Annotated in this window: 39 protein-coding genes, 1 tRNA gene and 1 pseudogene; 24 read left to right on the forward strand and 17 right to left on the reverse strand. The window is 57.4% G+C overall.

The genetic code is table 11. The annotated features are described in order from the left end of the window. Both Q7O77_RS00505 and Q7O77_RS00510 read right to left on the reverse strand, forming a co-directional pair. Positions 1-928, reverse strand: a pseudogene (locus Q7O77_RS00505) (tyrosine-type recombinase/integrase); the annotation flags it as partial. 198 nt (positions 929-1,126) lie between these two features. Continuing rightward, positions 1,127-1,211 (reverse strand) — tRNA-Leu (locus tag Q7O77_RS00510). A 201-nt stretch (positions 1,212-1,412) separates the two neighbouring features. Here Q7O77_RS00510 and Q7O77_RS00515 point away from each other — a divergent pair. Continuing rightward, positions 1,413-2,705 (forward strand): DUF445 domain-containing protein, encoded by a 1,293-nt coding sequence (locus Q7O77_RS00515; RefSeq protein ID WP_304162280.1) that lies wholly within the window; start codon positions 1,413-1,415, stop codon positions 2,703-2,705. Between the two features lie 64 nt (positions 2,706-2,769). Here the strand turns inward: Q7O77_RS00515 and lptG are convergent, their stop codons facing one another. Continuing rightward, complete coding sequence (gene lptG / locus Q7O77_RS00520; RefSeq protein ID WP_304162283.1) at positions 2,770-3,840, reverse strand: LPS export ABC transporter permease LptG; 1,071 nt, start codon at positions 3,838-3,840, stop codon at positions 2,770-2,772. Further along, a complete protein-coding gene (gene lptF / locus Q7O77_RS00525) occupies positions 3,840-4,940 on the reverse strand; it encodes an LPS export ABC transporter permease LptF (protein ID WP_304162285.1) in 1,101 nt (366 codons plus the stop codon). The genes lptG and lptF overlap by 1 nt, the downstream gene beginning before the upstream one ends. A 281-nt stretch (positions 4,941-5,221) precedes the next feature. Here lptF and pepA point away from each other — a divergent pair, with 281 nt between their 5' ends. The 4 genes from pepA to Q7O77_RS00545 all read left to right on the forward strand — a co-directional run bounded on the left by pepA (position 5,222) and on the right by Q7O77_RS00545 (position 10,941). Beyond that, on the forward strand, positions 5,222-6,730 hold the full coding sequence (gene pepA, locus Q7O77_RS00530; protein WP_085653791.1) for a leucyl aminopeptidase: 1,509 nt from the start codon (positions 5,222-5,224) through the stop codon (positions 6,728-6,730). A gap of 130 nt (positions 6,731-6,860) precedes the next feature. Further along, complete coding sequence (locus Q7O77_RS00535) at positions 6,861-7,310, forward strand: DNA polymerase III subunit chi (RefSeq protein WP_304162290.1); 450 nt, start codon at positions 6,861-6,863, stop codon at positions 7,308-7,310. Positions 7,311-7,322: 12 nt separating this feature from the next. Then, complete coding sequence (locus tag Q7O77_RS00540) at positions 7,323-10,178, forward strand: valine--tRNA ligase (RefSeq protein ID WP_304162293.1); 2,856 nt, start codon at positions 7,323-7,325, stop codon at positions 10,176-10,178. A 259-nt stretch (positions 10,179-10,437) separates the two neighbouring features. Beyond that, positions 10,438-10,941 (forward strand): GNAT family N-acetyltransferase, encoded by a 504-nt coding sequence (locus Q7O77_RS00545; protein ID WP_304162296.1) that lies wholly within the window; start codon positions 10,438-10,440, stop codon positions 10,939-10,941. Between the two features lie 74 nt (positions 10,942-11,015). Here the strand turns inward: Q7O77_RS00545 and rraB are convergent, their stop codons facing one another. After that, positions 11,016-11,441, reverse strand: a complete 426-nt coding sequence (rraB, locus tag Q7O77_RS00550) for a ribonuclease E inhibitor RraB (protein WP_085653795.1) — start codon at positions 11,439-11,441, stop codon at positions 11,016-11,018. 161 nt (positions 11,442-11,602) lie between these two features. On the opposite strand from rraB, the gene argF reads away from it, so the two are divergent. From argF to ridA, 4 genes are all read left to right on the forward strand, one after another. Next, complete coding sequence (gene argF, locus Q7O77_RS00555) at positions 11,603-12,613, forward strand: ornithine carbamoyltransferase (protein WP_304162301.1); 1,011 nt, start codon at positions 11,603-11,605, stop codon at positions 12,611-12,613. A gap of 345 nt (positions 12,614-12,958) precedes the next feature. Then, on the forward strand, positions 12,959-13,894 hold the full coding sequence (gene pyrB, locus Q7O77_RS00560) for an aspartate carbamoyltransferase (RefSeq protein ID WP_304162303.1): 936 nt from the start codon (positions 12,959-12,961) through the stop codon (positions 13,892-13,894). 13 nt (positions 13,895-13,907) lie between these two features. Continuing rightward, the gene (pyrI, locus tag Q7O77_RS00565) at positions 13,908-14,372 is read left to right on the forward strand and encodes an aspartate carbamoyltransferase regulatory subunit (RefSeq protein WP_304162306.1); all 465 of its coding nucleotides are present in this window, start codon (positions 13,908-13,910) and stop codon (positions 14,370-14,372) included. Between the two features lie 115 nt (positions 14,373-14,487). Then, positions 14,488-14,874: a 2-iminobutanoate/2-iminopropanoate deaminase gene (gene ridA, locus Q7O77_RS00570; protein WP_304162308.1), complete on the forward strand. Its 387-nt coding sequence runs from the start codon at positions 14,488-14,490 to the stop codon at positions 14,872-14,874. Positions 14,875-14,956: 82 nt separating this feature from the next. Here ridA and Q7O77_RS00575 read toward each other — a convergent pair whose 3' ends face one another. The 5 genes from Q7O77_RS00575 to Q7O77_RS00595 form a co-directional block, all read right to left on the reverse strand. Continuing rightward, positions 14,957-16,552: an ABC transporter ATP-binding protein gene (locus Q7O77_RS00575; RefSeq protein WP_304162311.1), complete on the reverse strand. Its 1,596-nt coding sequence runs from the start codon at positions 16,550-16,552 to the stop codon at positions 14,957-14,959. After that, positions 16,545-17,366: an ABC transporter permease gene (locus tag Q7O77_RS00580; RefSeq protein WP_304162313.1), complete on the reverse strand. Its 822-nt coding sequence runs from the start codon at positions 17,364-17,366 to the stop codon at positions 16,545-16,547. The genes Q7O77_RS00575 and Q7O77_RS00580 overlap by 8 nt, the downstream gene beginning before the upstream one ends. A gap of 50 nt (positions 17,367-17,416) precedes the next feature. Continuing rightward, positions 17,417-18,409: an ABC transporter permease gene (locus Q7O77_RS00585; protein WP_304162315.1), complete on the reverse strand. Its 993-nt coding sequence runs from the start codon at positions 18,407-18,409 to the stop codon at positions 17,417-17,419. Positions 18,410-18,437: 28 nt separating this feature from the next. Then, complete coding sequence (locus Q7O77_RS00590) at positions 18,438-19,979, reverse strand: ABC transporter substrate-binding protein (protein ID WP_304162318.1); 1,542 nt, start codon at positions 19,977-19,979, stop codon at positions 18,438-18,440. 67 nt (positions 19,980-20,046) lie between these two features. Next, entirely contained in the window at positions 20,047-20,955 is a 909-nt protein-coding gene (locus tag Q7O77_RS00595) for a homocysteine S-methyltransferase family protein (protein ID WP_304162321.1), read from the reverse strand. 733 nt (positions 20,956-21,688) lie between these two features. Between Q7O77_RS00595 and nrdD the strand changes: the two genes are divergently transcribed. Together nrdD and nrdG are read left to right on the forward strand one after the other, a co-directional pair. Beyond that, the gene (gene nrdD, locus Q7O77_RS00600; protein ID WP_304162323.1) at positions 21,689-23,827 is read left to right on the forward strand and encodes an anaerobic ribonucleoside-triphosphate reductase; all 2,139 of its coding nucleotides are present in this window, start codon (positions 21,689-21,691) and stop codon (positions 23,825-23,827) included. 159 nt (positions 23,828-23,986) lie between these two features. After that, positions 23,987-24,451 carry an anaerobic ribonucleoside-triphosphate reductase-activating protein gene (nrdG, locus tag Q7O77_RS00605; protein ID WP_304162326.1) on the forward strand — a complete coding sequence of 155 codons (465 nt, stop codon included), beginning with the start codon at positions 23,987-23,989 and terminating at the stop codon, positions 24,449-24,451. Between the two features lie 4 nt (positions 24,452-24,455). Here nrdG and Q7O77_RS00610 read toward each other — a convergent pair whose 3' ends face one another. After that, positions 24,456-24,911: a YhbP family protein gene (locus Q7O77_RS00610; RefSeq protein WP_304162329.1), complete on the reverse strand. Its 456-nt coding sequence runs from the start codon at positions 24,909-24,911 to the stop codon at positions 24,456-24,458. A gap of 397 nt (positions 24,912-25,308) precedes the next feature. Between Q7O77_RS00610 and Q7O77_RS00615 the strand changes: the two genes are divergently transcribed. The 5 genes from Q7O77_RS00615 to Q7O77_RS00635 all read left to right on the forward strand — a co-directional run bounded on the left by Q7O77_RS00615 (position 25,309) and on the right by Q7O77_RS00635 (position 31,910). Continuing rightward, positions 25,309-26,235 (forward strand): aminoimidazole riboside kinase, encoded by a 927-nt coding sequence (locus Q7O77_RS00615; RefSeq protein ID WP_304162331.1) that lies wholly within the window; start codon positions 25,309-25,311, stop codon positions 26,233-26,235. A 187-nt stretch (positions 26,236-26,422) separates the two neighbouring features. Continuing rightward, a complete protein-coding gene (locus Q7O77_RS00620; protein ID WP_304162334.1) occupies positions 26,423-27,994 on the forward strand; it encodes a carbohydrate porin in 1,572 nt (523 codons plus the stop codon). A gap of 82 nt (positions 27,995-28,076) precedes the next feature. Continuing rightward, on the forward strand, positions 28,077-29,447 hold the full coding sequence (locus tag Q7O77_RS00625) for a sucrose-specific PTS transporter subunit IIBC (RefSeq protein WP_304162336.1): 1,371 nt from the start codon (positions 28,077-28,079) through the stop codon (positions 29,445-29,447). Further along, positions 29,447-30,859, forward strand: a complete 1,413-nt coding sequence (locus Q7O77_RS00630) for a sucrose-6-phosphate hydrolase (protein ID WP_304162339.1) — start codon at positions 29,447-29,449, stop codon at positions 30,857-30,859. Before Q7O77_RS00625 ends, Q7O77_RS00630 begins: the two co-directional genes overlap by 1 nt. Before the next feature lie 31 nt (positions 30,860-30,890). Beyond that, entirely contained in the window at positions 30,891-31,910 is a 1,020-nt protein-coding gene (locus tag Q7O77_RS00635) for a LacI family DNA-binding transcriptional regulator (RefSeq protein ID WP_304162341.1), read from the forward strand. 148 nt (positions 31,911-32,058) lie between these two features. Here Q7O77_RS00635 and exbD read toward each other — a convergent pair whose 3' ends face one another. Beyond that, on the reverse strand, positions 32,059-32,478 hold the full coding sequence (exbD, locus tag Q7O77_RS00640; protein ID WP_074728878.1) for a TonB system transport protein ExbD: 420 nt from the start codon (positions 32,476-32,478) through the stop codon (positions 32,059-32,061). A 3-nt stretch (positions 32,479-32,481) separates the two neighbouring features. Beyond that, the gene (gene exbB / locus Q7O77_RS00645; RefSeq protein WP_304162377.1) at positions 32,482-33,384 is read right to left on the reverse strand and encodes a tol-pal system-associated acyl-CoA thioesterase; all 903 of its coding nucleotides are present in this window, start codon (positions 33,382-33,384) and stop codon (positions 32,482-32,484) included. Between the two features lie 383 nt (positions 33,385-33,767). Here exbB and metC point away from each other — a divergent pair, with 383 nt between their 5' ends. After that, positions 33,768-34,961, forward strand: a complete 1,194-nt coding sequence (gene metC / locus Q7O77_RS00650; protein WP_304162344.1) for a cystathionine beta-lyase — start codon at positions 33,768-33,770, stop codon at positions 34,959-34,961. A gap of 189 nt (positions 34,962-35,150) precedes the next feature. Next, on the forward strand, positions 35,151-35,810 hold the full coding sequence (locus Q7O77_RS00655) for a DedA family protein (RefSeq protein ID WP_304162346.1): 660 nt from the start codon (positions 35,151-35,153) through the stop codon (positions 35,808-35,810). A gap of 45 nt (positions 35,811-35,855) precedes the next feature. Here Q7O77_RS00655 and Q7O77_RS00660 read toward each other — a convergent pair whose 3' ends face one another. After that, positions 35,856-36,770, reverse strand: a complete 915-nt coding sequence (locus tag Q7O77_RS00660) for an AraC family transcriptional regulator (RefSeq protein ID WP_304162348.1) — start codon at positions 36,768-36,770, stop codon at positions 35,856-35,858. Positions 36,771-36,979: 209 nt separating this feature from the next. Between Q7O77_RS00660 and Q7O77_RS00665 the strand changes: the two genes are divergently transcribed. The 3 genes from Q7O77_RS00665 (at position 36,980) to dkgA (ending at position 39,931) form a co-directional block, all read left to right on the forward strand. Further along, entirely contained in the window at positions 36,980-37,720 is a 741-nt protein-coding gene (locus tag Q7O77_RS00665) for a nitroreductase family protein (RefSeq protein ID WP_304162351.1), read from the forward strand. A gap of 3 nt (positions 37,721-37,723) precedes the next feature. Beyond that, positions 37,724-38,887 (forward strand): alcohol dehydrogenase, encoded by a 1,164-nt coding sequence (yqhD, locus tag Q7O77_RS00670; RefSeq protein ID WP_304162353.1) that lies wholly within the window; start codon positions 37,724-37,726, stop codon positions 38,885-38,887. Between the two features lie 198 nt (positions 38,888-39,085). Next, positions 39,086-39,931, forward strand: a complete 846-nt coding sequence (gene dkgA / locus Q7O77_RS00675) for a 2,5-didehydrogluconate reductase DkgA (protein ID WP_304162356.1) — start codon at positions 39,086-39,088, stop codon at positions 39,929-39,931. A gap of 58 nt (positions 39,932-39,989) precedes the next feature. Here dkgA and Q7O77_RS00680 read toward each other — a convergent pair whose 3' ends face one another. Continuing rightward, on the reverse strand, positions 39,990-40,730 hold the full coding sequence (locus Q7O77_RS00680) for a GntR family transcriptional regulator (protein WP_304162359.1): 741 nt from the start codon (positions 40,728-40,730) through the stop codon (positions 39,990-39,992). Between the two features lie 197 nt (positions 40,731-40,927). On the opposite strand from Q7O77_RS00680, the gene Q7O77_RS00685 reads away from it, so the two are divergent. Genes Q7O77_RS00685 through Q7O77_RS00695 form a run of 3 tightly spaced genes read left to right on the forward strand, consistent with a single transcriptional unit; the run spans position 40,928 to position 44,318 of the window. Next, positions 40,928-42,007: an ADP-ribosylglycohydrolase family protein gene (locus Q7O77_RS00685; protein WP_304162362.1), complete on the forward strand. Its 1,080-nt coding sequence runs from the start codon at positions 40,928-40,930 to the stop codon at positions 42,005-42,007. Further along, a complete protein-coding gene (locus Q7O77_RS00690; RefSeq protein ID WP_304162365.1) occupies positions 41,953-43,371 on the forward strand; it encodes a cytosine permease in 1,419 nt (472 codons plus the stop codon). Before Q7O77_RS00685 ends, Q7O77_RS00690 begins: the two co-directional genes overlap by 55 nt. After that, on the forward strand, positions 43,368-44,318 hold the full coding sequence (locus Q7O77_RS00695; protein WP_304162368.1) for a PfkB family carbohydrate kinase: 951 nt from the start codon (positions 43,368-43,370) through the stop codon (positions 44,316-44,318). The genes Q7O77_RS00690 and Q7O77_RS00695 overlap by 4 nt, the downstream gene beginning before the upstream one ends. Before the next feature lie 19 nt (positions 44,319-44,337). Here the strand turns inward: Q7O77_RS00695 and ftsP are convergent, their stop codons facing one another. Next, positions 44,338-45,753 (reverse strand): cell division protein FtsP, encoded by a 1,416-nt coding sequence (ftsP, locus tag Q7O77_RS00700; RefSeq protein ID WP_304162371.1) that lies wholly within the window; start codon positions 45,751-45,753, stop codon positions 44,338-44,340. Positions 45,754-45,856: 103 nt separating this feature from the next. Further along, positions 45,857-46,368, reverse strand: a 512-nt coding sequence (locus Q7O77_RS00705) for a 1-acylglycerol-3-phosphate O-acyltransferase (RefSeq protein WP_304162374.1), incomplete at its 5' end; no start/stop codon positions are given.

Below are 46,368 nucleotides of genomic sequence, written 5' to 3' on the forward strand. Positions count from 1 at the left end.
TGGGCTCGGAGATGTGTATAAGAGACAGCTTTTGATCTTTTCCAGAATGACCAGAGCCTGACGTGATAAAGGAACAAGATGAGGAGTACGCATCTTCGATCCTCGATGTGAATGCTTCACACCTTCCAGTGGTTCACGTTCCCCCGGAATCGTCCACATAGCAGTTTCAAAATCGACTTCTGACCAGCGAGCAAAACGTAACTCACTAGATCGAATGAAGACTAACAACGTCAGCTCGACAGCTAAGCGTGTTAGTGGTCTGCCGGTATATGTGTCGATACGATGAAGTAATTCAGGAATGCGATTAAGTTCTAGCGCAGCACGATGCTGTCGTTTAGCAGTGGCAACTGCTCCAGCGATCTCTTGTGCGGGGTTATAGTCGATTAAACCGCTTTGCACAGCGAATCGCATAATTGCTGTTGTTCGTTGTTGTAGACGTGCCGCCACTTCAAGACGTCCAGACATCTCTACGGCTTTGATGGGGATAAGTAAATCTCGGGTCTTTAGTTCAGCGATATTTCGCTTACCAATGGCAGCAAAGAGGTTATCCTCCAGGCTCTTCAACACACGGGCACTATGCGGCTCAGACCACTTTTGATTGCTGGCGTGCCAGTCTCTGGCTACCACTTCAAAGGTTATCGCTTCTTGCTCCTACTCTATCTGAACAGCTTTCTTGTTCTCACTAGGATCGACGCCGTTAGCTAGCTACTTACGGGCTTCGTCGCGACGAGCCCTGGCATCCGCTAGCGAAACTTCAGGGTATTTCCCCCAACGCTAGCATCTTCTCTTTACCGCCAAAACGATAACGAAGCCGCCAATATTTGGAGCCGTTCGGGTGAACAAGCAAAACCATGCCGTCGCCATCAGTCAGCTTATAGGATTTTACTTCAGGCTTAGCCGAACGAACCTTCACATCACTCAGAGCCATAATGAGTATCCTTTCAAGGGTTCTGTGTGGGTACAAACATTATCGAACCGGGAAATACCCGCAGTTGTACCCGCATCAGTAAGTTGATGTAGATTGAATCAGGTTGACTTAGGTTGAGTGAAAAAGCGAGGGAAGCCTTGCGGGGACTGGATTTTAGACATAAAAAAAGACCTCAGTTGAGGTCAATTTACATACTGTTGGTGCCGAAGGCCGGACTCGAACCGGCACGTATTTCTACGGTTGATTTTGAATCAACTGCGTCTACCGATTTCGCCACTTCGGCACTGAAGTAGTATGCGGAAAACGGGGGGATTATACCGTGCAGTCGCGTCCGCGCAACCTTAATCCATCAATCCGCGACTGAGTGATGAAAAATTCGTCTTATCCCCGCCTAGCCCGATGACAGCGGCCTCCATCGTCAAGTCTGCGACTTGGAGGCATAATCGCTTGGCCCGTTCGGGGTAAAACAGGGTAACCTTTATGCATGAATAAAGAAGCTGAACTGAAACGAGCCAAACGACTGGCGCTGTCATTGCTCGCTCTTGCGGCCGCCGTCTTTGTGATAACGCTGTGTTTGCCGCCCAACTTCTGGGTTAGCGGCGCGAAGGCCATTGCCGAGGCGGCGATGGTCGGCGCGCTGGCCGACTGGTTTGCCGTCGTAGCGCTGTTTCGCCGGGTGCCGCTACCATTAGTCTCCCGCCATACCGCGATTATCCCGCGTAACAAAGCGAGGATAGCGGACAATCTGGCCACCTTTGTTCAGGAGAAATTCCTCGATACTGAATCGTTGCTAGCGCTGATCCGCCGACATAATCCCGCTCACATCGTGGGGCGCTGGTTGCAGCACCCGGATAATGCCGAACGGCTGGGCGGTCATCTGTTGCAGTTTATGCGCGGTATTTTAGATATGGCGGATGACCAGCGAATCCAACGCTTCATTCGCCGTGCGGTACACAAAGCGATCGATAAAGTGGATCTCACCCAGTCTGTCGCCGTTCTGTTGGAAAGTCTGACCAAAAATAATCGCCATCAGCAGTTGCTGGACACGGTGATAGAACACCTGTTGAGGATGGTGAACAAACCGTCGACGCGGGAGTTTATTGCGGTACAGATCGTCCGCTGGCTGAAGCGTGAACATCCCGTCACAGAAAAGATCCTGCCTTCTGAATGGCTGGGTGAGCGCAGCGCCGAGGTGGTCGCCAACGCGGTCAACACGCTGTTAGACGAAGTCGTGCGCGACGAGGGCCATGAGTTGCGTCGGCACTTTAATCGTACCGTCGTCCAGCTGATCGAACGACTCCGCACCGATCCGGAAATGGCGCAGCGGGCCGAAGAGATTAAGCGCTATTTGAAAGATGACGAAGCGCTGAATCACTATTTGAGCGATCTGTGGGGAGACCTGCGCGCCTGGCTCAAAGCCGACCTTAATCAAAGCGATTCTGCCGTACAGGCCCGCATCAGCGCCATCGGCCAGTGGCTGGGACAAACATTGATGCAGGATGAAGGACTGCGGTCATCGCTCAATCAGCATCTGGAAGAGGCGGTGCGCACGATCGCACCGGAGTTCGCCAATTTCCTGACGCGCCACATTAGCGATACGGTAAAAAGCTGGGATGCTGAAGAGATGTCTCGTTTAATCGAACTGAACATCGGCAAAGATCTCCAGTTTATTCGCATCAACGGCACGCTGGTGGGGGGAAGCATCGGGCTGGGACTGTATCTGCTATCGCAGCTGCCAGACCTGATTGCCATGCTGCGTAATTCAACCACGTTTTAGCCCACAGATGCGGTACAAAAGACAACGGGCCCGCAGGCCCGTTTTAGTCGACAGCGAAGAACGTCTAGCGACGTTTCAGCAGTAGCATCACGCTGATAGCCAGGAATAGAACGCTCGGTAGCAGAGCCCCCAGCACCGGCGGCATATGGTAAACCAGGCTCAACGGACCGAAGATCTGGTCCAGCACGTAAAACAGGAAGCCGAAGCTGATACCAATAACGATGCGCATACCGGCTGGCACGTTTCTCAACGGACCGAAAATAAACGACAGCGCCATCAACATCATCACCGCTACCGACAGCGGAGAGAAAATCTTGCTCCACATGTTGAGCTGATAACGGCCGGACTCCTGCCCGCTCTGTTTGAGATAGCTAATGTAGTTAAGCAGGCCGCTGATGGAGAGCGCACTGGGTTCCAGTGCCACCACACCCAACTTATCTGGCGTCAGGCTGGTGTTCCATTCACCGCTTAAGGTTTGGCTGCCGCCAATCTTTTTACTGTCGGTGAGTTCGGACGTATCGACCTGCGACAGCTTCCACATACCGTCCGCAAAGGTAGCAGAGGCCGCATAACGTACCGACAGCAGCTTACGGTCATTATCGAAGTGATAGATACTGACGCCCGCCAGCTCTTTTTCGCCGACAACCCGTTGGATAAACACGAAATCAGACCCGTCTTTGGCCCACATCCCGTTCTGGGTAGACAGCATCGAACCGCCGAACATCATCTGAGAACGGTAATTGCGCGCCATCTGTTCGCCCTGCGGCGCCACCCACTCGCCAATGGCCATGGTCAGCAGCACCAGCGGGATAGCGGTTTTCATGACCGCACCTGCGATTTGCAGGCGGGAAAAACCGGATGCCTGCATGACGACCAGTTCACTGCGCGTCGCCAACGTTCCCAAGCCTAATAACGCGCCCAGCAGCGCCGCCATCGGGAAAAACGTTTCAATGTCTTTGGGGACGCTCAGCAACGTATAGAATCCGGCACCCAGCGCCGAATAACCGCCCTGCCCGACTTTGCGCAACTGTTCGACAAACTTGATGATGCCGGAGAGCGATACCAGCATGAATAACGTCATCATGATGGTATTGAAAATGGTTCTACCGATATAGCGGTCTAAAACTCCAAACATCAGGCCGCTCCTCTTGGCGTCAGGCGGTATCTCAATTTGCGCAACGGCACGCTATCCCACAGGTTGAGCGCGATGGCAATCGCCACGTAAACCGCATTGGTCAGCCACATCCATACCAGCGGATCGAGCTTGCCTTTACCGGCATTGGATCGCAGCGAGGTCTGCAGCAGGAAGAAAATCAGATAAAGCAACATAGCTGGCAGCATGCTCAATACGCGGCCCTGACGGGGATTCACCACGCTGAGCGGCACGACAATAATCGCCATGACCAGCACGGATAAGATTAGCGTAAGACGCCAGTGGAACTCGGCGCGAGCACCGACATCATCAGAACGCCACAGCGTCTTCATGTCCATCTGCTCAACGTTATTCGGATCGACGGTGACCGCCTGATGCCCAATGAGCGCCTGATAATCCGTGAAGTCGGTGATGCGGAAGTCGCGCATCATCGCCGTCCCTTCATAGCGAGTGCCTTTGTTCAGCGTCACGACCTGCGATCCGTCATCGCCCTGCGCGACGGTGCCGTGATCGGCCACCACCACGGAGGGGCGAGCGTTGTCGCGCGGACGCATCTGGGCGAGGAATACGTGTTCGAACTCCTTGCCGCTGACGTTACCCACGAAGAGCACCGAATTGCCGTCCTGAGACTGCTGGAACTGCCCTTCCGCCAGCGTCGCCATCCCAGGGTTGGCTCTGGCCTCGGCCAGCACCTCATCTTGATGTCGCGACGACCAGGGACTGAGCCATAGCACGTTGACCGTCGCCGCCACGGCTGTCGCCAATGCCAGCCATGCCGCAGCCTTCAGCAGCACGTTTTTGCTCAGTCCGCATGCATGCATCACGGTGATTTCGCTTTCGGCATACAGTCGCCCAAACGTCATCAGTAACCCGAGAAACAGACTCAACGGCAAAATAAGCTGTGCCATCTCCGGCACGCCAAGTCCCAAAAGGGATAAAACCAGATTCGTCGGGATATCACCGTCCACCGCCGCGCCCAGTATTCGCACTAATTTCTGACAGAAAAAAATCAGCAGCAGAATAAACAGGATAGCCAGCTGGCTTTTAAAGGTTTCCCGTACCAGATATCGAATGATGATCACGCTCAATACGCCTGTGAAAACTTGTCTTTTTGCAGGAAAGTCGATAGTTTTTTCGCTAACTCGCCATTTATACTCATTTGTGGCAACCTTCTCGTAGCTAAACCGGTATTACAACATCCTGCGTTCGGGATGTGCTATCAGAACCTGCAAAGCCTTATTACAGATTCGCTACGTCGTTCAGATTAACACAGGTTATGTTAACGCGACGGTGGGAAAGTATTACGGAGTGCCACATTCTAACCGTAGCACCCGCTGTTGTCTTTAAAGATTCAGGAGAGTACATGGAGTTCAGCGTAAAAAGCGGTAGCCCGGAAAAACAGCGCAGTGCCTGCATTGTCGTCGGTGTATTCGAACCGCGTCGTCTGTCACCTATCGCCGAACAACTGGATAAAATCAGTGACGGCTACATCAGCGCCCTGCTGCGCCGTGGCGAGCTGGAAGGCAAAGTCGGCCAGTCATTGCTCCTGCACCATGTACCGAACATTCTTTCCGAACGCATCCTGCTGATCGGTTGCGGAAAGGAGCGCGAGCTCGACGAGCGCCAGTACAAGCAGGTAGTCCAGCGCACGATCAACGCCCTCAACGATACCGGCTCTATGGAAGCCGTCTGCTTCCTGACCGAGCTGCATGTAAAAGGTCGTAACACTTATTGGAAAGTGCGTCAGGCCGTTGAAACGGCGAAAGAGACGCTTTACACCTTCGATCAGCTAAAAACCAACAAAGTCGAACCACGCCGTCCGCTGCGTAAAATGGTCTTCAACGTACCGACCCGCCGCGAACTGACCTCCGGCGAACGCGCCATTCAGCACGGTCTGGCGATTGCTTCCGGCATCAAAGCCGCCAAAGATCTCGGCAACATGCCGCCCAACATCTGTAATGCCGCCTATCTGGCTTCGCAGGCTCGTCAGCTGGCTGACGCCTACGGCTACATCACCACCCGCGTCATCGGCGAGCAGCAGATGAAAGAGCTGGGGATGAACGCCTATCTGGCGGTGGGACAAGGCTCTCAAAACGAGTCGCTGATGTCGGTGATTGAATATAAAGGCAATCCCGACGCCGACGCTAAGCCTATCGTGCTGGTGGGCAAAGGGCTGACATTCGATTCCGGCGGCATCTCCATCAAACCCGCCGACAGCATGGACGAAATGAAATACGACATGTGCGGCGCCGCCACGGTGTACGGCGTCATGCGGATGGCAGCGGAGCTGGAACTGCCGCTGAACATCATCGGCGTGCTGGCAGGCTGTGAGAACATGGTCGATGGTCGCTCCTATCGTCCGGGCGATATCCTGACCACCATGTCCGGCCAGACGGTAGAAGTCCTGAATACCGATGCGGAAGGCCGCCTGGTGCTGTGTGACGCCCTGACCTACGTGGAACGTTACGAACCCGATGTCGTTATCGATATCGCCACGCTCACCGGTGCCTGCGTGATCGCGCTGGGCCACCACATTACCGGCCTGATGTCGAACCATAACCCGCTGGCGCATGAGCTGTTGGGCGCTTCCGAACAGGCGGGCGACCGGGCATGGCGTTTACCGATGCTGGACGAGTATCAGGAGCAGCTGGAGTCCAACTTCGCCGATATGGCGAACATCGGGGGCCGCCCCGGCGGCGCCATTACCGCGGCCTGCTTCCTGTCTCGCTTCACGCGCAAATACAGCTGGGCGCACCTGGATATCGCCGGCACCGCCTGGCGTTCCGGCAAAGCCAAAGGCGCGACGGGTCGTCCAGTCGCGTTGCTGTCACAGTTCTTGCTGAACCGCGCCGGTCTGAACGACGTCGAGTAAGGGGTAACCCCGCGCTGAAGTCCCCCGGCGCATGGCGATACGCTGGCGATTCCCGTGCAAACGGGAATCTGCGTTTAACGCAGCCAGAGATCCGCGCCGGTCAGAAACCGCGATGGAAGTATAGGTAACAATGAAAAACGCAACGTTCTATCTTCTTGAAACAGAAGACCAAAGCGGAGAACTCAGTGCGCTGGAAGCGCTAACCTGCGAACTGGCCGCCACGCTGTGGCGGGCGGGCAAACGGGTACTCATCGCCTGTGAAGACGAAGAGCAAGCGCAGCGGCTGGATGAGGCGTTGTGGCAACGTCCGCCTCATGCTTTCGTACCGCACAACCTGGCGGGGGAAGGTCCGCGCCAGGGAGCGGCCGTCGAGCTGGCCTGGCCTCACAAGCGCGGTAATACGCCGCGCGAGGTCTTGATCAACCTGCAGCCGCAGTTCGCAGATTTTGCCACCGCTTTCCATGAAGTGATAGACTTTGTCCCTTACGAAGAATCCCTGAAACAGTTGGCGCGCGACCGCTATAAAGCCTATCGCAGCGTCGGCTTCCGATTGACCACGGCTACACCGCCAACCCACTGAATTTTGAGCATAATGGAAAAGACATACAACCCGCACGATATAGAGCAGCCGCTTTACGAGCACTGGGAAAAACAAGGCTACTTCAAGCCAAACGGCGATACCGAGCAAGAAAGCTTCAGCATCATGATTCCGCCGCCCAACGTCACCGGCAGCCTGCACATGGGTCATGCTTTTCAACAAACCATTATGGATACTCTGATCCGCTATCAGCGCATGCAGGGCAAAAATACCTTGTGGCAGGCGGGTACTGACCATGCCGGTATCGCTACGCAGATGGTCGTTGAGCGCAAAATCGCCGCCGAAGAAGGCAAGACGCGCCACGATTACGGTCGCGAGGCCTTCATCGACAAAATCTGGCAGTGGAAAGAAGAATCCGGCGGCACCATCACGCGCCAGATGCGCCGTCTGGGCAACTCCGTTGACTGGGAGCGCGAACGCTTCACCATGGATAAAGGTTTGTCCGACGCCGTGAAGGAAGTCTTCGTCCGCCTGTACAAAGAGGACCTAATCTACCGCGGCAAACGCCTGGTGAACTGGGATCCGAAACTGCGCACCGCCATCTCCGATCTGGAAGTGGAGAACCGTGAAGTTAAAGGCTCCATGTGGCACCTGCGCTACCCGCTGGCTGACGGCGCCAAGACGACCGAAGGCAAAGACTATCTGGTCGTTGCCACCACCCGTCCCGAAACCGTGCTGGGCGATACCGGCGTAGCGGTAAACCCGGAAGATCCTCGTTATAAAGATTTGATCGGTAAAGACGTCATCCTACCGCTGATCGGCCGCCGCATCCCTATCCTTGCGGACGAACATGCCGACATGGAAAAAGGTACCGGCTGCGTAAAAATCACGCCAGCTCATGACTTCAACGACTATGAAGTCGGTAAACGCCACGCCCTGCCGATGATCAACATCCTGACCTTTGACGGCGATATCCGTCAGCAGGCGGAAGTGTTCGACACCCACGGAAATGCCTCTGACGTCTATGACGACACTATCCCGGAAGCCTTCCGCGGCATGGAGCGCTTCGCCGCGCGTAAAGCGACCGTGGCCGCTTTCGACGAACTAGGCCTGCTGGAAGAGATCAAGGCGCATGACCTGACAGTGCCTTACGGCGACCGCGGCGGCGTGGTGATTGAGCCGATGCTGACCGATCAGTGGTACGTACGCACGGCCCCGCTGGCCAAACAGGCGGTGGAAGCCGTCGAAGACGGTCGTATCCAGTTCGTACCGAAGCAGTATGAAAACATGTACTTCAGCTGGATGCGCGACATTCAGGACTGGTGTATCTCCCGCCAGCTGTGGTGGGGTCATCGTATTCCAGCCTGGTACGACGCTAACGGCAATGTCTATGTCGGCCGCGACGAAGCCGAAGTTCGTAGCGAAAACAATCTGGCGGACGACGTAACCCTGACGCAGGACGAAGACGTGCTGGACACCTGGTTCTCCTCCGGACTGTGGACCTTCTCCACGCTGGGTTGGCCGGAACAGACGCCTGAGCTGAAAGCCTTCCATCCGAGCAGCGTGATGGTCAGCGGTTTCGACATCATCTTCTTCTGGATCGCCCGCATGATCATGCTGACGATGCATTTCATCAAAGATGAAAATGGTCAGCCGCAGGTGCCATTCAACACCGTCTACATGACCGGTCTGATTCGCGACGACGAAGGCCAGAAAATGTCCAAATCCAAAGGGAACGTCATCGACCCGCTGGATATGGTCGACGGCATCTCTCTGGAAGCGCTGCTGGAAAAACGCACCGGCAACATGATGCAGCCGCAGCTGGCGGAAAAAATCCGCAAGCGCACGGAAAAACAGTTCCCGAACGGGATCGAACCGCATGGTACTGACGCCCTGCGCTTTACGCTGGCGGCGCTGGCCTCCACCGGTCGCGACATCAACTGGGACATGAAGCGCCTGGAAGGTTATCGCAACTTCTGTAACAAGCTGTGGAACGCCAGCCGCTTTGTCCTGATGAACACCGAAGGACAGGATTGCGGTATGCAAGGCGGCGAACGTGTCCTGTCGCTGGCCGACCGCTGGATCCTGGCTGAATTCAATCGCACGGTGAAAGCCTACCGTGAAGCGCTAGACAGCTATCGCTTCGATCTGGCGGCGAACATCCTCTATGAGTTCACCTGGAACCAGTTCTGCGACTGGTATCTGGAGCTCGCCAAGCCGGTGATGAACGGCGGCAGCGAAGCCGAACTGCGCGGCACCCGTCACACGCTGGTACAGGTGTTGGAAGCCTTGCTGCGTCTGGCACACCCGATTATTCCGTTTATCACGGAAACGATCTGGCAGCGTGTCAAAGTGTTGAAAGGCATCGAAGCCGATACCATTATGCTGCAGCCGTTCCCGGCCTTCGACGCGGCGCTGGAAGACAGCCAGGCACTGCACGATCTGGAGTGGATCAAGCAAACCATCATCGCCGTGCGTAACATTCGCGCCGAGATGAACATTGCGCCCAGCAAACCGTTGGAAATGCTGCTGCGCGACAGCAACGCCGAAGCGCAGCGCCGGATCACAGAGAACCTCAGCTTCATCAAAACGCTGGCGCGACTGGAGAGCATCGACGTCCTGCCTGCCGGCGATAAAGGACCGGTTTCCGTCGCCAAGCTGGTGGACGGCGCCGAACTGCTGATCCCGATGGCCGGTCTGATCGACAAGGCCAGCGAGCTGGATCGCTTAGCGAAAGAGGTCGCGAAGATTGATGGCGAGATCTCGCGTATCGAAAGTAAACTGGCTAACGAAGGCTTTGTCGCCCGCGCGCCGGAAGCGGTAGTCGCGAAAGAACGTGAGAAGCTGACTCATTACGCCGATGCCAAAGCGAAACTGAAAGAACAGCAGGCGACCATCGCCGCGCTGTAAGCGGCAGGTCCGACACAAAGGGAGATCGTCCAGATCTCCCTTTTTTATTGGTCCTCAAGACCTCTAACCGACACGACGCCAGCCCATTAGTGAAATACCGAAACACGTAACGCAAACCCTTGAACAATCTGGGGAGGCGTCCCGTGGCAGGATAATTCCGACGATTGCATTCGAGCCGAATAAAGTGTTATTACAGTCGGTGTATCCACTTTCCTCATTTGGCCACGACGATAAACTGAAAAGCGAGCATTTGAGCACCATGACAATCGCAACTCCCGTTCAACTTCTGACACGCCCCATCACCGCAGCAGACAATGCCGCGATGGCTGACGTGATCCGCCGCGTGTCGGCCGAGTTCGGGTTGACGGCGGACAAGGGCTATACCATCGCCGATCCCGATCTCGATTCGCTGTTCCAGCTGTACAATCGCCCGCAGTGTGCTTACTGGGTGGTGGAGTGCGGCGGCGAAGTGGTTGGCGGCGGCGGCATCGCCCCGCTGTCAGGGGGAGACGCGGATATTTGCGAGCTGCAGAAAATGTATTTCCTCCCCACCGCGCGTGGACGGGGACTGGCCAGACAGCTGGCGCAGCAGGCCTTGGAGTTTGGTCGTCAGCACGGCTTCAGCCGCTGCTATCTGGAGACCACCGGCCACCTCACCAGCGCCATTCGGCTCTATGAAAAGCTAGGATTTCGCCAAATTCCCTCTGCGTTAGGGAGTACCGGTCATGTGGACTGCGAAGTAAGAATGATCAAGCCGCTGTAAGAAAGGATTGCCGACGGTCATGCCGCCGGCAATATTGCGAGGCCTGGAGAAAGGGCCGTCACGGAGAAGAGGAATTAGTGACGTTTGCCGTCATCATCCTCATCGTAGAATTCACCTTCGCCTTCATCATCTTCGTCAGAACCGTTCGGATCTTCGAAGTAAGTGCCCCAGCCGTCGTAATTGACTTCATGACGCTCAGCCAATGACAGCAGCTGTTCGACCTGACCATCGATGATCTCGGCTTTGAGCGACACTTCGCTGATGACGTCGCAACACATCAGCAGTACGCCCTCTTCAACTTCCAGCTCTTCCGCATCCGTGACTTCGTAGCCCATCTTGAAGGCGTCGACCGCCACCTTTTCCAGGTCTTCGAACTTCTCGGCGGAGAAGTGATGCTCGATGGTGTAGACCGCTTCAGGATCGCTGCCATCGTCCAGCAACTCTTCAATAATCAGCCGCGTTTCTTCACGCTGCTCTTCCAGCAATTCACGGTTTACCATGACTCAGTCCTCATTAAACGGCGAGATATCGCCGCATTGTCCCACAGCCCCGCACCCGGCTCCACCACAAAGTTTGACCTCGCCACTTGAAATTGAATATTTACACATATAAAGTGAATTTTAATTCAATCATAAGTAGTGTCCGCACGGAGATAAGTTCTATGAACCCGTTCTATAAACGTCATTTTTTAAGACTGATGGATTTCACTCCAACAGAAATAAGTCGTCTGTTAACCCTGTCAGCAAAACTGAAATCAGATAAAAAAAGCGGCGCCGAGACCCGTCACCTGCAAGGGAAAAACATCGCACTCATCTTCGAAAAAGATTCGACCCGCACTCGCTGCTCTTTCGAAGTTGCTGCGTACGATCAGGGCGCGCAGGTCACCTATCTGGCCCCAAGCGGCAGCCAGATCGGCCACAAGGAGTCGATGAAGGATACGGCGCGCGTACTGGGTCGGATGTACGACGGTATTCAGTATCGCGGCTATGGACAGGAACGTGTAGAAACGCTGGCTGAGCTGTCCGGCGTACCGGTATGGAACGGGCTGACCGATGAATTCCATCCTACCCAGCTGCTGGCGGACCTGCTGACGATGCAAGAACACGCGCCCGGCCGTTCACTGTCCGAAATGAAGCTGGCTTACGTCGGCGACGCCCGCAACAATATGGGGAACACTATGCTGGAAGCGGCGGCGTTGACCGGACTGGATCTGCGTCTGATTGCCCCCAAAAGCTGCTGGCCGGAAGCGGGTCTGGTGGCGGAATGTCAGGCCGCAGCAGAGAAAACCGGCGGCAGCATCACGCTGACGGAAGAGGTAGCAGCGGGGGTGAAAGACGTCGACTTCATCTATAGCGACGTGTGGGTGTCCATGGGAGAACCTAAAGAGGTGTGGGCGCAGCGCATCGATTTGCTCAAACCCTATCAGGTCAATATGGCCATGATCACGGCGTCGGGTAACCCGCAGGTCAAATTCCTGCACTGCCTGCCCGCCTTTCATGACGACCAAACCACGATCGGCAAGCAGATGGCCGAACAGTACGGTTTGCACGGCGGCATGGAAGTCACCGACGAGGTTTTCGAGTCCAAACACAGCATCGTGTTCGATCAGGCGGAAAACCGGATGCACACCATCAAAGCCGTCATGGTGGCCACTCTGAGCCCCAACGCATAGCCCGCAGCTTCACTGCCGTTCCGGCCCGATGTCAGGTCGTCGACGGCAGTGGCGCACACGCAGTTGCAACCGATTGCCCGCAGGCAAAATCTGCGTTTTTCGCTTGAATTCGCTTCTTCCGCGCGTATAATTCCGGGCAATTTGCCGGGAGGAACCATGTCCAACGCAGCCATCTTTGTCGGTCATCAACCGCAACTGCCTTCTGGCAGCCACGCCGCGTTTTTCCTCCCTGTACACCCTATTTCATTAAAAAAGCCCCTCGTTGAGGGGCTTTTTTTTGTCTGTCGAAAAGGGCGTCAGGCAGCCAACCTGTAGACCGTGCCGAACCGTGGGGAGAATAGCCAAATGGTCAATCCGCTTTATAAAAGACACATTATCTCAATCAACGATCTCAGCCGGGACGATCTGCTGCTGACGCTGAAAGTCGCCGCCAGCCTGAAAGCCAACCCGCAGCCCGAGCTGTTGAAACATAAAGTGATTGCCAGCTGCTTCTTCGAGGCGTCCACACGCACACGGCTATCGTTCGAAACGGCGATGCACCGTCTGGGCGCGTCGGTGGTAGGGTTTGCCGACAGCAGCAATACATCGCTCGGGAAAAAAGGCGAAACGCTGGCGGACACCATTTCCGTGGTCAGCAACTATGTGGACGCCATCGTGATGCGCCATCCGCAGGAAGGCGCCGCCCGTCTGGCGGCCGAGTTCTCTCAGGGTATCCCCGTTCTTAACGCCGGCGACGGCGCCAATCAGCACCCTTCTCAGACGCTGCTCGACCTGTTCACGATCCAAGAGACTCAGGGGCGTCTGGATAACATCAACATCGCCATGGTCGGGGATCTGAAATACGGCCGCACCGTCCATTCTCTAACGCAGGCGCTGGCCAAGTTCGAAGGCAACCGTTTTTACTTCATCGCGCCCGATGCGCTGGCGATGCCGGACTATATTCTAAAAATGCTGGAAGAGCGGAACATTCCCTACAGCCTGCATAACAGCATCGAAGAAGTCGTGCCGGAGCTGGATATTCTCTACATGACTCGCGTTCAGAAAGAGCGGCTCGACCCGTCCGAATACATCAACATCAAAGCGCAGTACATCCTGCATGCCGCGGATCTCGCCGAGGCGCGCACGAACCTGAAAGTGCTGCATCCCCTGCCACGCATCGATGAAATCACCACCGATGTCGACAGCACGCCCTACGCCTACTACTTCCAGCAGGCAGGCAACGGTATTTTCGCGCGTCAGGCCCTGCTGGCTCTGGTGCTGAACAGCGAACTGGTTCTGTAAGAGAGGAAGACACATGACTCACGACAACAAATTACAGGTTGAAGCCATCAAACGCGGTACGGTGATCGACCACATTCCGGCGCAAATCGGCTTTAAACTGCTGACCCTGTTCAAGTTCACCGACACCGACCAGCGCATCACCATCGGCCTGAATTTGCCGTCCAACGAGCTGGGCCGCAAGGATCTGATCAAGATCGAGAACGTTTTCCTGACGGAAGAACAGGCCAATCAGCTGGCGATGTACGCGCCGCAGGCGACCGTCAACCAGATCGACCAATACAACGTCGTGCGCAAGCTGCACCCGCAATTGCCCGAGCACGTTCACGGCATCCTGACCTGCCCGAACAGCAACTGCATCAGCCGCAGCGAACCGGTGACGTCCTCGTTCACCGTGAAATCTCACGAAGGCGAAGTACTGCTGAAATGCAAATACTGCGAAAAAGAGTTTGAACGTCAGGCGGTGCTGAGCAGCCGCTGAGCGACCTGATATCAGAAACCTATTGCCCCGTGCGGCGACTCACGGGGTAGAATGAAGGTATGTTTCAGGAATAATGGATGCGCTAGCACTCATTTGGACTCAATCAGGAGAAAACATGTCTCGCATTATCAGTACGGAACACGCGCCGGCCGCTATCGGTCCTTATGTTCAGGCCGTCGATCTCGGCAACATGATACTCACCTCTGGTCAGATCCCAGTCGATCCTAAAACCGGTCTGGTTCCCGACGACGTCTCCGCACAGGCACGTCAGTCGTTGGAAAACGTCAAAGCCATCGTAGAAGCCGCCGGTCTGAAGGTCAGCGACGTGGTGAAAATGACGGTATTCGTCAAGGACCTGAACGACTTTGCGACGGTTAACGCGACTTATGAAGCGTTCTTCACTGAAAACGACGCGCCGTTCCCGGCTCGCTCCTGCGTGGAAGTCGCCCGTTTGCCGAAAGATGTGAAGATCGAAATCGAGGCCATTGCCGTTCGCCGCTAAGCGCGCGCCGCATCCTCGAAGATTAAAAAAGACGCGCCCCGAAAGGCGCGTCTTTTTTAATCTTCGAGTTCAGGCATTTACGCTAATCGGCGTCGTTTTCGCTCTCCGCCATGACGTCCTGCAGCCAGCCGCAGCGCATCTCCGGTACAGCGATGAGCAGTTGACGAGTGTACTCGTCCAGCGGCGGCGATAACGCCTCCTCTACCCGACCCTGACGGACAATACGTCCCTGACGTAACACGGCGACGCTGTCCGCGACTTCCCGCACCACGTGCAAATCATGCGTAATAAACAGGTAGGAAACGCCGGTTTCCTGCTGAATCCGTCGCAGCAACGCCAGCACATCGCGGGCTACCAACGGGTCCAGCGCGGAAGTCGGCTCATCGCAGATAATTAGCTCCGGCTGCGCGGCCAGTGCGCGGGCGATACAAACACGCTGCTTCTGACCGCCCGACAGCGACGTAGGCAAACGCTGCGCCATCTCGGCGGGTAGCCCAACCTGCTCAAGCAGTGCGTCAATACGCGCGCGACGCGCGGCGGGGTCAAGATCCGTCAGGCACACCATCGCCCGCTCGATCTGCACGCTCACGCTCAGACGCGGATTCAACGCCATATCCGGGTGCTGATGAATCATCTGAATCGACTGTAGCTGTTGCCGGGTGCGCTTCGCCAGCGTCGCAGGCAGCGTTTCTCCCCGCAAACGGATATCGCCGTGGCTGGGCGCCAGCAACCCACACACCGTCCGCCCGAGCGTTGATTTTCCCGACCCGGACTCGCCGATCACCGCCAGCGTGCGGCCCCGCGCCAAACGCAGCGAGACATCTTGCAGCACCGGCTGACGCTGATAGCGCGCCTCCAACTGTACGATGTCCAGCAGCACCTCAGGCTCGTCCGGCTGCGGTATTTTCGGTTCGCCGCGCGCCTGCAACAGCTGATGGGTGTACTCCTGCGTCGGGTGCGCCAAAATCTCCTCCGTCGCACCGATTTCTACCTGCCGACCACGACGTAGCACCATGATGCGTTGGCTTAACTGCGCCACCACCGCCAGATCGTGACTGATGTACAGGGCCGCGACCCCGGTCATGCGGATAATGTCGTCGATGGCTTTGAGCACGCCCAGCTGGGTCGTGACGTCCAGCGCCGTCGTCGGTTCATCGAAGATAATCAGCTCCGGTCCCGCACACATCGCCATCGCAATCATTGCCCGCTGGAGCTGTCCGCCGGACACCTGATGCGGATAACGCTGGAAGAAACTCGACGGATCCGGCAGCGACAGCTGAGCGAACAGCGTCATCGCGCGTTCGATAGCCTGACGACGCGACATCACTCGGTGACGCACCGCCGTTTCGATCACCTGCTCACCAATCTTGCGGGCCGGATTGAAGGCCGTGCTGGCGGACTGAGCAACGTAAGCGATGCGGGGACCGCGCACCCGGCGCAGCTGGCGTTCCGACAACGCCGCCAGATCCGTTCCCTGAAACCAGATATGGCCGCCCTGAATTTGCATACCGTGACGGCAGTGGCCGAGAATGGCCTGACCGATAGTGGATTTACCCGCGCCGGATTCGCCAATCAGCCCCAGCACCTCGCCTTTTTTCAGCGAGAACGAGATGTCCTGCACCAGCGTGCTGTCGCCCGCCACCACCTTTAGTGCTTCAACGCGCAGCAGCTCAACCATGTCGACCTCCCTGCCAACGACGGCCATCGCGACTCAGCAGCCCGTCGGCGACGACGTTGAGTGAGATCGCCAGCAGCGCAATCGCCGCGCCCGGCACCAGCGCAGCCCACACGCCGAATAAAATGCCGTCTTTGTTATCCCGCGCCAGCCCGCCCCAATCGGCGGTCGGCGGCTGGATGCCCATCCCCAGAAACGACAGGGCGGACAGAAACAGCAGAATGAAAATAAAACGCAGGGCGAACTCTGCAATCAGGGTGGTCAGCGCGTTCGGCAAGATTTCCCGCCATAAGATCCAGCGCATGGATTCGCCACGCATCCGCGCGGCTTCGATAAACTCCTGCGTCGCCAAATCGACCGCCAGCGCACGCGCTACGCGCAATACCTGTGTCGCCTCCAGAACGCCTAACACCACAATAATGACGAACAGGCTTTTCGGCAGCAGCGCCAGCACCACCAGCGCCAGAATCAACGTCGGGATCGCCATTAGCACATCGTTCACACGCGAAATGACCTGATCGATCACCCCGCCGCAGACCCCGGCCAGAAAGCCGAGCAGCGTGCCGAGCACAAACGCCAGCGCGGCCGCTAACGCCGTCACGGTCAGCGAGGTCCGCGTCCCCCAAATCAGTCGGGAAAACAGGTCGCGGCCCAGATTATCGGTGCCGAGCCACGCGCGATCCATCGGCCCTAACCATGCGCCGCCAATCACCTGATCGGCGGGAAACGGCGCAATCCAGGGGGCGAAAATAGCCACCAGAACAAACAGGCTCAGCCCTGACAGGCCGAGTACAACGGAAGGTTTCACAGGAGGCATGTACTCTTATCCATTACCATCGGGACGATCTTGCGGATCGCGCCGGCTCATCAGTTCGACTGCCGGGCATGGCGTAAACGCGGGTTAGCCATCAACGCGACCACGTCCGCCAGCAGGTTTAGCAGAATATAAATAGCGGCCAGCACCAACGCACAGTCTTGAATCACCGGGATATCGCGTTTGCTGATGCTGTCCACCATGTACTGCCCCAGTCCGGGGTAAACAAACACGTTTTCCACGATCACCACGCCCACCATCAGGTAGGCCAGATTCAAGACGATCACATTGATGATTGGCCCCCAGGCGTTGGGCAGCACATGGCGCCAGAGAATGCTGGAAGGCGACAGTCCTTTCAGCAGCGCGGTATCGACATAGGCGGCATTTTGGGCGCTGATAAGCGCGGCGCGCGTCATGTTGCTCATATGTCCGAGCACCGCCAGCAACAGCGTCATCGCGGGCAGCGCGACGGCCGTTAAGCGGTCCGCGAACGGCATACCGTCGTTTACGCTGCTATTGCTTGGCAGCCAATAGAGCGTGATGGAGAACACCAGGATCAGCAGATAGCCGGAAAAAAACTCCGGCAGCGCCACCGCCGTGCGGGTAAACAGGTTCAGCAGTTGGTCAAGCCAGCTGCCCTGATAACGCACCGACAGAAAACCGATCAGCAGCGCCAGAGGCACCGCAACTGCCGAGGTGCAGGCGGCCAGAAACAGCGTATTTTCAAGCCGATAAGCCAGCACCGGTCCGACCGGCTGGCGACTGGTAAAGCTATGACCGAAGTCGCCGTGGACGATGCCCGACAGCCAGCTGAAATAGCGCGCCAACGCCGGTTGGTCCAGCCCAAGCTGAAGATTGAGCGCCTTCACGGCGTCCGGCGTGGCCGTTTGCCCCAAAATGGCGGTCGCGGCATTCCCCGGCAACAGCTGGATCCCGGCGAAAATCAACGCCGACACCACCACAATCATCAGCCCGCCCGCCAGCAAACGACGCGAAATCATCGTCAGCAGCGGCAATCGGGCATTTACGCTATCAAGCACGCTCATCTTGTCTCACCTATCGGCTGGGCAATCCCTATGCCAGCCACAATTTTTCTGCGGCGCGGTTGCCGCTCAGCGGGAAGCCGGGGATTGCCGTCAGTCCTTTCACGCGTTGACTGCAAGCGTCGAGAGAGTCGGCGTACAGCGGAATGATTTCGCTGCCCTTTTCCACCAGCATCAGCTGAATATCATGATAAATCTGACGGCGTTTCTCTTCGTTGACTTCACCACGGGCCGCCTGCACCAGTTGGTCGAAAGACGGCTCTTTCCAGCCGGATTCATTCCACGGCGCGCCGCTGGTGAACACCAGCGACAGCAACGCATCCGTCGTCGGACGCATAGACCAGTTGGAAGACACGAACGGTTTCTTCATCCAGACATTGTCCCAGAACGCATCGTCCGGTACACGCTCAACCTTCAATGGAATTCCCGCTCGCTGAGCGGAAGCCTGATAAAGCTGGCCTGCGTCCACCGCGCCGGGGAAGCCCGCATCGGCGACGGACAGCACCAGCGGTCCGTTGAATCCGGCTTTCTGCCAGTGCCATTTGGCCTTTTCCGGATCGTACGGGCGCTGCGGAATGTCTTTCGCAAAGTAGCGGCTAGAGGGGAATACCGGGTTATCGTTGGCGACGGTGCCGTAACCGCCCAGTACCGTATCGATAATCTGCTGACGATCGATGGCGTATTTGAGCGCCAGTCGGCCGTCCTGCGAGGTGAACGGCGGCAGGCTGCCGAGACCGGGGAATGTGAAAATCTGGCTGTCGTGCGAGCGCAGCAGCTGCAAATTCGGCATCTTCTCAATCCGACTGACGATGCGCGGATTGACGCGGTTGATGAGGTGAGCGGAACCACTCACCAGCGCCGCGACGCGGGCGGTAGAGTCGTTCATCGCCAGCGTTTCGACGGAATCGACGTGACCGCGCGCGCTGTTCCAGTGATTCGGGTTACGTTTCACCAGCGTACGCACGCCGGGCTGGAAGCTTTCCAGAATGAAAGCGCCGGTGCCGATGCCTTTATCGAACGATTCATTTTCCGGCGTGATGGCGAAATGCACGTCGCTCAGCAGCGCGACAAATTCAACGTTTGGCGCATTGAGTCGGATCGTCACTTCATGCGTACCAGTCGCTTCCAACGCCGTGACCGGCTCCAGATAGCCTTTCACCGACGAACTCGACTCGGCGCTGCGGTGATGGTTCAAGGAATAGATGACGTCTTTGGCGGTCAGCGTACGACCGTCGTGGAACTGTACGCCCTGCCGGATTTTCAGCACCCAGACGCGGCCGCCCTCTTGGCTGTCCCAGGACTCCGCCAGCGACGGGCTGAGTTCACCGCGCTCATCGAGTTCGACCAGATTGTTGAACAGCTGGGAGCCAACGAAATACATATAGGTTTCGAACCAGAAGGCCGGATCGAGGCGATCGGTGCTGGAGGCATTATCCACGCCGACGATCAGATGACCGCCTTTCTTCGGCGTTTCCGCAGTATCCGCCCCCCACGCGTGACTCAGCGGCCAACCCGCCGTAGCGGCGGCGACCGAGAGCGCGCAGGCGTTCTTGATAAAGTGACGACGATTCATGATGTGTTCCCCTGTTATCCCCTGCTCGTGGCGAGAGGTTATTATCGTTATAGACGCCGATCGGGATTTAGTCCCGATACGGCAACGCCTGCGCCAGGCGGGCAATATGTTCGGGTCCGATGCCGCAGCAGCCGCCGACCAGCGTCGCGCCCTGCGCCACCCATTCGGCGGCCCACTGCTGATACCCTTCAGGGTGCGTGTCGGCGCGCAGTCGACTGAGGCCGTCGTTCGCTTCGCGGCGATTATCTTCCGGCTCGAACGCATTGGCGTACACGCCGATGCCGATGGTCGCACCCTGCGCGCTGAACTGAGCGCGGGCTTCCGCGACGGCGGGGGCCATGACTTCCGGGCGGCTGCAGTTGAACAACAGATTGGCGGCGCCCAGCTCAATGGCGCCTTTAGCCGCCTCGGCAATCGTCTCATCGGAGCGCAACCGCGCACGGCCCTGCTCATCCAGCTCATCCTGCAGAGTAAAGGAGAACCACAGTTCGCGCGAATCGTCCGCCAGCAGCTGACGCACCAGCGTCACTTCCGCCAGCGAACTCTGGGTTTCGGCCAGCCAGACGTCAACGTAGGGGTCAAGCGCGTCGATCAACACGCGTAAGATAGATTCTGCGGCTTCGGCGGAGAACAAATCGGGCCGATAAGAGCCGAGCGCCGGAGGCAGCGAACCGGCGACTTTCACCGGATGAGGTGCGGCGTCCGCCGCTTCACGCGCCAGTTTGCCAGCCAACGCAGCCAGTTCATGGCCGCGGCGCTGGAACTGATCATCGCCAAGATGGAACGGGACGACGGCGTAGCTGTTCGCCGTGATGACCTGCGATCCCGCGGCGATATAGCTATCATGCACCTGACGTACGTGCTGCGGAGATTCCAGCAGCGCTAACGCCGACCACTCCGGTTGGCGGAAAGGCGCGCCAATTCGCGCCAGTTCACGGCCCATGCCGCCGTCCAGAATCAGCACGTTCTTTGACATCGTCCTTCCTTACTCAGCGAAACTGAAAAAATGGTGGCCCACCTTACAAAAAAAGTCATATAGATGTCTAGAAGCCTTGATAGCTAAAAAACGGGAGAGCTTCAACGCTCTGCGGCAGTTTCACGTTGCCGCCGCCCGCCATGATCGCAGCCTCCCAATTGCAACACGGAACACCCTCAGATCCCTGATGAAGCATAAGAAAGCGCCCCCTGGCTCCGTCGCGCCGATTGAAGACAACAGTGGGTCAGCGGCACAGCGACCATATCCTTAAAAAAGTAGGGTCTGCCGGGGCGTTTTTTTTACGAGGAATATGACAATCGCGCGGAGAAAAGCCGGTCATGATCGTGAATCGGCGGCGAAAAAAAACCGTTTAAAAAAACGGCGAGCAAAGGCCAGAAAACCCTATTTTTCCTATGCCTTTTTGCGCATTTAAATACGGTTTCCACCTCCGTTTCTCACGTTTACAAAAAAGGCATCATGCTATTCGTCTCTAATTTAAGCTGTTTAGAAATTTCTTTGTTCTGCATCAATCTCAGCCTGAAATTGGAGATAAACCTCATTACCAAACTCACTATAATCCCGGCTGGCAAAATTCAATATATAGTGTCTATACTCAGAATAAGACCTACATATAGCGCTTATCCACAAAATCATCCACAACCCCGTGAAGCCCTGATGGGCCGCGGTTGTGCCTGTGGATAACAACTGCACAGACATTAATGAGGACGCGAACGTGAAACCAGTAGTGATTAAACGGAACGGCTGTCAGGTACCTTTTGATGAAATTCGTATCCGTGAGGCGGTGGAGCGAGCCGCCAGCGCTACGGGCGTTAACGATCTGGACTTTTGCGCGACCGTGGCGGCCGCCGTCACCGAGCAGATGCAAGAACGCTCCCGCGTCGAAATCCGCGAAATTCAGGACGCGGTCGAAAACCTGCTGATGTCGAGCAACTACAAGCCTGTCGCTCGCGCCTACATCGAATATCGTCACGACCGCGACGTCTCACGCGAACGTCAGGGACGCCTGACGCAGGAAATTCGTGGTCTGGTTGAACAGAGCAACGTTTCCCTGCTTAACGAGAACGCCAACAAAGACAGCAAGGTGATCCCGACTCAGCGCGACCTGCTGGCCGGTATCGTCGCGAAACACTACGCCAAGCTGCACATCCTGCCGCGCGACGTGGTGCTGGCGCATGAGCGCGGGGAAATCCACTACCACGATCTGGATTACTCACCGTTCTTCCCCATGTTCAACTGCATGCTGATCGACCTGAATGGCATGCTGACGCAGGGCTTCAAGATGGGTAACGCCGAGATCGAGCCGCCTCGCTCTATCTCTACGGCGACAGCCGTCACCGCGCAGATCATCGCGCAGGTCGCCAGCCATATCTACGGCGGCACCACCATCAACCGCATTGACGAAATTCTGGCGCCGTTCGTCGCCGCCAGTTACAAGAAGCATCAGGCCGTAGCGGAAGAGTGGAACATTCCTGACGCCGAACGCTATGCGCACAGCCGCACTGAAAAAGAGTGTTACGACGCCTTCCAGTCGCTGGAATATGAAGTTAATACGCTGCACACCGCCAACGGCCAGACGCCGTTCGTGACCTTCGGTTTCGGGCTGGGCACCAGCTGGGAATCTCGCCTAATTCAGGAATCCATCCTGCGCAATCGCATCGCCGGGCTGGGTAAAAATCGCAAAACCGCGGTATTTCCGAAGCTGGTCTTCGCCGTGCGCGACGGCCTTAACCACAAACCGGGCGATCCGAGCTACGACATCAAACAGCTGGCGCTGGAGTGCGCCAGCAAACGCATGTACCCGGATATCCTGAACTACGATCAGGTGGTGAAAGTCACCGGTTCGTTCAAGACGCCGATGGGCTGCCGCAGCTTCCTCAACGTCTATGAAGAGAACGGCGAGCAGATCCACGACGGCCGCAACAACCTCGGCGTGATCAGTCTAAACCTGCCGCGCATCGCGCTGGAAGCCAAAGGGGATGAGTCTCAGTTCTGGACATTGCTTGACCAGCGGCTGGAACTGGCGAAGAAAGCGCTGATGACCCGCGTCGCCCGTCTGGAAAACGTGAAGGCGCGCGTCGCCCCCATCCTCTACATGGAAGGCGCCTGCGGCGTACGTCTGAAAGCGGACGACAATATCGCTGAAATCTTCAAGAATGGCCGCGCGTCTATTTCTCTCGGCTATATCGGCGTACATGAAACGATCAACGCGCTGTTCGGCAATGAGAAACATGTCTTCGACGACGAAACGCTGCGTGAAAAGGCCGTCGCGATTGTGGCGCATCTGAAAGCCGCGACCGACCGCTGGAAAGAAGAAACCGGCTACGGCTTCAGCCTGTACAGCACGCCGAGTGAAAACCTGTGCGACCGCTTCTGCCGTCTGGATACCGCGGAGTTCGGCGTAGTCGCGGGCGTGACCGACAAAGGCTACTACACCAACAGCTTCCATCTCGACGTCGAGAAGAAGGTGAACCCGTACGAAAAAATCAATTTCGAAGCGCCGTATCCGGCGTTGGCGAACGGCGGCTTCATCTGTTACGGCGAATATCCTAACCTGCAGCACAACCTTAAAGCGCTGGAAGACGTCTGGGATTACAGCTACAGCCGCGTCCCTTATTACGGGACCAACACGCCGATCGACGAATGCTACGAGTGCGGCTTCACCGGCGAGTTCGCCTGCACCAGCAAAGGCTTTACCTGCCCGAAATGCGGTAACCACGACTCCTCGCGTGTTTCCGTCACCCGCCGTGTCTGCGGCTATCTGGGCAGCCCGGACGCGCGTCCGTTTAACGCGGGCAAACAGGAAGAGGTAAAACGCAGAATCAAACATCTGGCTAACGGCCAGCTGGGGTAATCCTGCTTTCTCAGCGCCTGGCCGACAATATTGATGCTGCCGGCCGGGCGCTGACGCTTCCCGCTCATCGAGTCCCCATTCGCTCTCCCCTTGGGGATTCGAATCACACGCTGCTCAAGACAGGCCGTCTTTGGACGACCCCGGATAGGGACAACCGTGATGAATTACCTTCAGTACTACCCCGTGGATGTCGTTAACGGCCCCGGCACACGCTGCGCGCTGTTTGTCGCCGGGTGCGAACATCAATGTCCGGGTTGTTATAACAAAACCACCTGGCGGCTCAGCGCCGGTCAGCCGTTTACGCAGGTCGAAGAGGATCGGATTATCGCCGACCTGCAAGATACCGACATCCCACGTCAGGGTATTACCCTCTCCGGCGGCGATCCGCTGCACCCGCAGAACGTGCCGGACATCCTGCGTCTGGTACAGCGTATCCGCCGCGAGTGCGCGGGCAAGGATATCTGGGTGTGGACGGGCTATTTGCTTGCGGAGCTGACGCCGGAACAGCGTCAGGTAGTTGATCTGATTAACGTGCTGGTTGACGGTAAGTTCGTGCAGGATTTGAAAGACCCCTCGCTGATCTGGCGCGGCAGCAGCAATCAGGTCATCCATCACCTGCGTTGAGGCTTCAGCGTGATGACACGACTGCGCCGTCTCGTTGCCACTGCAGACAGGTCCCCAAGCTAAGCCGGTTGTCGGTCATTTTCAGCTCCGTCAGCGTTAAGCGCCATAGCGGCGAACGGGACCGTCGGGCAAGGGCGAACCGCGCATTGTAACGATCGCGGGCGACGTGCGCCTCCGCGCCTTGCAACAGGCGGGCCTCGGCCCGGAACTGTACGCCCTGAATCAACATCTCGTTTTTCTGCTGATCGCTGACGGTGCCCGCCACCAGCGGGTAGTCCCGCATCAATTGGGCATGCCGCGTGTCCGCCGGAGTCATAATATCGAAGGCCGCCCTGTCCGCGTCATAAACGTAGAAACTGTTGGCGCACCATAGATTGTCGGCATCGCCCGTACACAGCGTCAGCACATGATGCCGACGCAGGTAACGTGATATCGCCGCCGAGATCGCTTCTGAATTCATCCTGATAGCCTCCCTCCACTGACTAAGCGTAGCAGCACTTTTCCTGCGGCGGCGCGAACGCACCGTCAGTCCAATGACGCCTTCAAAAGCCAGAGTGCGGCGCGGCATCCCCATCTTAATCTCGTTCTGGGGGGGCGCGCCTCCTCACTGCTCGATCAACCGTACCGTCATGAGCGCGTCGGCCAGATAACCCTTTTACCCATAATATTCACCATGAGTAATGACTTCGCCACGTCATCAATTTCGGCGAAAATGCCGGTTTTTTTCACCGACTAGCGCCTAATTTAAGGATCAATGTGTGCGGTTGGTAACATTCGGCGCAGGAAGGTGTTGATTAGCTAAACCGATTCTTCTATTTTAGCGGCCGGTTTATCAATCCCAGTTAAAGAGCATAGTTATGTCACATAAAGTATGGGTCATGGGCGATGCCGTGGTTGACCTTATTCCAGAAGGCACGGATCGTTATCTGAAATGTCCTGGCGGCGCACCGGCGAACGTCGCCGTGGGTGTGGCCCGTCTCGGCGGTGAGAGCGCATTTATCGGCCGCGTGGGCGAAGACGCCTTCGGTCGCTTCCTGCGTACGGTGCTGATCGAGGAACAGGTGGACACCGGTTTTATGCAGCTGGACCGTAAGCATCGGACGTCTACCGTACTGGTCGAGTTGGACGATCAGGGCGAGCGCTCTTTCACCTTCATGGTGCGCCCCAGCGCCGACCTGTTTATTCAGTCTCACGACCTGCCTGATTTCCAGCGCGGCGAGTGGCTGCATCTGTGCTCTATCGCTCTTTCTCAGGAACCTTCACGCGGTACGGCGCTGGAAGCCATGAAGCGTATCCGCGAAGCGCAGGGTTGGGTCAGCTTCGATCCGAACATCCGTGAAGACCTGTGGGAAGACGAACAGGAACTGCGTGATTGTCTGGATCAGGCGCTGTCTCTGTCCGATGCCGTGAAGCTGTCGGAAGACGAGTTCCTGTTCCTGAGCGGTACGTCCGAGATCGAACAGGGCACGGAAGCGCTGATGTCCCGTTACGGCCTGAAACTGCTGCTGGTCACCCAGGGCGGCAACGGCGTATGGCTGCGTGATAGCAAGAACCTGAAACACTTCGACGCGCCGTACGTGACTCCTGTCGACACGACGGGCGCGGGTGATGCCTTTGTCGCTGGCCTGCTGCAAGGTTTGGCGCAGCACGACGATTTGAACAACATCGCCCAGTGGATGGATATCGTGGATCAAGCGCAGCGCTGCGGCGCTCTCGCGACCACCGCCAAAGGCGCGATGACGGCGCTGCCTTACGCGCATCAGTTAGCCACGCCGCTTTCCTAAAACTTTCCTGTTCCCGCGTAAAAAAGACGACGCGGGAACAGGTATTTTGTAGCCAGGATCACAGATAAAGAACCGAGTTAGCAAAAACCCTTGCCAACCCCCTTACTCCCCTTTAATTTCGCTGCGCAACCGGTTTAGCAATTTAGCAAAAAATAATATCGCTCAACCTAAAAAGAGAATAAAAACCATGAAACTCAAATACCTCTCTGCAACGATAGGGCTCCTTCTGTGTTCTCATTATGCCGCCGGGGCGGAAACTACTACGCTGGAAGATCGGCTCAATGCGCTGGAACAGCGTGTTCAGCAGGCCGAACGGCGCGCTCAGCGGGCGGAAGCCCGTGCCGACGCGGCGGAAAAACAGGCGCAAACGCTCTCGACCCGCACGGCTCAGATCGAACAGCAGGCTCATCAGGTCGAACAGCGCACCAGCCAAAACGAGCAGCAAACGCGACAGGTTGCGGAACGCACCACCGCGCTGGCTGACAAAAACAGTCTCGCCGACGGTTTCGAATTCCACGGCTATGCGCGATCCGGCCTGGCGATACATGACTCCGCCACCAGCAGCAAAGCGGATGTCGGTCCGGGTATGTCGCCTGCCGGCAGCGTAGGCGGCAACGTCGGCCGTCTGGGCAACGAAGACGACACCTATCTCGAACTGAAGCTGGAACACAAAACCAAGCTGGACAACGGCGCGACCACGCGTTTCAAGGTGATGATGGCCGACGGACAGCGCAGCTATAACGACTGGACGGCGGACAGCAGCGACCTGAATATTCGTGAAGCCTTCGTAGAGCTGGGCTCTTTGCCAACCTTCACCGGCGCGTTCAAGGACACCACGCTGTGGGCCGGTAAACGCTTCGACCGGGACAACTTCGATATCCACTGGCTGGATTCCGACGTCGTCTTCCTGGCCGGTACCGGCGGCGGTATCTACGATGTTCAACCCGTTGACGGTTGGAAAACCAACTTCTCCCTGTACGGCCGTAGTCTGGGCGACAACGAAGCGCTGGATAACGAAATTCAGAACTACATCGTGACCAGCAACAACTTTGTCGGCCCGTTCCAGTTCATGCTGAGTGGACTGAGGGCGAAGAATAACGATCTCACCACCAACACCGGCGCCAACAGCGCCAGCCATATCGTCAACAGCAACGCTGGCGATTCCGGCGTACACGCTGCGGTGGCCTGGCGCGGTGACAATTTCTACGGCCTGCGGGACGGTAGCTCGCTTGTCGCGCTGCTGTACGGTCACGGCCTGGGCGCGGAAGTCAAAGGGATCGGCTCCGACGGCAACCTGACGCAAAACGCCGATACCTGGCGTCTGGCGACCTATGGCACCACCGCCATCAACAAGACCTGGAGCTTCGCGCCGTCGCTGATGGCGCAGAGCAGCAAAGATCGTTATGTCTCCGGAGATGACTATCAGTGGGTGACGTTCAACGCCCGCTTTATTCAGGAAATCACCCCCAATTTCGCATTGGCGTATGAAGGTAGCTATCAGTACATGGATCTCGATCCGCAAGGCTATTTAGCGCGCAATCAGGTCAGCGGCGGTTTTTACAAGCTGACCTTTGCACCCACCTTCAAAGTTGGCGATATCGCCAACTTTTTCAGCCGGCCCGAGCTGCGCGTTTTCGCCAGCTACATGGACTGGGATAAACGTCTGGACAACTACTCCAACGAAGATGCCTTCGGCTCCACCGGCTTTACGGCTGGCGGCGAATGGACCTTCGGCGTCCAGATGGAAACCTGGTTTTAATTGATTCAGCCTTTACCCGCGGCCGTCTTCGGATTGCCGCGGTTTTAGCTGATGTAGTGTTGTTTGATTTATGAGGAAACTTATGGACATTAAAGCCACTGCGGCTTCTCTTCTCACCCTGCTGGGCGGGAAGGACAATATCGCCAGCGCGGCCCACTGTGCCACACGTCTGCGTCTGGTGTTAAAAGATGATAATAAGGCGGACAAAGCCGCTATCGAGAAACTGGAAGGCGTTAAAGGCTGTTTCCAAAACTCAGGGCAAATGCAGGTCATTTTCGGCTCCGGTCTGGTCAACAAGGTCCATGCGGAGTTCATTAAAGCCGCGGGCGTCAACGAGTCCAGCAAAGCAGAGGCCGCGTCGGCCGCAGCCAAAAAGCTGAACCCGTTGCAGCGTCTGGCGCGTCTGCTGTCCAACATCTTCGTGCCTATCATTCCGGCTATCGTCGCTTCCGGCTTGCTGATGGGCCTGCTGGGAATGATCAAAACCTATAACTGGGTGAATCCGGATAGCGCCATTTTCATCCTGCTGGATATCTTCAGCTCCGCCGCCTTTATCATTCTGCCGATCCTGATTGGTTTCACCTCCGCGCGCGAATTCGGCGGTAACCCGTATCTGGGGGCGACGCTCGGAGGGATTCTGACCCACCCTGCGCTGACCAACGCCTGGGGCGTCACCGAAGGGTTCAAGACCATGCACCTGTTCGGTTACGACATCGCCATGATCGGCTATCAGGGTACCGTGTTCCCGGTACTGCTGGCGGTTTGGTTCATGAGCCTGGTGGAAAAACGCCTGCGCAAAATCATCCCTAACGCGCTGGATATCATCCTGACGCCGTTCCTGACCGTCATCATCTCCGGCTTCGTTGCCATGCTGGTGATTGGTCCTGCGGGCCGGATGCTGGGCGACGGTATCTCCATGGTACTGAGCACCCTGATCGCGCATGCAGGTTGGTTTGCGGGTCTGCTCTTCGGCGGTCTCTACTCCGTGATTGTGATCACCGGTGTACACCACAGCTTCCACGCCATCGAAGCCGGTCTGCTGGGCAATCCGAATATCGGCGTTAACTTCCTGCTGCCGATCTGGTGTATGGCTAACATCGCTCAGGGCGGCGCCTGCCTGGCGGTTTACTTCAAAACCAAAGATGCCCGCATCAAAGCCATCGCCATCCCTTCCGGTTTCTCGGCACTGCTGGGAATTACCGAAGCGGCGCTGTTCGGCATCAACCTGCGCTTTGTGAAACCGTTCCTGGCCGCTATCGCTGGCGGTGCGCTGGGCGGCGCCTGGGTCGTGGCGAACCACGTTGGCATGACCGCCGTGGGCCTGACCGGTATTCCGGGCATGGCGATCGTAAAACCCGACTCATTTATCAGTTATGTGATCGGCATGCTGATAGCCTTTGGGACAGCCTTCGTGCTTTCACTGCTCCTGAGATACAAAACGGATAGCAAATAATGAGAGAAACCCACTTATTAAAACGTATGGCTCATGCCTTGATGTCGGCTCAATCGCGCCAGTGCTATGACCCTTACCGTCCGCAGTGGCACCTGTCACCGAATGTCGGTTTGCTGAACGATCCTAACGGATTCATTCAGCATAAAGGGCGTTACCATCTGTTTTATCAGTGGAATCCATTAGCTTGCGCCCACGGAGCCAAATTCTGGGGGCACTGGAGTTCAGCCGATCTGGTCAACTGGCGCAACGAACCTGTGGCGCTGGTGCCGGCCGAAAGTTATGAAAGCCACGGCTGCTACTCCGGCTCGGCGGTGGAAGATGACGACGGCACGCTGACGTTGGTCTATACCGGCAACGTGAAGTACGACGACGGCTCCCGCACGGCCAACCAGTGTCTGGCTCGGGAAAATGCCGACGGCACGTTCGACAAACTCGGCACCGTACTGCCGCTGCCGGAAGGTTATACCGGCCATGTACGCGACCCGAAGGTTTGGCGTCATGACGGCAAGTGGTACATGGTGCTCGGCGCTCAGGACACCGATTTGCAGGGCAAGGTGCTGCTGTTCTCCTCCGACGATCTGCACCAGTGGCAGTCTCTGGGCGAAATCGCCGGTTCCCGCCTCGGCGGACTGGGCGATTTCGGCTACATGTGGGAATGTCCGGACCTGTTCCCGTTAGGGCAGCACGACGTGCTGATTTGCAGTCCACAAGGTCTGGCGGCCGAAGAAGAACGCTACCTGAACATCTTTCAGGCGGGCTACTTCGTCGGCAAGCTTGATTATGACCAAGGGCAGTTCACCCACGGAGACTTTCAGGAGCTGGATCTGGGCTTTGAGTTCTATGCGCCGCAGACCACGACGAGTCAGGACGGCCGTCGCCTGATGTTCGGCTGGATGGCGGTTCCGGAACAGGATGAGTTCCAGCAGCCTACCCTCGAATACGGCTGGGTACACACCATGACCTGCCCGCGTGAGCTGACGCTTCAGGACGGCATGCTTTATCAGCAGCCCGCCCGAGAGTTGCAGAGCCTGCGCACGCAGAAGCACGTCTGGAAAGGCGTCGCGGATTATGCGCCGGTCCTGCCTGCAGGCAGCGCGGAACTGATTGTGGATACGCAGGGCGAATTCCAGATCAACTTCGCCAACCTGATGGTGTTGTGCTGGGATGGCGAACGGCTGACGCTGAGTCGTCACAACCTGCGTACAGGCGAGCCGGAACACCGTTACTGGCGCGGCGAACTGCACTACCTGCATATCCTGTGCGATCGCTCCAGCGTGGAGATCTTCATCAACCACGGCGCCGCCGTGATGTCGGCCCGCTATTTCCCACAGCGGGATGCCACCGTCAGTTTCAGCGGTTCAGGGAGGTTAACGCTGCAGCACTGGCTGTTAGCGCCATGCGTGATAGAATAGTTTCCCTTTTTTCTACCATTAAGAACGAGTGGTGAAACAAACTAAGCGCGTAACCATCAGTGATATCGCCAAGCTGGCGGGGGTTTCCAAATCCACCGCCAGTTTGGTTTTAAATGGTCGTAGTAAAGAGTTTCGCGTCTCGGACGCCACGCGCGACCGCGTTCTCGCTCTCGCTCAACAGCATCGTTACCTTCCCAGTATTCACGCCCGCTCGCTTCGCTCTACCCGCAGCAATACGCTCGGTCTGGTCGTGCCGGAAATGACCAACTATGGCTTTGCGTTGATTTCTCACGAGCTGGAAATGCTGTGCCGCGAAGCCGGTTTGCAACTGCTCATCGCCTGTACCGACGAGAATCCCAGCCAGGAAATCATGGCGGTAAATAGCCTGATTCAACGTCAGGTCGACGGGCTGATTGTCGCCTCCAGCATGCTGAACGACGCCGAGTATCAGAAGATTAACCAGCAGCTGCCTGTCGTACAGTTCGACCGCATGATTGGAGACTCCGACCTGCCGTTGGTGATCACCGAGTCGATCGAACCCACGGCGACGCTGGTGGAAACCGTCGCGCGTCAGCATCAGGGCGAGTTCTATTTCATTGGCGGCCAGTCCCGCATTTCGCCTACCCGCGACCGACTCGCCGGTTTCCAGCTAGGGCTGGAACGCGCCGGAGTCAGCTGTCACCCGGACTGGATCATTCACGGCAACTATCGCCCCAGCTCCGGCTACGAAATGTTCGCCGAGCTCTGCGCGACGCTGGGTCGTCCGCCCAAGACCCTGTTTGTCGCCGCCTGCGGCCTGCTGGAAGGGGTGCTACGCTACCTAAACCAGCACAACCTGATGAACAGCGACATCAGACTGTGCAGCTTCGACGATCACTACCTGTTCGACTGTCTGCCGCTGCGCATCGACACGGTCGCGCAAGATTGCGAAACGCTGGCAAGCCGGAGCTTCGATATGATCACCGCGCTGATCGATGGTCGTACCCTGCCCGAAAAACGTGTTTACGTTCCCAGCCGCATCCACTGGCGGCATCCTGACTCGCGCGGGTAAGCCGCTTTGCCAACGGAGCGGTCTTTCGCCACGCCTCCGACCCTACATCGCGCCTGCGGTTGGAGGGTAAATCCCGTCAGGCAAGGCTTACAGAAACGAAAAAGCGCGGCAGAAGCCGCGCTTGAAGTAAAGGATGTGGCGTAAATGATTAACGAGACACTTTCTCCATCCCCATCAATCCCACTTTGAGATACCCGGCGGAACGCAGCGCGTCCATCACCTGCATCATGGTCTCGTAGTCCACGCTTTTATCTGCCTGGAAATAGATGGTGTTCTCTTTATTGCCGTTGGTTTTCGCATTCAGCGTCTGCGCCAGCGTATCTTGCGTGACCGGATCTTCACCTAAATAAAGCTGTTTGTCGGCTTTAATCGTCAGATAAACCGGCTTTTCACGCGGTTGAGGCGCTGCGGAAGAAGCAGGCAGATTCACGCGAACATCGACCGTCGCCAGCGGCGCCGCCACCATAAAGATAATCAGCAGCACCAGCATGACATCGATAAACGGCGTGACGTTGATGTCATGCATTTCGCCGTTTTCGTTCTGTCCGTCGTTCAGATGCATCGCCATGGCTCAACCCGCCCGCAGTTTCTGCGCCGAAGAGGACGACGCGTTACTTTCGCTGGCGGCGATGTCTAAATCGCGGCTCTGAAGCAGCAGCACCTGCGCCGCCACATCGCCCACCATCGCTTTGTAGCTGGTCGTAGAACGGGCGAACACGTTGTAAATCACGACCGCCGGGATCGCGGCAATCAGACCGATAGCCGTCGCCAGCAGCGCTTCGGCGATGCCGGGCGCGACAACGGCCAAATTGGTCGTCTGCGTATGGGCAATACCGATAAAGCTGTTCATGATGCCCCAGACCGTTCCGAACAGGCCGATAAACGGCGCGATAGCACCGACGGTCGCCAGATATCCGGTGCCACGCGACATATGGCGTCCGTTGGCCGCGACGCGGCGCTCAAAGCGAAACGCGGTGCGCTCTTTGATGCCGAGGTTGTCGTCGGAACGCGCCGACAGCGAGATTTCGTCCTGCGCATCAGCGACAAACTGTTGCGCGACGCTGCCCGCTTTGCAAAGACGCGTCATTTCCGCCGCTTCGTCCAGCGAGCGTACGTTGCTCAGCGCATCATGCTCGCGACGCAGACGGCGCTTGGCGCCGATCATCTCGGCGCTTTTGCCGAAGAAGATGGTCCAGGTCATCACCGATGCCAGGATCAAGCCGATCATCACGATCTTGACCACGATGTCCGCGTGCTGATACATCCCCAGCACAGATAAATCCATTTGCATCAGATTGCCCGGCGCGGCCGCTTCGGGACCCGGCGGCAGCGAGAGCGGAGATGTCGCCGCTGTGTCGCCACCGTTTGTGGAAAGAGGTAAAGATGAAGGCGCGGCAAACGCATAGCCGCTAAAGCCCGCCACCAGCAATAACGCCAACAGACTCCGGTATGCTGCGCCAACGGCGCCGCCAATCGTCCGCCGGGCTGATGAAACCTGCTGCTTTCCTTTAATGTCAGCCGTATTCACGCTGTTCCTCCGCCAATCATTCAGTGCTATTCATGGGTTAACCATTTTGGTCAAAATGATACCAAAGCCAAAATTAATTGATAGCTATTCTCATTATTATTGCGCATATATCTCCATGGCAGTCGGCTCTTCTGGCCAAAACCCCGCCTTTCCTTACAGCACAATCCCCTTTTACTGCCCTTACTGACAGCAAGAGTGTGCTTTTTAGCCTTCCGCCCGACACACTCGGTGTCAGCCATGATAACGTAAAGAGAAAGGTGTTAAAGAGATAAAACCGCTGCGCTCCTCAATGACAGGAGCCATCAAGGCCGATGAGCAACAGGTGAAGCATGACTAGCAAAAAAACCGCCACAGCACTGGTATCCGCCGGAAGACAGAAGAAATTTACCCAAGGTTCAGTGAATCCCGTGATCCAGCGAGCCTCCTCGCTCGTCTTCGACAGCGTACAAGACAAGAAACAGGCGACGATGAATCGCGCCAAAGGCGCGCTGTTCTACGGCCGCCGAGGGACGCTGACGCACTTTTCTCTTCAGGAAGCCATGACCGAGCTGGAAAACGGCGCGGGCTGTGCGCTATACCCTTGCGGCGCAGCGGCGATTGCCAATGCCATCCTGTCATTCGTCTCCGCGGGCGACCATCTGCTGGTGACCGGCTCTGCCTATGAGCCGACGCAGGACTTTTGTAACAAAGTGCTCGGCAGAATGAATGTCAGCACCACCTACTTCGACCCGCTGATCGGCGACGGCATCGCCGAATTGATCCAGCCGGAAACCAAAGTGGTATTTCTGGAATCCCCTGGTTCCATCACTATGGAAGTGCAGGATGTCCCCGCGATTGTCGCCGCCGTACGCCGCGTCAATCCGGAGATTGTCATCATCATGGACAACACCTGGGCGGCGGGCATTCTGTTTAAGGCGCTGGATGCTGGCGTGGATATCTCCGTGCAGTCCGGCACCAAGTACATCGTTGGGCATTCCGACGCCATGCTTGGCACAGCGGTCGCCAATGCCCGCTGCTGGGACAGGTTGCGCGAGCAGTCTTACCTGATGGGACAGATGGCGGACGCCGACAGCGCCTATGTCGCCAGCCGTGGTCTGCGTACGCTGGGCGTGCGTCTGAAGCAGCATCAGGAAAGCAGCCTGCGCATCGCACGCTGGCTGTCGGAACGTCCCGAAGTCGACGTCGTCAATCATCCCGCGCTGCCGGGATGTAAAGGCCACGCGGCCTTCACGCGCGACTTCAGCGGTTGTAACGGGCTTTTTTCGTTTGTTTTAAAACAAAAACTCTCGTCAGCGCAGTTAGCCAGCTATCTTGATAACTTCAACCACTTCAGCATGGCCTATTCCTGGGGCGGTTTCGAATCACTGATTCTGGCTAATCAGCCAGAAGAGCTAGCCAAAATCCGACCGGCCGGCGGCGTTGATTTCAACGGCACGCTGATTCGGTTACATATCGGACTGGAAGATTGCGACGATCTGATCGAGGATCTTGCCGACGGGTTCAGAAGAATTCAGGAATCGTAAAGGTTTCTGTCGCGCTACACCCCCTGATTTCGCTGCGATTGAATGGGGAAAACGTGTATTATGGTCGTTATACGGCAGTTATAACGACAAACCCACGTTTTTCACCCTATTACGTACCCGAACCGCGGCACGGAGCAGCAATACGTTGTTCACTTCAGAGGGTTCCAGCAAAACCAGACAGGACGCAAAATGAGTGTTGTTCACGAAATAATTCAGGCGCTATGGCAGCAAGATTTCAGCGCGCTGGCTGATCCTCACGTTATCTGGGTGGTCTACGGCATTCTCTTCGTTACCTTGTTTCTTGAGAATGGCCTGTTGCCAGCGTCCTTCCTACCGGGAGACAGCTTGCTGCTGCTGGCGGGCGCCATGATCGCCAAAGGCGTGATGAATTTTATCCCCACCATGGTGCTGCTCACCATTGCGGCCAGCCTCGGCTGCTGGCTAAGTTACCTGCAAGGGCGCTGGCTGGGCCACACCCGACTGGTCAAAACCTGGCTGGGACAGCTGCCGGTCCACTATCACCAGCGCGCATACTCGCTGTTTCACCGGCACGGACTGGTGGCGCTGTTGATCGGCCGTTTTCTGGCGTTCATTCGTACGCTGCTTCCCACCATCGCCGGGATTTCCGGGCTGAGCAATACCCGTTTTCAGGTTTTCAACTGGCTGAGCGGCCTGCTGTGGGTCTGCGGTATCGTCTCGCTGGGCTATGCCATCAGCCATATTCCGCTGGTGAAACGCTATGAAGATCAGGTGATGACCGGACTGTGCCTGCTGCCGGTCGTGCTGCTGCTTAGCAGTCTGGTCGGTATCGCCGTCATGCTATGGCGTAAAAAACGCGTCAGTGCCTGACGCCGCCTTCCGCCGCCGGGCTGTATGCCCGTGCGGCGACGTCGGTTAATTACCCTCTACCAACGCCCTGCCCGACCGTAGCCGAACCACTTCGTCGCCCGGTGTCGTACCGAAATAACGTTTAAACTCCCGGCTAAACTGCGAGGGGCTTTCATACCCGACCTGCAACGCCGCCGCGTTGGCCTTCAGCCCGCCATGCAGCATCATTATTCGCGCCTTGTGCAGACGGTAAGATTTCAGATATTGCAGCGGCGAGGTATTCGTCACCGCCTTGAAATTATGATGGAAGGCCGACACGCTCATGTTCACGTCCGCGGCCAGCTGTTCTACGTTCAGGCTATCCGCATAGTCGTGTTCAATACGCCGTAACGCGCGCGCGATCTGGCTGAAGTGGGTATGCCGGTTGACCACCGCCTGCAGCGCCGCCCCGCCTACGCCGCAAAGCACGTGATAGATGATCTCCCGGACGATCCCCGGCCCCAGCACTCTGGCGTCTCTGGGCGTCGCCATCGCCTCCAGCAGCCGCTCCGCCGCACACAGGACCTTGTCGCAAAGCGGTACGCTGCATACCCCGGTGGTATCAGAGCGCGGACGATCCGGGCACTCATCATCGCCAAGATCCATCAGCAAATCCTGCAACATCGCACTTTCCATTCGTATCGACAGGCCGATCAACGGATGCTCCGGCGTCGCGAACGTTTCGCACTCAAACGGCAAGGGCACCGTCATCAGCAGATAGTTTTCCGGATCATAGCGAAAGGTTTTTTCGCCCATGTATCCGACCTTATGGCCCTGAAACATGATAACGATACTGGGGTCGTACATCACCGGCCGACGCACACAGTGCTCTTCAGCGTAAATGACCCTGACCTGCGGGATCGGCGTGACGGTGACGCAGCCCTGCCCCACGTATTGTCTGGCCATGTTCGCCAACCGCTGGCGATGTGTTTCGCTTTGCATATCTTCATCCTTTGCAGAATATGGCAATAAAATGACATAAATCTAGCCGTCAAGCATCAATTCCTGCACTCCTTTGCAGAAATAGGCAATAACGAAACAGAAATGAGCATTGTACCCGCGCCGACAGATCCCGAGAATGAATCACAGACAATGCCGTTGGCTAACCCGACGGACAGAAGAAAATCAAATCAAGAAAAGGGGTGGAGAGCATGAACGAGACAATCAAATTATTAACCAGCCATCGCAGCGAACGCAGCTATCTGGACAAAGCGATTCCTGAAGACGTCCTTTCCGCCATCATCGAAACCGCCTACCTCGCCCCCACGTCCGTTAATTCACAGCAGGTTTCCGTTGTGGTCACCCGGGATCCGGCGCGGCGCGCCCGCATCGCCGAACTGGCGGGTGGGCAAAACTGGATAGCTCAGGCTCCGGTCTTCCTGACGCTGGTGCTGGATATGCATAAAAGCGAACGTGCCATCGCCCTGAGCGGCTTTGAGCAACATGCCCACGAAAGCGTGGAGAGCATCGTCTCCGGCAGTACCGATGTCGGCATCGCCCTAGGCACCCTGATCGCAGCGGCCCATTCCTATGGCCTGGGTATCGTGCCTATTGGCGGGGTCCGCCGTGATCCTCAGGCCATGATCGAACTGCTCGAATTGCCGGATCACACCTTCCCGCTGGTAGGGCTGGTGATAGGCTACGTCGATCAACCGGCGCACCAGAAACCTCGTCTGCCTATCAGCACCTTCCGTCACGAAGAAGTGTATCAGGACGACACGCTGAACGACGCCATCAAGCAATACGATGAAACGCTGACAAAACACTGGGAAAAAATCGGCCGTACCGACGGCGCCGCCTGGGGGCCAAACACTGCGGACTATTACCAGCACATTTATTTCCCCAACGTTCTGCCCGCCCTGCTTCAGCAAGGCTTCAAACTGGATAAATAATCGATGAACAATTTTACCCTGCATACCCCGACAAAAATTCTATTCGGGGAAGGACAGATCGCTGGCATCGCCGCCGAAATTCCTGAAGACGCGCGAATTCTGATCGTTTACGGCGGCGGCAGCATCAAACGCAATGGTGTGCTCGATCAGGTACACGCCGCACTCGCAGGCCGCAGCGTCACGGAGTTTTCCGGCGTTGAGCCTAACCCGACGTACGAAACGCTGATGAAGGCCGTCGACGTGGTTCACCGTGAGCACATCGACTTCCTGCTCGCGGTCGGCGGCGGCTCCGTGGCGGACGGCACCAAATTCATCGCGGCGGCAGCGAATTACACGGCGTCGGAAGATCCGTGGCACATCCTGCAAACTAATGGACAAGACGTGACTCAGGCGCTGCCTATCGGTGTGGTGCTGACGCTGCCAGCAACCGGCTCCGAGTCCAACAGCGGCGCGGTGATCACGCGCAAAGCCAGCGGCGATAAGCAGGCGTTCCATACCCCGTTAGTACGCCCCCAGTTTGCCGTACTGGACCCGGTGGTCACCTACACTCTTCCTGAGCGCCAGATCGCCAATGGCGTCGTCGATGCCTTTGTCCATACGCTGGAGCAATACCTGACTTATCCGGTCGATGCGAAAGTGCAGGATCGTTTTGCGGAAGGGCTGCTGTTGACGCTTATCGAAGAAGGTCCACGCGCGCTGGAAGAACCGGATAACTACGCCGTACGCGCCAATGTCATGTGGAGCGCGACGTTGGCGTTGAACGGTCTGATCGGCGCAGGCGTGCCGCAGGACTGGTCGACGCATATGCTGGGACATGAGCTGACCGCCATGCACGGGTTGGATCATGCGCAAACATTGGCAGTGGTTTTACCCGCCATGCTGCGCGACCGTAAAACGCAGAAGCGGGAGAAACTGCTTCAGTACGCTGAACGCGTATGGGGTCTCCGCGACGGCAGCGAAGCGCAGCGGATTGACGGCGCGATTGAAGCCACCCGTGAGTTCTTCGAACGCATGGGCGTTCCCACGCGGATGTCGGACTATCAGTTGGACGGCAGCAGCATCCCGGCGCTGGTGGAAAAACTCAAGGTGCACGGCATGACGTCGCTCGGCGAGCACAAAGATATTACGCTGGCCGACAGCCAACGCGTCTACGAGGCCGCTCGCTAAACCTCCCCCTCTTCAGCTTTCAGCTACACTGCTGTTTAACGCTGCGCATCGGGAAAACGCTTTCCCTGCGGCGACAAGCACTCCGGCGGTTTTTGCCTCGCGGAAAACCGCCGTTATTCGCTTTTTAGCTTGCTGAAAAGCGAACCTGCAGTCTGCATCGACCGCGCTGCGTGGTCGGGCCGGAACAAGGAGAATGCTATGACGACACAACCCATCATTAAACTGAGTGACGGCAAAACCATCCCGCAGTTGGGACTGGGCGTATGGCAAGCCAGCCATGAAGAAACCATTGTTGCGGTGAATGAAGCACTGAACACGGGATACAAGGCCATCGATACGGCGGCCATCTATCAAAATGAGGCCGCCGTGGGTGAAGCGTTACAATCCGCAGGAGTGCCGCGCAACGATCTGTATATCACCACCAAACTTTGGAACAGCGATCAGGGCCGTCCGGTACAGGCGCTGACGGAGAGCCTCCGCAAGCTGAAGCTGGACTACGTCGACCTCTATTTGATCCACTGGCCGTGGCCGCCGAAAGGCAGCGCTGAAGATACCTATATCGAGGCGTGGCGAGGCTTGATCCGACTGCAGGAACAGGGGCTGACCAAAAGTATCGGCGTCAGCAACTTTCATCCTCACCACCTGCAACGCCTCAAGGAAGCGACCGGAGTGATGCCGGTCATCAACCAGATCGAACTGCATCCGCTGCTGCAACAGCGCTCGCTGCATGCCTGGAATACCACGCACCACATTCAGACCGAGTCCTGGAGCCCGCTGGCGCAGGGCGGGAAAGGCGTATTCGATACCCCCATCATCCGCGACTTGGCGAAAAAATACGGCAAGACGCCAGCGCAGATTGTCATCCGCTGGCATCTTGATAACGGATTAGTGGTGATCCCGAAATCCGTCACGCCAGCACGCATCCGGGAGAATTTTGATGTGCTTGATTTTAAATTGGAAAAAGAGGAATTAAGCCAGATCGCCACGCTGGATAGCGGCCATCGTCTGGGGCCCGATCCGGATCAGCCTCCCGCTGAGGCGTAATATCGTCCCGTTGCAGCGCCGGTCTGACCGGTGCTGCGCTTACCGCAGGGACGGTGATTTAATCAGACACTTCAAATTCGTAGATATCGCTACGGCAATAAATTTCGCAGTATTCCAATAACTCACCCTTGGCGTCGAAGGTGTGCTGACGGCTAAACAGCAGCGGCATACCGTTCGGCACCTTCAGCAGTTTCGAAATTTCCCGCGTCGCGCTAACGGCACGAACACGATAACGCCGATTTTCTGGAAATATGTGTCGCTCACGCCAATAGCCGTACAGCGAATGTTCAATCTCTTGCGGTTTCGGTAACCAGCGCTGCGGGATCCATACCGTCTCAAGCGACGCTGGCTCATCATTCAGCAGCCTGACGCGACGAAGTTTGGTCAACACACTGCTTTCCGGAAGATGCATCGTCAGAGCCAGCGTCGGGGTAATGGCGACGTCGGTGATGCGTTCCAGCCAATTGTTGCTCGCGACCCCGCCCCGCTGTTGAACCAGCGCGGAGAAACCCGGTTCATCGCTGGTCAGCGCATAGTCGAGCTGGAGGGCGATACGCGTGCCGACGCCTTGCTGGCGAAGAATCAACCCTTTCTGCTCCAGCAGCGCCAGAGAACGGGAAACCGTGACGCGGGACAGCCCCAGCAGTTGTACCAGCTGGCGCTCCGGCGGTAAAAAATGCCCGCTAAGATCGCGCCGTTGCTGAATAGCGAGCTCAAGCGCTTGCGCCAGTTGCATGTAACGCGGAGCGGATGACGGCTTGTCCAGCAAGGACCGTAACTGAATAAAAAACTCTTCCATAGCTGCCTTGTGGTTAGGGTCTTTAATGAGGCAATTTTTTATCAATTCCCCACCGCCTGGATACTCATAATATGCAGGGTAACGTACCTAGGATTTACATTGGCATCATAAAGGCTTTAAATTGGACTTGCAATTAACGCGCGCTTTTTATACATTAGCCACGGTATTAGGAAACTAAGCCAACACCAGGGGTCTTCATGACCGTAATAAAACATCCCCACGACGCCATCCTCGGTTGTCTCTACGGGCAAGCGGCGGGTGACGCGATGGGGATGCCATCCGAACTTTGGCCACAGAAACGCGTCCGCCAGCACTTTGGCTGGATTGATCGCTTTTTGCCGGGTCCAGACACCAATATCGCCGCCTGCGGTTTCATCGCAGGAGAATTCACCGACGACACCCAACAGGCCATCGCGCTGATTAATGCCGTGATCGAAGCCAAAGGCGCCATCGAACCTGAACGTATTGCTCAACATATTCTCGAGTGGGCGATACGCATCAACGCATTCGAAAAAAATGTGCTTGGTCCCAGCTCCAAGGCGGCATTGAACGCCATTCGTTCCGGAACGCCCGTGCATGAAATCAACGCCAATGGCGTGACCAACGGCGCCGCCATGCGCGTAGCACCGATGGGCTGTCTGATGTCCACCGCCGACAAAGCCGCGTTTATTCACGCGGTGCGCCTGTCCTGTAGCCCGACGCATCAGTCCGATATCGCCGTTGCTGGCGCGGTCGTCATTGCCTGGGCCGTCAGCCGCGCTATCGACGGCGCGGAGTGGAAGACGATCAAAAGCGAACTGCCGCGGTTGGCGGAAGAAGTCCAACTGCAGCGCATTACTACCTTCAGTCCCAAGCTGAGCCGCCGCATCGAACAGGCATTCAGTCTGGCCGCCACGCTTCGACATGTCCCGGACGCCCTGGCGCTCTCGGAACTGTACGACACGCTGGGCGCAGGCATGGATACGCTGGAATCCGTGCCGATGGCGCTGGCTCTGGTCGAACTCGCTGTCACCCAACCCCAACGCTGCGCTATATTAGCTGCCAATCTTGGCGGCGATACGGATACAATTGGCGCTATGGCCACCGCGATTTGCGGTGCGCTTCAAGGCATCAATGCCTTTCCCGCAGCATGGGTTTCCATCATCAATCAGGCCAATGAGATTGACTTCACTCCTCATGCTGCAAAACTTTATGCATTCAGAATAAAGAGGAGCACATTGGAATGGATGGAACGCAACGAGGTGATACACAACCTTCATCCAAAGGTTGGAAGGTAGAAGAAACCGGTATTGATCTGGTGCCCGAGGCCGAACGCACGGGCACCCCGCTACAGCTTTTCTGGATCTGGTGCGCCGCCAATATCGGCATCCTCGGCATCGTTTACGGCGCCATCATCGTCTCCTTCGGACTCTCCTTCATTCAGTCCGTCCTGGCCGCCGTCATCGGCGTCGCAAGCTTCTCTCTCGTTGGCTACACCTCCTTTGCCGGACAAACCGGCCGCACCTCGACCCTGACGCTCTCCCGCGTCATCTTTGGCCTGCGCGGCAACATCGCCCCCACCGCGTTCAGCTGGTTCTGCCTGATCGGCTGGGAGGCCGTCAACGTCATTACCGGCACCATGACGCTGGCCGCGCTGTTTGAAGCCATCGGCTTCAGCGCCAGCCACACGCTGACCGTCGTCTGTCTGGTGCTGTTTGCTGGCCTGACCATCATCGTCAGCCTGCTCGGGCAAAACGTACTGTTCGCGATGCAGAATTGGTTCAGTAAGATTTTCGGCACCATGACGCTGATTGTGGTCATCTACATTCTGTTCAATACGCCGTGGCAGCAGGTGCTGGCGATGCCGTCCGGCAGCTGGCTGACCGGTTTTCTTCCGGCTGTTTCCGTGATCGCCGCAGGCACCGGGATCGGTTGGACCATCGCGGGGGCCGACTACAGCCGCTATCAGCATCCATCCACGCCGCGCAGCAGCATTTTCACCTCCGTAGTCGGCGGCGCCTGTCTGCCGCTGGTCCTGCTGATGCTGGCTGGCATATTGCTCTCTTCCCAGCTGAAGGATCTTGCCAGTTCTGCCAACCCCATCGCGCTGATCGGCACCGTGCTTCCGCCGTGGATGTCCGTCCCCTATCTGTTGACCGCCACCGCGGGCGTCGTCACCATCGCGGTATTAAGCCTCTATTCAGCCAGCCTCAACCTGCTGACCATCGGTATTAAAGTCCGCCAGTCCGTGGCGGTGTCCATCGACGCCATTCTGATGCTGGGCGTGGCGATTTACGTCCTGTTCGTTTCCGGCGACTTCCTGACGCCGTTTATTTCGTTCCTGATCTTTTGCGGCGTGTTCCTCGGCTCATGGGCGGCGATGTTTATCCTCGACTACCTGAGCCTGCGGCAGCATCGCGGCTACTCTGCCGTCGCGCTATTTGGTCTGAACGGAGAAAACCGCGGCGTTCGCTGGATCCCGCTGGGCTGCTGGCTATTGGGATCGGTATGCGGTCTGCTGGTCACGAAAACCGGGTTCATCGACGGTCCGCTGGCGGTGGGGATTTTCGCCAATTCCAGTCTGGGCATTTTTCTCTCTTTTGGCATCAGCCTGGTCACGTACGGTTTGTATTTGCTGTGTAACCCCAAGGAGAAATCATGAAAAAGGACTTTCATGCCACCACGCCTGTGGTGGTGATCGGCGCCGCCGTGGGCGATAACGTGATGGCCGTGAAACGGCTGCCGCAGAGCGGGGAAGATATTGAAGCGAAAGATCTGGGCTACCAGATTGGCGGCTGCGCCTTCAACGTCGCCCGCGCCCTCCGTCGGCTTCAAGTGCCGGTCATCAATGGAATGACGGTCGGCAACGGACCGTGGAGCCAACGCGTCGCGGCAGAGATGGCCGCGCTGGGTCTGGACATACAGCTTCGCAGCGACGATCAGGATAACGGCTGGTGCCTCGCGCTGGCCGAAGCGTCCGGCGAACGCACGTTTATATCGGTTTCAGGCTGCGAGTCGCAGTGGTCGCAGGAAAAGCTGGCTCAGCTGGTTTTTCCGGAAGACGCGCTGATCTACGCCAGCGGCTACGAGCTGGGCGGTGACAACGGCGCACTGCTGTGCGACTGGTTGCTGGCTCAGCCTCAGCGCAAGCTTGTGGATCTGGGACCGCGTATCGCAGACGTACCGCCCGCCTTTATCACGGCGCTGGACAATACGGATACCCTGCTGACGCTAAACCGGGACGAAACCCGCTTTCTGTGTGGCGATGGCGACCCCATCGCGCTGTCCGCAGAGTACGCCGCCCGCCATCATCTGACGCTGATTTGCCGGTTGGACAAAGACGGCGCCTGGCTGTGCATACCGGGAGAAGCGCCCCGCTATGCGCCAATCTATCCCGTGGAGGTGGTCGACACCATCGGTGCCGGTGATGCGCACAGCGGCGGGCTGCTGGCCGCCCTGTCGGCGCATTGGCCGCTGGCCGACGCGGTGGATTTGGCGAATCGTATCGCCGCCTGCGTGGTCGCCCGGCCCGGCGCAAATGGCGCGCCGGACTGGCAGGAGCTGCAACAGCGTTTCGCCACCGCCCCCAACGCCGCGCCGCATCACTAGCTTCATCGGGCGAACGCGTTTAGGCGTTCGCCTGCACCACAAGCTGTCCGGCCGAGCCTTTATCCGTCATCTCCAGCGTATGGCTGTAGTACAGGAACGGGAAGCGGTCGACGGAAGGCTGATTGAAGTACACCAGCAGTTCCACGTCGTTCTCCACCCATACCGTATCTTTCCAGCCATTATCTTCCGGCGGGATTCTGCCGCCGTTCACACTGCGCACCAGGAAGGAAGCCCCCTGAATATGGAAGGGCTGCGGCGTATCCGCATGCACGAGCCAGCGCTCACAGCGTCCGACCTGCGTCTGCACATCCGTCCGGTTCATATCCCACATCGCGCCGTTGATACCCGGCAAGGTATCGCCCAGCCGGAATTCACGGGTACGGCTGATGGTGCTATCCACGATATTGTCCGCCATCAGCCGCATCGGCAGCGTGTCGGTCACCAGCGGCAGCATGCCGGTCGGCTTCAGGGTCAAAATCTGGCCGGAGACCAGAATCGAGGACGGCTCGAACAGACCGCGCAGGCGGTCCATAATGCCGGCCGATGCACCGGCAGTCAGCGTGACCTCGTCGCCCTTTGACATATCGATCAGAATCTCGCGGCGCTCGCCCGGTGCAATAGGCAACTGGTTCAACGCCAGCGGCGCGGGCAGAAAGCCCTGATCGTTGGCGATCAGATACATGGGCCGGTTGTCGCTCATCTGTAAAACGTAGCGGCGCGCGTTGGAGGCGTTCAGCAACCGCAGTCGCACCCAGCCGCGCGACACCTCGACAAACGGGGTCTGCATGCCGTTGACCAACAGAATATCGCCGACGAAACCGCCGTGGCTCGGCGGGTCGTACTGCGGCGTGCCAAAGCCATCGAGCCGTTTGTCCTGGATCATCAGCGGAAAATCGTCGACGCCATAATGATTGGGGATCGGCAGCGATTGGCTGATGCGATCCTCCACTAGCCACAGGCCCGCCAGACCGTTATAGACATGCGGCGCCATGCGGTTCGGCGTATTGGCGTGATACCAGCACGTAGCAGCTGGCTGGCGGATCGGCAACACCGGCGACCAGTCCATACCGGCCGGGATGATTCGGCCAGCGCCTCCCATCAGCGAGCCCGGCACCTGCAGACCGCTGACGGTCATCGACACCGGCTCAGGCAGGCGGTTGCTGTAAATCAGCTTGACGTCATCGTCGCTGTACACCCGGACGGTAGGGCCGAGATAGCGGCCGTTGATTCCCCAGACCGGAACTTTGCGATTGCCGGAAAAGGCCCAGTGCGCGCGCTGCATCGTCAGAAAGACCGGCTGCCCGCGACGGGACTCGATGAGAGGGGGAATAGGTAACATGTTGGTCGAAACATCGGCCTTGGCCGTTAACGGCATGGCGCTGGAACACAGGGCCACACCAGATGCCCGAAGAAACTGACGCCGGCTTAATGACATAATCACTCCGAAAACCTGTAAAACCGCATGCTACCTATCACTTCCTAAAGGAAGAGCAGACCTGCTGATACGCCGCCACCGGCCCGTGCGGCTGGACTCACGGCTATCGTTTTTTAGCGGCTTCCCGTGCGGCGACTTCCGCATCGAGCTGCTGAATTTTTTCCGCCATCACCGCGTGACAATGCGCCGCCAGTTCCCGGACCTGATCCTTGCCGTAGGTGCTGCAATCGATCGGCGGCAGCATTTCGACAATGACCAGACCGTTGTTCCAGCGATTGAGCTTCACTTTGTTATGCGTGTTGGAAATGCAGATCGGCACGACGGGAACACCCGCACCGATGGCCGCATGGAAAGCGCCGGTTTTGAATGGCATCAGGCCGCGCCCGCGACTGCGAGTGCCTTCCGGGAACATCCACACGGAAATATGTTGTTCTTTGATGTGCTGCACGACCTGCGCAATGGTGCCGTGCGCGCGGGTGCGGTTATCGCGGTCAATCAGCAGGTTGCCGGTAATCCAGTACAGCGGGCCGAAAAACGGGATCCAGGCCAGGCTCTTTTTACCGACCGTGATGGTGCGAGGCTGTACGACGTTGGCCGCCGTGATCATGTCATAGT

Source organism: Lonsdalea britannica (assembly GCF_946477055.1).
In the GTDB taxonomy this organism is placed as follows: Bacteria; Pseudomonadota; Gammaproteobacteria; order Enterobacterales; family Enterobacteriaceae; genus Lonsdalea; species Lonsdalea britannica_A.

Coding starts and splice junctions, on each gene's coding strand:
- Q7O77_RS00535 (WP_304162290.1), top strand. CDS start 6,861: ATGAAAAACGCAACGTTCTATCTTCTTGAAACAGAAGACCAAAGCGGA.
- Q7O77_RS00660 (WP_304162348.1), bottom strand. CDS start 36,770: ATGCAAAGCGAAACACATCGCCAGCGGTTGGCGAACATGGCCAGACAA.
- Q7O77_RS00655 (WP_304162346.1), top strand. CDS start 35,151: ATGAGTGTTGTTCACGAAATAATTCAGGCGCTATGGCAGCAAGATTTC.
- Q7O77_RS00680 (WP_304162359.1), bottom strand. CDS start 40,730: ATGGAAGAGTTTTTTATTCAGTTACGGTCCTTGCTGGACAAGCCGTCA.
- pepA (WP_085653791.1), top strand. CDS start 5,222: ATGGAGTTCAGCGTAAAAAGCGGTAGCCCGGAAAAACAGCGCAGTGCC.
- pyrB (WP_304162303.1), top strand. CDS start 12,959: ATGGTCAATCCGCTTTATAAAAGACACATTATCTCAATCAACGATCTC.
- yqhD (WP_304162353.1), top strand. CDS start 37,724: ATGAACAATTTTACCCTGCATACCCCGACAAAAATTCTATTCGGGGAA.
- argF (WP_304162301.1), top strand. CDS start 11,603: ATGAACCCGTTCTATAAACGTCATTTTTTAAGACTGATGGATTTCACT.
- ftsP (WP_304162371.1), bottom strand. CDS start 45,753: ATGTCATTAAGCCGGCGTCAGTTTCTTCGGGCATCTGGTGTGGCCCTG.
- dkgA (WP_304162356.1), top strand. CDS start 39,086: ATGACGACACAACCCATCATTAAACTGAGTGACGGCAAAACCATCCCG.
- Q7O77_RS00610 (WP_304162329.1), bottom strand. CDS start 24,911: ATGAATTCAGAAGCGATCTCGGCGGCGATATCACGTTACCTGCGTCGG.
- Q7O77_RS00625 (WP_304162336.1), top strand. CDS start 28,077: ATGGACATTAAAGCCACTGCGGCTTCTCTTCTCACCCTGCTGGGCGGG.
- pyrI (WP_304162306.1), top strand. CDS start 13,908: ATGACTCACGACAACAAATTACAGGTTGAAGCCATCAAACGCGGTACG.
- Q7O77_RS00540 (WP_304162293.1), top strand. CDS start 7,323: ATGGAAAAGACATACAACCCGCACGATATAGAGCAGCCGCTTTACGAG.
- Q7O77_RS00575 (WP_304162311.1), bottom strand. CDS start 16,552: ATGGTTGAGCTGCTGCGCGTTGAAGCACTAAAGGTGGTGGCGGGCGAC.
- rraB (WP_085653795.1), bottom strand. CDS start 11,441: ATGGTAAACCGTGAATTGCTGGAAGAGCAGCGTGAAGAAACGCGGCTG.
- Q7O77_RS00545 (WP_304162296.1), top strand. CDS start 10,438: ATGACAATCGCAACTCCCGTTCAACTTCTGACACGCCCCATCACCGCA.
- Q7O77_RS00580 (WP_304162313.1), bottom strand. CDS start 17,366: ATGCCTCCTGTGAAACCTTCCGTTGTACTCGGCCTGTCAGGGCTGAGC.
- lptG (WP_304162283.1), bottom strand. CDS start 3,840: ATGTTTGGAGTTTTAGACCGCTATATCGGTAGAACCATTTTCAATACC.
- Q7O77_RS00690 (WP_304162365.1), top strand. CDS start 41,953: ATGGATGGAACGCAACGAGGTGATACACAACCTTCATCCAAAGGTTGG.
- Q7O77_RS00695 (WP_304162368.1), top strand. CDS start 43,368: ATGAAAAAGGACTTTCATGCCACCACGCCTGTGGTGGTGATCGGCGCC.
- metC (WP_304162344.1), top strand. CDS start 33,768: ATGACTAGCAAAAAAACCGCCACAGCACTGGTATCCGCCGGAAGACAG.
- exbD (WP_074728878.1), bottom strand. CDS start 32,478: ATGGCGATGCATCTGAACGACGGACAGAACGAAAACGGCGAAATGCAT.
- ridA (WP_304162308.1), top strand. CDS start 14,488: ATGTCTCGCATTATCAGTACGGAACACGCGCCGGCCGCTATCGGTCCT.
- Q7O77_RS00615 (WP_304162331.1), top strand. CDS start 25,309: ATGTCACATAAAGTATGGGTCATGGGCGATGCCGTGGTTGACCTTATT.
- Q7O77_RS00515 (WP_304162280.1), top strand. CDS start 1,413: ATGAATAAAGAAGCTGAACTGAAACGAGCCAAACGACTGGCGCTGTCA.
- Q7O77_RS00590 (WP_304162318.1), bottom strand. CDS start 19,979: ATGAATCGTCGTCACTTTATCAAGAACGCCTGCGCGCTCTCGGTCGCC.
- Q7O77_RS00630 (WP_304162339.1), top strand. CDS start 29,447: ATGAGAGAAACCCACTTATTAAAACGTATGGCTCATGCCTTGATGTCG.
- Q7O77_RS00620 (WP_304162334.1), top strand. CDS start 26,423: ATGAAACTCAAATACCTCTCTGCAACGATAGGGCTCCTTCTGTGTTCT.
- Q7O77_RS00665 (WP_304162351.1), top strand. CDS start 36,980: ATGAACGAGACAATCAAATTATTAACCAGCCATCGCAGCGAACGCAGC.
- Q7O77_RS00585 (WP_304162315.1), bottom strand. CDS start 18,409: ATGAGCGTGCTTGATAGCGTAAATGCCCGATTGCCGCTGCTGACGATG.
- nrdG (WP_304162326.1), top strand. CDS start 23,987: ATGAATTACCTTCAGTACTACCCCGTGGATGTCGTTAACGGCCCCGGC.
- Q7O77_RS00685 (WP_304162362.1), top strand. CDS start 40,928: ATGACCGTAATAAAACATCCCCACGACGCCATCCTCGGTTGTCTCTAC.
- Q7O77_RS00595 (WP_304162321.1), bottom strand. CDS start 20,955: ATGTCAAAGAACGTGCTGATTCTGGACGGCGGCATGGGCCGTGAACTG.